This is a genomic window from Methylacidiphilum kamchatkense Kam1, from assembly GCF_007475525.1.
Classification (GTDB): domain Bacteria; phylum Verrucomicrobiota; class Verrucomicrobiia; order Methylacidiphilales; family Methylacidiphilaceae; genus Methylacidiphilum; species Methylacidiphilum kamchatkense.
Genome location: NZ_CP037899.1, coordinates 1,845,490 through 1,903,160, shown reverse-complemented (window position 1 = coordinate 1,903,160; position 57,671 = coordinate 1,845,490). Strand labels below are relative to the sequence as shown.

General features: G+C 40.5%; 47 protein-coding genes, 1 tRNA gene and 1 pseudogene (2 of these 49 only partly in view). 16 read left to right on the top strand and 33 right to left on the bottom strand.

What is annotated here, in order from left to right; translation table 11 throughout:
• Window positions 1-319, bottom strand: the beginning of a protein-coding gene (locus tag kam1_RS08765) for a hypothetical protein (protein WP_143958394.1). It extends 1,052 nt beyond the left edge of the window; 319 of the gene's 1,371 nt are visible here — the first part of the coding sequence; it begins with the start codon at window positions 317-319; its stop codon lies beyond the left edge, outside the window.
• Window positions 320-336: 17 nt separating this feature from the next.
• A pseudogene (gene glgP / locus kam1_RS08760) lies at window positions 337-2,855 on the bottom strand (alpha-glucan family phosphorylase).
• A gap of 167 nt (window positions 2,856-3,022) precedes the next feature.
• Here glgP and kam1_RS08755 point away from each other — a divergent pair.
• Window positions 3,023-4,156: a calcium:proton antiporter gene (locus tag kam1_RS08755; RefSeq protein WP_143958393.1), complete on the top strand. Its 1,134-nt coding sequence runs from the start codon at window positions 3,023-3,025 to the stop codon at window positions 4,154-4,156.
• 19 nt (window positions 4,157-4,175) lie between these two features.
• Here the strand turns inward: kam1_RS08755 and metE are convergent, their stop codons facing one another.
• Entirely contained in the window at window positions 4,176-6,542 is a 2,367-nt protein-coding gene (gene metE, locus kam1_RS08750) for a 5-methyltetrahydropteroyltriglutamate--homocysteine S-methyltransferase (RefSeq protein ID WP_143958392.1), read from the bottom strand.
• A 146-nt stretch (window positions 6,543-6,688) separates the two neighbouring features.
• On the opposite strand from metE, the gene rsmA reads away from it, so the two are divergent.
• Together rsmA and ppx are read left to right on the top strand one after the other, a co-directional pair.
• A complete protein-coding gene (gene rsmA / locus kam1_RS08745; protein WP_039720916.1) occupies window positions 6,689-7,504 on the top strand; it encodes a 16S rRNA (adenine(1518)-N(6)/adenine(1519)-N(6))-dimethyltransferase RsmA in 816 nt (271 codons plus the stop codon).
• A gap of 694 nt (window positions 7,505-8,198) precedes the next feature.
• Entirely contained in the window at window positions 8,199-9,680 is a 1,482-nt protein-coding gene (gene ppx / locus kam1_RS08740) for an exopolyphosphatase (protein ID WP_039720917.1), read from the top strand.
• 7 nt (window positions 9,681-9,687) lie between these two features.
• On the opposite strand, the gene zwf is transcribed toward ppx, so the two are convergent.
• Together zwf and kam1_RS08730 are read right to left on the bottom strand one after the other, a co-directional pair.
• Window positions 9,688-11,199, bottom strand: coding sequence for a glucose-6-phosphate dehydrogenase (zwf, locus tag kam1_RS08735; protein WP_052250421.1), 1,512 nt, complete (start codon window positions 11,197-11,199; stop codon window positions 9,688-9,690).
• Window positions 11,200-11,273: 74 nt separating this feature from the next.
• Window positions 11,274-11,657 (bottom strand): hypothetical protein, encoded by a 384-nt coding sequence (locus tag kam1_RS08730; RefSeq protein ID WP_039720918.1) that lies wholly within the window; start codon window positions 11,655-11,657, stop codon window positions 11,274-11,276.
• Between the two features lie 775 nt (window positions 11,658-12,432).
• On the opposite strand from kam1_RS08730, the gene kam1_RS08725 reads away from it, so the two are divergent.
• Both kam1_RS08725 and kam1_RS08720 read left to right on the top strand, forming a co-directional pair.
• The gene (locus kam1_RS08725; RefSeq protein ID WP_039721067.1) at window positions 12,433-14,325 is read left to right on the top strand and encodes a cytochrome c oxidase subunit I; all 1,893 of its coding nucleotides are present in this window, start codon (window positions 12,433-12,435) and stop codon (window positions 14,323-14,325) included.
• A 167-nt stretch (window positions 14,326-14,492) separates the two neighbouring features.
• Entirely contained in the window at window positions 14,493-14,726 is a 234-nt protein-coding gene (locus kam1_RS08720; protein ID WP_039720919.1) for a hypothetical protein, read from the top strand.
• A gap of 83 nt (window positions 14,727-14,809) precedes the next feature.
• On the opposite strand, the gene kam1_RS08715 is transcribed toward kam1_RS08720, so the two are convergent.
• Window positions 14,810-16,183: an MBL fold metallo-hydrolase gene (locus tag kam1_RS08715; RefSeq protein ID WP_143958391.1), complete on the bottom strand. Its 1,374-nt coding sequence runs from the start codon at window positions 16,181-16,183 to the stop codon at window positions 14,810-14,812.
• A 191-nt stretch (window positions 16,184-16,374) separates the two neighbouring features.
• On the opposite strand from kam1_RS08715, the gene kam1_RS08710 reads away from it, so the two are divergent.
• Window positions 16,375-17,388: a zinc-dependent alcohol dehydrogenase family protein gene (locus tag kam1_RS08710; protein WP_039720920.1), complete on the top strand. Its 1,014-nt coding sequence runs from the start codon at window positions 16,375-16,377 to the stop codon at window positions 17,386-17,388.
• Between the two features lie 160 nt (window positions 17,389-17,548).
• Here the strand turns inward: kam1_RS08710 and kam1_RS08705 are convergent, their stop codons facing one another.
• The 9 genes from kam1_RS08705 to kam1_RS08665 form a co-directional block, all read right to left on the bottom strand.
• Window positions 17,549-18,322, bottom strand: coding sequence for an RluA family pseudouridine synthase (locus kam1_RS08705; protein WP_143958390.1), 774 nt, complete (start codon window positions 18,320-18,322; stop codon window positions 17,549-17,551).
• A 222-nt stretch (window positions 18,323-18,544) separates the two neighbouring features.
• Window positions 18,545-18,901: a hypothetical protein gene (locus kam1_RS08700; RefSeq protein WP_039720921.1), complete on the bottom strand. Its 357-nt coding sequence runs from the start codon at window positions 18,899-18,901 to the stop codon at window positions 18,545-18,547.
• 188 nt (window positions 18,902-19,089) lie between these two features.
• Complete coding sequence (locus kam1_RS08695; protein WP_143958389.1) at window positions 19,090-21,105, bottom strand: ATP-dependent DNA helicase; 2,016 nt, start codon at window positions 21,103-21,105, stop codon at window positions 19,090-19,092.
• A gap of 60 nt (window positions 21,106-21,165) precedes the next feature.
• Entirely contained in the window at window positions 21,166-22,410 is a 1,245-nt protein-coding gene (locus kam1_RS08690) for an LL-diaminopimelate aminotransferase (protein ID WP_039720923.1), read from the bottom strand.
• A gap of 115 nt (window positions 22,411-22,525) precedes the next feature.
• Window positions 22,526-22,894, bottom strand: a complete 369-nt coding sequence (locus kam1_RS08685) for a sulfite exporter TauE/SafE family protein (RefSeq protein WP_039720924.1) — start codon at window positions 22,892-22,894, stop codon at window positions 22,526-22,528.
• Entirely contained in the window at window positions 22,891-23,769 is an 879-nt protein-coding gene (locus tag kam1_RS08680) for a hypothetical protein (protein ID WP_039720925.1), read from the bottom strand. Before kam1_RS08680 ends, kam1_RS08685 begins: the two co-directional genes overlap by 4 nt.
• A 117-nt stretch (window positions 23,770-23,886) precedes the next feature.
• Window positions 23,887-24,675, bottom strand: coding sequence for a TIGR00282 family metallophosphoesterase (locus tag kam1_RS08675; protein WP_039720926.1), 789 nt, complete (start codon window positions 24,673-24,675; stop codon window positions 23,887-23,889).
• A gap of 182 nt (window positions 24,676-24,857) precedes the next feature.
• On the bottom strand, window positions 24,858-25,157 hold the full coding sequence (locus tag kam1_RS08670) for an RNA recognition motif domain-containing protein (RefSeq protein WP_143958388.1): 300 nt from the start codon (window positions 25,155-25,157) through the stop codon (window positions 24,858-24,860).
• Window positions 25,158-25,367: 210 nt separating this feature from the next.
• Entirely contained in the window at window positions 25,368-26,342 is a 975-nt protein-coding gene (locus kam1_RS08665) for a class II fructose-bisphosphate aldolase (RefSeq protein ID WP_039720927.1), read from the bottom strand.
• A 103-nt stretch (window positions 26,343-26,445) separates the two neighbouring features.
• Between kam1_RS08665 and kam1_RS11315 the strand changes: the two genes are divergently transcribed.
• Genes kam1_RS11315 through kam1_RS08655 form a run of 3 tightly spaced genes read left to right on the top strand, consistent with a single transcriptional unit; the run spans window position 26,446 to window position 27,828 of the window.
• The gene (locus tag kam1_RS11315; RefSeq protein ID WP_391524874.1) at window positions 26,446-27,105 is read left to right on the top strand and encodes a CbiX/SirB N-terminal domain-containing protein; all 660 of its coding nucleotides are present in this window, start codon (window positions 26,446-26,448) and stop codon (window positions 27,103-27,105) included.
• Complete coding sequence (locus kam1_RS11310; protein ID WP_391524873.1) at window positions 27,105-27,281, top strand: hypothetical protein; 177 nt, start codon at window positions 27,105-27,107, stop codon at window positions 27,279-27,281. Before kam1_RS11315 ends, kam1_RS11310 begins: the two co-directional genes overlap by 1 nt.
• Window positions 27,244-27,828, top strand: coding sequence for a DR2241 family protein (locus kam1_RS08655; protein ID WP_039720928.1), 585 nt, complete (start codon window positions 27,244-27,246; stop codon window positions 27,826-27,828). The genes kam1_RS11310 and kam1_RS08655 overlap by 38 nt, the downstream gene beginning before the upstream one ends.
• A 33-nt stretch (window positions 27,829-27,861) precedes the next feature.
• Here kam1_RS08655 and argA read toward each other — a convergent pair whose 3' ends face one another.
• The 5 genes from argA to kam1_RS08630 all read right to left on the bottom strand — a co-directional run bounded on the left by argA (window position 27,862) and on the right by kam1_RS08630 (window position 34,608).
• Window positions 27,862-29,145, bottom strand: coding sequence for an amino-acid N-acetyltransferase (gene argA / locus kam1_RS08650; protein ID WP_039720929.1), 1,284 nt, complete (start codon window positions 29,143-29,145; stop codon window positions 27,862-27,864).
• A gap of 97 nt (window positions 29,146-29,242) precedes the next feature.
• Window positions 29,243-30,127: a 4-hydroxythreonine-4-phosphate dehydrogenase PdxA gene (pdxA, locus tag kam1_RS08645; protein ID WP_143958387.1), complete on the bottom strand. Its 885-nt coding sequence runs from the start codon at window positions 30,125-30,127 to the stop codon at window positions 29,243-29,245.
• A 20-nt stretch (window positions 30,128-30,147) separates the two neighbouring features.
• The gene (locus tag kam1_RS08640; RefSeq protein WP_039720930.1) at window positions 30,148-31,137 is read right to left on the bottom strand and encodes a peptidylprolyl isomerase; all 990 of its coding nucleotides are present in this window, start codon (window positions 31,135-31,137) and stop codon (window positions 30,148-30,150) included.
• Window positions 31,119-34,286 (bottom strand): transcription-repair coupling factor, encoded by a 3,168-nt coding sequence (mfd, locus tag kam1_RS08635; RefSeq protein ID WP_039720931.1) that lies wholly within the window; start codon window positions 34,284-34,286, stop codon window positions 31,119-31,121. The genes kam1_RS08640 and mfd overlap by 19 nt, the downstream gene beginning before the upstream one ends.
• Window positions 34,252-34,608 (bottom strand): hypothetical protein, encoded by a 357-nt coding sequence (locus kam1_RS08630; protein ID WP_143958386.1) that lies wholly within the window; start codon window positions 34,606-34,608, stop codon window positions 34,252-34,254. The genes mfd and kam1_RS08630 overlap by 35 nt, the downstream gene beginning before the upstream one ends.
• 130 nt (window positions 34,609-34,738) lie before the next feature.
• Between kam1_RS08630 and kam1_RS08625 the strand changes: the two genes are divergently transcribed.
• On the top strand, window positions 34,739-35,140 hold the full coding sequence (locus kam1_RS08625; RefSeq protein ID WP_039720932.1) for a hypothetical protein: 402 nt from the start codon (window positions 34,739-34,741) through the stop codon (window positions 35,138-35,140).
• 138 nt (window positions 35,141-35,278) lie between these two features.
• Here kam1_RS08625 and sufU read toward each other — a convergent pair whose 3' ends face one another.
• The 7 genes from sufU to kam1_RS08590 all read right to left on the bottom strand — a co-directional run bounded on the left by sufU (window position 35,279) and on the right by kam1_RS08590 (window position 43,313).
• The gene (gene sufU / locus kam1_RS08620; protein WP_039720933.1) at window positions 35,279-35,701 is read right to left on the bottom strand and encodes a Fe-S cluster assembly sulfur transfer protein SufU; all 423 of its coding nucleotides are present in this window, start codon (window positions 35,699-35,701) and stop codon (window positions 35,279-35,281) included.
• A 14-nt stretch (window positions 35,702-35,715) separates the two neighbouring features.
• On the bottom strand, window positions 35,716-36,945 hold the full coding sequence (locus tag kam1_RS08615; RefSeq protein WP_052250423.1) for an aminotransferase class V-fold PLP-dependent enzyme: 1,230 nt from the start codon (window positions 36,943-36,945) through the stop codon (window positions 35,716-35,718).
• 63 nt (window positions 36,946-37,008) lie between these two features.
• A complete protein-coding gene (locus kam1_RS08610; protein WP_039720935.1) occupies window positions 37,009-38,334 on the bottom strand; it encodes a hypothetical protein in 1,326 nt (441 codons plus the stop codon).
• Window positions 38,335-38,624: 290 nt separating this feature from the next.
• Window positions 38,625-39,818 (bottom strand): acetate/propionate family kinase, encoded by a 1,194-nt coding sequence (locus kam1_RS08605; RefSeq protein WP_039720936.1) that lies wholly within the window; start codon window positions 39,816-39,818, stop codon window positions 38,625-38,627.
• 109 nt (window positions 39,819-39,927) lie between these two features.
• Complete coding sequence (locus kam1_RS08600) at window positions 39,928-41,031, bottom strand: site-2 protease family protein (RefSeq protein WP_039720937.1); 1,104 nt, start codon at window positions 41,029-41,031, stop codon at window positions 39,928-39,930.
• Between the two features lie 308 nt (window positions 41,032-41,339).
• Complete coding sequence (locus kam1_RS08595; RefSeq protein WP_039721069.1) at window positions 41,340-42,770, bottom strand: RtcB family protein; 1,431 nt, start codon at window positions 42,768-42,770, stop codon at window positions 41,340-41,342.
• A 102-nt stretch (window positions 42,771-42,872) separates the two neighbouring features.
• The gene (locus kam1_RS08590) at window positions 42,873-43,313 is read right to left on the bottom strand and encodes an archease (protein WP_052250443.1); all 441 of its coding nucleotides are present in this window, start codon (window positions 43,311-43,313) and stop codon (window positions 42,873-42,875) included.
• A gap of 112 nt (window positions 43,314-43,425) precedes the next feature.
• Here kam1_RS08590 and kam1_RS08585 point away from each other — a divergent pair, with 112 nt between their 5' ends.
• Window positions 43,426-44,085 carry an NAD(P)-dependent oxidoreductase gene (locus kam1_RS08585; RefSeq protein ID WP_039720938.1) on the top strand — a complete coding sequence of 220 codons (660 nt, stop codon included), beginning with the start codon at window positions 43,426-43,428 and terminating at the stop codon, window positions 44,083-44,085.
• Between the two features lie 10 nt (window positions 44,086-44,095).
• Here kam1_RS08585 and kam1_RS08580 read toward each other — a convergent pair whose 3' ends face one another.
• Both kam1_RS08580 and kam1_RS08575 read right to left on the bottom strand, forming a co-directional pair.
• A complete protein-coding gene (locus kam1_RS08580) occupies window positions 44,096-44,842 on the bottom strand; it encodes a hypothetical protein (RefSeq protein ID WP_039720939.1) in 747 nt (248 codons plus the stop codon).
• Entirely contained in the window at window positions 44,839-45,765 is a 927-nt protein-coding gene (locus tag kam1_RS08575) for a glycosyltransferase family 2 protein (protein WP_039720940.1), read from the bottom strand. Before kam1_RS08575 ends, kam1_RS08580 begins: the two co-directional genes overlap by 4 nt.
• Window positions 45,766-45,859: 94 nt before the next feature.
• Between kam1_RS08575 and hemW the strand changes: the two genes are divergently transcribed.
• Window positions 45,860-46,954, top strand: coding sequence for a radical SAM family heme chaperone HemW (gene hemW / locus kam1_RS08570; RefSeq protein WP_039720941.1), 1,095 nt, complete (start codon window positions 45,860-45,862; stop codon window positions 46,952-46,954).
• Between the two features lies 1 nt (window position 46,955).
• On the opposite strand, the gene kam1_RS08565 is transcribed toward hemW, so the two are convergent.
• The 3 genes from kam1_RS08565 to kam1_RS08555 all read right to left on the bottom strand — a co-directional run bounded on the left by kam1_RS08565 (window position 46,956) and on the right by kam1_RS08555 (window position 50,272).
• A complete protein-coding gene (locus tag kam1_RS08565) occupies window positions 46,956-47,330 on the bottom strand; it encodes an FtsB family cell division protein (protein WP_039721071.1) in 375 nt (124 codons plus the stop codon).
• Between the two features lie 20 nt (window positions 47,331-47,350).
• A complete protein-coding gene (gene eno / locus kam1_RS08560) occupies window positions 47,351-48,625 on the bottom strand; it encodes a phosphopyruvate hydratase (protein WP_039720942.1) in 1,275 nt (424 codons plus the stop codon).
• 72 nt (window positions 48,626-48,697) lie between these two features.
• The gene (locus tag kam1_RS08555) at window positions 48,698-50,272 is read right to left on the bottom strand and encodes a DHA2 family efflux MFS transporter permease subunit (RefSeq protein WP_039720943.1); all 1,575 of its coding nucleotides are present in this window, start codon (window positions 50,270-50,272) and stop codon (window positions 48,698-48,700) included.
• A gap of 218 nt (window positions 50,273-50,490) precedes the next feature.
• Between kam1_RS08555 and kam1_RS08550 the strand changes: the two genes are divergently transcribed.
• Complete coding sequence (locus kam1_RS08550) at window positions 50,491-51,018, top strand: SixA phosphatase family protein (RefSeq protein WP_052250424.1); 528 nt, start codon at window positions 50,491-50,493, stop codon at window positions 51,016-51,018.
• 1,095 nt (window positions 51,019-52,113) lie between these two features.
• Here the strand turns inward: kam1_RS08550 and kam1_RS08540 are convergent.
• Window positions 52,114-52,188, bottom strand: a tRNA-Asn gene (locus kam1_RS08540).
• A 276-nt stretch (window positions 52,189-52,464) separates the two neighbouring features.
• Between kam1_RS08540 and kam1_RS08535 the strand changes: the two genes are divergently transcribed.
• From kam1_RS08535 to kam1_RS08525, 3 genes are all read left to right on the top strand, one after another.
• Complete coding sequence (locus kam1_RS08535) at window positions 52,465-53,217, top strand: TlyA family RNA methyltransferase (protein WP_039720944.1); 753 nt, start codon at window positions 52,465-52,467, stop codon at window positions 53,215-53,217.
• 300 nt (window positions 53,218-53,517) lie between these two features.
• Window positions 53,518-56,358, top strand: coding sequence for an excinuclease ABC subunit UvrA (gene uvrA / locus kam1_RS08530; RefSeq protein ID WP_172616776.1), 2,841 nt, complete (start codon window positions 53,518-53,520; stop codon window positions 56,356-56,358).
• Window positions 56,355-57,671, top strand: the 5' portion of a protein-coding gene (locus tag kam1_RS08525) for a tetratricopeptide repeat protein (RefSeq protein ID WP_143958383.1). 1,221 nt of this gene lie beyond the right edge of the window; only the first 1,317 of its 2,538 coding nucleotides appear in the window; its start codon is at window positions 56,355-56,357; the stop codon falls past the right edge of the window. The genes uvrA and kam1_RS08525 overlap by 4 nt, the downstream gene beginning before the upstream one ends.

Sequence of the window (57,671 nt, the reverse complement as noted above, 5' to 3'; positions counted from 1 at the left end):
GCCCAAAAATTCCTATAGATCTTAATTGAACAGTCAATGGCGCAATGGCAATGGAGGCAATGGGTGATTCTTTATTTCCTTTTCCTTTATAGGAGCTTGTTTCTAATCCGAATCCATAAAACATAAAAGGCTCAAAACTGCCCGTGATAGCGGTATATTTTTCGACAATCTTTGAGGCATAATCAGCGAAAGCTTTGCTTTTAACGATTGCATTAACCCACCAGATGAAGCCAAAAGCTCCAAAAACCAAAATCGCAAAAAAAATTAGGAGGGAAAGAAGAATAAGGCTAACTCTCTTTTTTTTTCCCTGTTGTTTCATTTAAAAAAATTTTTAAACTACCTATACCATAGTATTTCTGTGGCTTCAGTAGGCAGAAAAGCATTGGGATGGTAGGGTCTAATTCTTGGAGTAAAATCCCCTGGATTTCTGTCTGTAACCACTACAAGTTTATAGTTAAATCCATTTAAAGCACCCACCAAAGGCTCCGCTCTCTCCATCATATTACAAAACGCTGGGGCATTGTCTTTTTCATCCGCATATAACTCGACGGCTACCCAATCCGGAGGGATTTCATCAAGATAAACTTGGACGGTAAATTGAATCTGGCCTTCGGTTTGAACAAAACTAAAGTTACCGAAATGGATGGCATGCCAATGGGTAGCTATTGTTCTTTTCCAAGCCTCCAATTCTCGGCTAAGACTCCACTCTTTTGCTTTTCTTTTTTCAGCTGCATGACAAAGGGGAATATAATAGTCGGTTGTATATTCTCTTACCATCCTGTTGGTGGAAAAATAAGGGGTAAGCCGCGAGATACTTTCTCGCATCATATTGACCCATTTTTTAGGAATTCCACGTTCGTCTCTTTCATAAAATGCAGGGATTACTTCATTTTCTAAAATAGAATAAAGTTGGTTAGCTTCAAAGGCATCCCAGGCTGGATCGTTATCATGCTCTTGGCCATCTCCAATAGCCCATCCTAATTCTGGGGCGTATGCTTCAGCCCACCACCCATCCAATTCGGATAGATTTAGTCCGCCGTTGGCCAGGACTTTCATTCCACTTGTTCCGCTTGCTTCCCAAGGTCTTCTTGGATTGTTTATCCAAAGATCAATTCCCTGGACCAGATCCAGGGCCAGTCTCATGTCATAATCTTCAACGAAAACCACCCGATTATGAAGCTCTTTTCTGGCAACAAAATCAGTCCACTCCTTAACCATCGCTTTACCGATACGATCTTGCGGGTGGGCTTTGCCAGCTACCACCAATTGCACTGGCCTTTGCGGATGCGTAAGAATTTTTATCAGTCTTTCCTTATCATGAAGAAGTAGAGTAGGTCTTTTATAGGATGCAAAGCGTCTTGCAAAACCGATCGTGAGTACATTGGGGTCGAACAAACAGACGCATTGGGACATTGTATGCTCGTGTTTTCCTAGCATGGCACAATGACACCGGGATCTTTTCCGCAAGGAGAGGATGAGCTTGAGCCGATTTTTTTTCCTCCATTCTAGCAAGGTACAGTCATTGGCAGATCGAAATTTTTCGCCAAGAGTTTCTGTCGGTTGTCTCCAAGGGAATTTGCCGCATATGCTGCTCCATAACTCATCCGTTTCTGTCGAATGCCAGGTGGGCACATGAACTCCATTGGTAACCGATCCAACGGGTATCTGCCATGTTGGCCACCGAGGAAATAATCCCTGAAAAATTCTTTGGCTCACTTTTCCATGGAGTTTGCTGACTCCATTGGTAGCAGCAGAACCTCTGATGGCCAGATAGGCCATATTAAAAGGCTCCTCTTGACTTCTGTATTGTTGTCCTAAAGCTAAAAGCTCTTCAATAGGAACCTGTACCTCCTGCGCAAAATCGGAAAAGTATTTTTTAAATAGCTCAGGGCTAAACCGATCGAAGCCTGCTTCCACAGGCGTGTGGGTTGTGAAAAGATTGCCACAGCGTGTTGCCCAAAGAGCCGTCCAGAAAGAAGAAGATGGCATTTTTTTCATACAGTCTTTGGCTCTTTCAAAAATGGCAAAGGCAGCATGACCCTCATTGAGATGGCAAATGTTACAGTCTATGCCTAGCTGCGTAAGGAGTTTCCATCCACCCATTCCAAGGACGATCTCTTGCAAAATCCGCATCTCATTATCGCCTCCATACAAGGTCCCGTAATGGTTCTATCTGAAGGGATATTTGCCGGATCATTGCTATCTAGAAGATAGAGGAACACTCTTCCAACTTTTGCCCACCAAGATCGCAGGGTAACCATTCTTCCAGGAAGTTGGACTTGGACAGCAATCCACTCGCCCGACTCGTTTCTCAATGGAAACACAGGGAGGAGAGCCGGATCATTGTATGGATAAAATTCGATTTGTTCTCCGTTAGAATCAATCAGTTGGCGAAAATACCCTTGTTGATAGAGCAGTCCAATGCCAACAACAGGAAGACCCAGATCACTTGCCGTCTTTAAGTAGTCACCAGCCAAAATCCCTAAGCCCCCAGAATAAATAGGCAACTCTTCTCCCAATCCAAATTCCATGCTAAAATAGGCGATGTTGCCTTTGAAGTAAGGGAAATTTGATTCAAACCATGTTTTTTCCTCAAAATAACGTTTTCTTTCTTCTAACTGGCAGTGAAAAAGAGAGAGAAATTCTTCATCTTGAGAAAGCTCCTTCATTCTTTCTTTAGATAGGCTTTCAAGAATGAACCAAGGATTGGAGGTGGCTTCCCAGAGTTGTGGATTGACTTTACGCCAAAGTCTTCTGGAGCCCGAAACCGTATGCCATAGCATATCGGAGGCAATATCTTCTAAGCCTTTTAGTTCCTCGGGAAGATCGGGAAAAAGGTATTGCTGGGGGATCATTGAACTCACTCCTTTGTCTTTACAACATAAAAAATGTTGGAAGCAGAATGTATTGAAAAATTTAGTTTTAGTTTTTAGTTTGTTCTGCCTATAGAAATTTTCTAAAGGTATCTACTTTCTAACAATATTAGAAAACAGTTAGAAAAACAATAAGAAGGATGTGAGGAATGCTGCCTATAAAAAAAAGTGTATGGGAGAAGAAAAGTGCGTTGCTTTTTGCTAATAAGTCTTTTGTATTTTCAATCATTTCTCTCTTTGTATTGCTTTTTTTTGTTAGAGAAAGACTAACTACAATAAGCAATTTTCAGGAATTTTTAATTGGTTTTTTTTGGTTTTTTAGCCTCGTCTTGACAAATTCTTTTGTTTCCGTTAAACATGCTGAAAAGCTAGCCAAGCATTATGGAGAACCTTATGGTTCCTTAATCTTAACATTTGCTGCCACTGCTATAGAGTTTTCCTCTATTTGGGATATCATGTCTTCTGGGGAAAATTTAACCTTTGCTCGAGATACCATTTATTCGGTCATAATGATTATTCTTGGTGGCATGATTGGCACCGTTTTGCTTGTTGGAGGTATCTATCATAAGGAACAAAAAATTAATTTAGAAGGCGCAAGAGCTTTTATTAGTGTGATTGTACCACTAGCCGTTCTTATTTTGATCCTTCCTAATTTCACTCGTTCGACACAGGGCCCAACCTTTTCTAAATTTCAAACTCTTTTCTATATTTTTGCTTGTCTCTTTCTCTATTTGCTCTTTCTAGTTGTCCAGACTGTAAGGCATAGAAAATATTTTTTTTTGGATGAAATGGAAACCAATCCTATTCCTAGGGAAAAGAATGATCAGAAAGCTGCCTTTCCCTTGTATCACGTCTTGATGCTTGTGGTTTCTTTGCTTTTCGTTGTTTTTTTTGCAGAAAAATTAGCTTTTCCAATTGAGTATGCCATTGAGAAGATGAAAGCTCCCAAAGTCGTAGGCGGCTTTTTAATCGCTCTGCTGGTATTACTTCCTGAATCGCTTACTGCGATTGAAGCGGCAATTTATAACGGGCTTCAACGATCGGTCAATATCCTTTTAGGATCGGTCTGTGCTACCATTGGTTTGACATTGCCCCTGATCCTAGCTTTCAGTCTGTCAAAAAGCTCTTCGCTTATCCTAGGACTTGGTCAGGTCGAAGCTACACTGCTTGTTTTGACTCTGCTCCTTTGCCAGATTACCTTTTCTGGAGGGAAAACCAATATCCTACAGGGAGCAGTACACCTGCTTCTCTTTTTTTCTTATCTTATCATGATGTTCGATTGATAGATTGGAGCTCCCCCCCTTATGGAGATTCTGCCATAGTTGGCTTTGCAGAAGCTGTCGAAGTCACTTCATCTCTTAAAATTCGTGCCGCTTCCACCATGTTTTTTAAAGATGGGATCACTTCTTGATAACTTCGTGTTTTAAGCCCACAATCCGGATTCACCCATAATGATTCTTTGGGTAAAACAGATAGGGCTTTTCGCAAGGTAGCTAGCATCTCTTCAGTCGTTGGAATCCTTGGGGAATGGATATCCCATACACCAAGGCCAATATCATTTGGATACCTGAACTTTGCAAAAGAGTTGATTAATTCATATCCGGATCGGGAAGCTTCCAGAGAAATCACATCAGCATCCAGTTTGGCTATGGATTCAAGGATATCGCCAAATTCAGAATAACACATATGGGTATGGATTTGGGTAGAGTCTTCCACACAACAAGAAGCAATGCGGAAACTCTCAATAGCCCACTGTAGATAGTCTTCCCAGTCGATTTTGCGCAACGGTAAAGCTTCTCTTAAAGCAGGTTCATCAATCTGAATGACTCCAATCCCATTTTTTTCTAGTTCCTTAACTTCTTCTCGTATGGCTAAGGCAATCTGCTTGGCTGTTATTTTTCTTGGTTGATCGTCTCTGACAAAACTCCATTGTAAAATGGTAATGGGTCCAGTAAGCATGCCTTTCATGGGTTTTTTTGTAAGGGATTGGGCAAACTTAGACCATCGGATTGTCATAGCCTCTTTTCTGGATACATCCCCAAAAATGATTGGAGGCTTCACACAGCGAGACCCATAGCTTTGAACCCAACCGTTTTCAGTGATAAGAAACCCATTGAGTTTTTCACCGAAATATTCAACCATGTCCGTTCTTTCAAATTCCCCATGCACTAAAACGTCTAATCCGATTTCCTCTTGTAACTCTACCACCCGTTTTATCTCTTCTTCTATAAAAGTTTCATAGGCCTCTTGAGAAATAGACCCAAGCCGGTATCTTGAACGGATTTTTCTGATCTCTGCAGTTTGTGGGAAAGAGCCGATGGTGGTGGTTGGAAATAGAGGTAGGCCCAGCTTTTTTTGCTGAAGTTCTTTTCTAACTCTATAAGGACTCTTTCTGGAAAGATCGGTTTCTTTTAGAGCTGCTAATCTTTCATGAACGGTGGGATCATGAATTAGGCTACTGGTTTTTCTTTTCTCAAGCGCTTTTTGGTTTTCCTTGAACTGTTCATCATTCTGATAATTTTCCATTAGGGCCAGCCTGGAAAGAATGTTGAGCTCTTCCAATTTTTCATCGGCAAATGCAAGACAGGCTCTAAGCTCTTCGTTTAATTTCTTTTCAGCTTGTAGACTTACCGGCACAAAATGCAGCGAACAGGAAGGGGCAAGCCAGAGTGATTCACTTGGAATATAGTCAAGAGCGCTATGGATAACTTTCAAGGAGTTGGCAAAATCGTTTTTCCAAATGTTTCTTCCGTCGACGATGCCTAGGGAAAAAACTTTGTTTTTATCCCAGTTCTGTAGCAAACCGTAGAGTTCCTGTCCTCCTCGAGTCCAATCGTAATGAAGGCCGTCGATGGGAATGGAAACGACTATTTCTCTATTTTCTTTCAAAGGACCAAAATAGGTAGCCAAAAGAATTTTTAGCGCAGGCACTTTCTGTTTCAGCCTAGGGTAAACATCATAAAAGGCTTTCTGCCATTCTGTGGGAATATCAAGGGTCAAAATTGGTTCATCGAACTCTATCCAATCAGCGCCAAGGCTATAGAATTCCTTGAGAATTTCTTCGTAGATAGGAAGAATTTTTTCGAAAAGCTCAGCATTTTTTATCGATGGATCCTTTTTTTTACCTAAAAAAAGGAGGGAAATAGGGCCCAAAAGAATCGGTTTAGAAAGATAGCCAAGATATTTTGCTTCTTTAAACTCCTCGAAGGGTTTGGAGGAACCTAGTGAAAAATGTTGATCTTTTTCAAATTCAGGAACGATATAATGATAATTGGTATCAAACCATTTGGTCATCTCCATGGGGTGAGGAATGGGTGTGTTTTCTTCTGTTAGGCTTGCTTTTTCCATGCCTCTTGCCATCGTAAAAAGGAGATCAAGAGAAATAGGACCATTATCCCTTTTAAACCGACTCGGTACTGCTCCTATGAGGCAGATAGCATCTAAAACATGGTCATAAAAACTAAAATCGTTGGATGAGACAATAGATATTTGGGCTTTGCGTTGCTTTTCCCATCCCTCCTGTTTAATGGTTTTAGCTGTCTGAATGAGGTCATGCAGTGAGCTTTGCCCTTTCCAATACGCTTCTAAAGCAAATTTTAATTGCCTATTCGATCCAATCCTTGGATATCCAAGAATATGGGTATGGAGACGATTGTTAGTGTATGTCATGGTTTTTACCGGTTATGATGATGAAAAATAAAGAGACAAACAATCTAAAAAATTTTTTTGGTTATATAGACTAACCACTAAATTTTCAAATAAATTTATTTTATATTTTAAACAATTCAGTTCTTTTGCATATTTGATTAGGATCTGTGACATTATTTCAGATTAAAAGTTTGTTATCTACCTATCATCTTGCTCCTCTCAAAAAACTGAGCCAGAACTTTCTTATCGATCAAAACATGGCAAAGTTGATCGTAAGAGAAAGCCTGCAGGGCTTGCCGTTGCCTTTAGAAGTCTACGAGATAGGCCCTGGATTAGGGGCTTTAACGGAGTTTTTTTTAAATGAAAATATCTCCTTGAAAGCAATAGAAATAGACAGAGGCTTTTGTAAAGTCCTGCAAGAAAGATTTGGCTCTAATCCAAAATTTCAGCTTATTCAAGGCAATGTCCTCGATTTTCCTTTTCCTCATGCAAAAAAAGATACCATTCTTGTAGGAAACCTTCCCTATAACATTGCATCCCTCTTATTAGTCAAACTTTCGCTTCTCCCTGAGCTATTTCCTAGGATGGTCTTTACTCTGCAGCATGACGTAGCCTTACGCCTTTTGGCTAGCCCAAAAACAAAGCAGTTTGGTGCTCTCTCTGTGCTCATGCAATCTCTTTTTAATATCAAGCGATTGAGAACTCTCCCGAAGGAATTGTTTTATCCCATGCCCAACGTCTTATCAGCAGTCGTTTTATTTGAACCCAAGGAACCAGCAGCAAGTTTGTTAGCTACTGACAGAACTTCGTTTTATGCCTTTGTCAGGAAAGGTTTTTCTCAACGAAGAAAAAAACTGAGTAAAGTTTTAGGAATTCCTTTGGAAAAAAGAGCCGAAGAAATCCCATCAGAACATTGGATAAAACTATGGAGGGAGAGCAAAGATTCCAGTATAGCTAAAAAAGTGGGGATCTGTGAAAACTAAGCTTTATTTCTCTTCTTTTTCATTTCACATTGGGAAATAAAAGAAAAAGCTAAAGTTTTTCGAAATTCCATGAATAAAGAAGGCGGAGAATCACAAAAAGATCCCCAGAAGAAAAAAAGGTCGATTGCAGCAGAAAATGTTTATTTTTTTATCATTATGTTTCTGATCGGCCTATTATTCGTGTTCTTAATCTTTTCGGTCATCAGTAAGAAAAGTTATATGTAAAAAAAGCTTTTTTTTTAACATAAGATGTCATAACCTTTCATTATGACATCGAAAAACCCTGAAGACCGCCGAAAAAAGACTATATCGTCTGGGGATATCTATTTTTTTATCGTTATGTTTTTGATAGGGCTTTTATTTATATTCCTCATTTTTTCCGTGATCAGCAAAAACACTGTTCATGTTCATGGATAAATGTTTGGGATTTCAAGCCATTCTAGAGACTCTTTTTCTTAGCCGTTGAAAAGGAGTTTGGAAGTAGCGGTAAAAGTTCCAGATGGTTCAATTTGCGACTTATGGAATGAAAATTGAAAATATGCTATATACTCCCGCTAGAGGATAGAGCATGTTACAAAGCAGTAAAGGAATAGAGAGTGGCATTTGTAGCCAGATAGGCTCATAGTATAGCTTTGGATTCGAAAAAACAGTGCCTTTGTAAAACTCCCTTAAGAATCTTTGCTTCTTATAGATTATGGATCTTGCCGCTTCTGTTGATATTGGATCGCACAGTTTTCATCTCTTAGTGGTTCAGGTGGAAAATGAAACAATACGGCCCATCGATAAAATTAGGGATCCTGTTGCTCTAGCGGCTGGCTTAGATGAGAATAGGTTTTTGACTCCAGAAGCTATCACGAAGGCTATTAACTCTCTGAATAAATTTGGCGAAAGAATAAAAGCAATTCCTGCGCATCGAGTACGAGCCGTTGGCACTAATACCCTACGTATTGCTAAAAATAGTGAGCAGTTTCTAAAACTTGCCGAAGCTGCCTTGGGGCATCAGATTGAAATCATCTCAGGACACGAGGAGGCCCGTCTTATCTATCTTGGAGTCGCTCATTCCATGGAAGACGATGGCCAAAAAAGGTTGGTTGTAGATATTGGGGGAGGAAGCACAGAACTGATTCTTGGAGAAAGTTTTATTCCACAGCGAGTAGAAAGTCTTTATATGGGTTGTGTTAGTTTTTCCAAAACTTTTTTTCCCGATGGGATTGTATCAGCCTCTAGACTGAGGAATGCCGAAATATCAGCCTTGCAAGAATTAGAACCAATAGTGGGATCCTTTAAAAAATATGGTTGGCAACGAGTTATTGGATCTAGTGGAACAATCCTAGCCATTCAACAAGGGGTCATTGCGGAAGGATGGTCTAACAGCGGCATTACCGCTTCTTCTTTGAAAAAATTGAGAAAGCATCTTCTGTCTATAGGCCAGATTGATAAACTTTCAATCAAAGGCATCGATTTTGACAGAAAACAAGTATTAGCTGGTGGCTTTGCGATTCTTTCAGCCATCTTTGAATCTTTGGGCATTGAAACCATGGAAGTTTCATCTGGAGCTTTAAGAGAAGGAGTGATTTATGATTTGCTTGGCAGGCTTTGTCAGAAGGATATAAGAGAGAAAACGGTTCGAGATCTGATAAGCCGTTTCCAAATAGACGAAGCGCAAGCCGAAAGAGTTCGTGCTCTTTCTGTTTCTTTTTATGAAAAAGTGAAAAAGGATTGGAAAATAGAGGAGGATTTCCATAAGCGAATGATTATTTGGGCCTCTCTACTTCATGAAATTGGCTTGTTTATATCCTACAGCCAATATCATAAGCATGGACAATATCTTTTAAATCATCTTGACATGCCTGGGTTTTCTCTCAGAGACCAGCAATGCCTTGCTTTTCTTGTCCGTAGCCATAGGAGAAAGTTTCCACTCTCCGAGCTTCAGTTATTGAGGCAAGAAGACCGAGAAGCTATGAGAAAACTTGGAGTGCTCTTAAGGCTTTCAGTGCTTTTGAATAGGGTAAGGAATAGTCAAGAGTTGCCTGAAATAACAATTACAGTTAACGCCAACTTAATTTCCCTTACCTTTCCCAAAGGATGGCTCCAAAACCATCCTTTGACCTCAGCAGATTTAGCAACCGAATCGAAATATTTGATCAATGCTGGATTCTTTTTACAATACAGCTGATTAAAAATTAGAAGCCTCCTTCATACCAACTTTTCCCGTCTTTGGCAATAAGGACTTGTGCGGCTTCTGGCCCCCAGCTTCCGGCAGGATAATTTGGAAAATCTATTGGAGGGGTACTCTGCCAGAATTCCAGGATAGGATCAACGATTGACCAGGCGGCTTGCGCCTGATCGGAGCGCATGAAAAGAGTGCCATCACCAATGATAACATCGCGCAAAAGAGTTTCGTAGGCTTCAGGAGAGCCTTTTTTAAAAGCCTCTTGATATTTAAATTGCAGATTGACTGGACTTAACCGGATGACGGGTCCGGGAATCTTGGCATGGAATACCAAGGAGATACTCTCCTCAGGTTGGATGTTAAGGATCATTCGGTTGGGAAGCCACTGATCTAGCGCTCGCGGTGGAAATGCTTGATGAGGAATAGGTTTTAAGGTTACCACAATCTGTGTTACCCTTTTAGCTAGTCTCTTTCCTGTTCTTAAATAAAAAGGGACATTTTGCCAACGCCAGTTGTCTACAAACAGTTTAATGGCAGCAAAAGTTTCCGTCGAAGAGTCCGGTTTGACTCCCGGTTCTTCTCTATAAGCAACCACCTCTTTCCCTCTTATCCACCCCCTGCCATATTGGCCACGTACCGCGACTTGATGGACTTCATCCACACTGATTTTCCTGACAGCATGGAGGACGTCTACCTTTTTATTTCTAATTTCATCGGAATCAAAAGAAACGGGGGGTTCCATGGCAATGAGGCACAGAAGCTGTAGCATGTGGTTCTGGACCATATCCCGTAGAGCTCCAGCATGTTCGTAATACTCTCCGCGCTGCTCTACGCCAACTTCTTCAGCCACAGTTATCTGTACATGATCGATGTAACGACTATCCCAAATGGGTTCCCACCAGGCATTAGAAAATCTCAGAGCAAGAATGTTTTGAACGGTTTCTTTCCCTAAATAGTGATCGATCCGAAAAATTTGAGACTCTTTGAAAACCTTTCCAAGGCATTGATCAAGCTCGTTAGCAGATTCTAAGTCATGCCCATAAGGCTTTTCAACAACAATTCTCGATTCCCTAGGAGCTTCAGATAGCTGAGCAATACCTATATGAGTTACGACTGTTTTAATCAAAGTGGGAGAAATCGCTAAATAAAAGATCCAATTTGGTGGGCTATCCCATTTTGTCGCAATCTGTTGCAAGGTATGTTTTAAGGATTCATAAAAGGCTTCTTCCGATAGATCCGCAACAAGATAGGATTCGATTTTTTCAGAAAAACAAGACCACAATGAACTGTCATATCGTGGAGCAAATGTTTCAATTCCATTTCGTATATGTTCCCGGTATTCTTCAAGGCTCATCGATTTTTTATCTGCAGCCACGATAGCGAAATTCTCTGGCAGCCAACCAGAACAGTACAAACTAAAAAGCGCAGGGAAGAGCTTCCTCCAGCTTAAATCGCCTGCTCCTCCAAAGATAACAAGGATAGTTGGGGCTATTTGATGTAATTTTTCGTTTATTTGAGTCATAAAGGCAAAGGAAGAAAATTCTTATTATTTAAAATCTTTTCCTTAAAGGAAAGTTGTTCAAAATCTGTTTTTCTTCATTGAATTTTTTTCAGAACAATTGGCTTACCAAAAACTTTGTGATTAGGATCCATCAGTTCGTTCCCGTGAATCAGTAAAATTGTGTAAATCTTGTTGTTTGATCCAATTAGAATTTTTCCATCTTGTACTTTGTATTCTGCTTCCCATACGTCTCTTTCTTGGGGGTTCGTTGAGGTTTTAGAACGACGCTCCCCTTTGGCTTTCCCATCTTCACTGAGATATAAGGTCATACAAGTCAGGGTACCATTTTCTTCATTCCAGCAACCTGTATATTTTCCGGATGGATTTGACAATGCAGGCTGTCGAGAACAGCCGGTCGAAAAAACAAGAGCACTGGTTAGCATAAGAAAAGAAAATAAAAAGAGCAAAGTACCTTTCATAAATAAATGATTTTTTAGCTTTTAAATAGAACAATAATTCCAATTAAAAGCTAAGAAAATGATTTTGTATTTTTAAGTCCTATCTATTTTGCACACCGTTTCTCCAACTATAGATAATCGTGCTCCTATCAAGAGAATCGTCTAAGGGGAGCTAGCTAAAAATCCTCTCGTTGATTCCTGTCATGGAGAAGTCTTGCTACTTCTTTTCAAACAGGCACCAGGCATGCCACTGGACCACAAGTTCTTAAGGATAAATGTCCTTTTTCTTTTATAGTCACAGCATGCAAGCATTCTTTATTCATCTTTGCTCCTATGAACTAAAGACAAAGCAAAACCTACTTGCATTGCCTCAAAAGTAGTTCTAATGAAAGCATCGGTATAGAAAAATAAGTATTTTAAGGATAGGTGAGACTTTCAGGAAAGAAAGCGGCCCGTTATCTTCCATGAGCAGGCATTTTCCAAAGCAATTGGGAGGTGGTGAGCTATTTAGGGAACTTCCTCAGCTCATACTGGAAAGGAACTGAAAAAAGCTTGCAGCAGCTATCAGTGGAACTTTGCCCTATCTCTAATGGATAAGATTAGCCATCCATGGGAAAACTTATCGATAGGTTCCTATAGAAAGAGGGGCTCTTTTTGAAAAATATTCCCGAATTTCCTTTCTTTGCTTTTGATCCTAATCTACTTAAAAAACGCCGATAGAATTCGGATAGAATACAACGGCTTTTTATTTCAAACGATCGGATCAAGATACGAAGGAAAAAGAGAGGATAAGAATATGGAGAATCAAGATTTTGAGAGTTCTAAACAGCAGAGGACAGCTCAGAATGCTAATTCATTCGTTGCTGAGAATCCTCATGATGCTCATGTCATAGGACATGAGGTAGAACTACCATGGTATCGAAAGTACTTATTTTCTACCGATCATAAGGTCATTGGTATCCAATATATGATCACTTCACTACTTATCGCTCTTTTTGGCTTTGGCCTGATGATCGTCATGCGTTGGCAGCTTTCCTATCCGGGTAAGCCGATTCCGTTGCTAGGAGGAGTTTTGGAAAATATTTTGGGCCACGATATGTTTCCAGGTGGAGTTATGACTCCTCAGGCCTACAATGCCTTTGGTGCGATTCATGGAACAGTGATGATTTTTATGGCCCTTGTACCGGCTTTATTTGCTGGTTTTGGTAATTTTGTTGTTCCATTACAACTTGGAGCCCCTGATATGGCATTCCCAAGGCTGAATATGGCCAGTTTCTGGTGTTTTTTTGTCGGAGCAGTTATCATCATGGTGAGTTTTTTTGTGCCTGGAGGAGCTGCAAAATCGGGTTGGACCTCCTATCCGCCACTGGCAGATTTGGCGGATTCTGGCCCTAATTTTCATCCTATTTTGAATGGACAAACGCTGTGGCTGTTGGGGATGGCTTTTAATATTACAGGCTCTTTGCTTGGGGTCATTAACATGATCACGACAATTTTTCAATTGCGAGTTCCTGGTTTAAGCTGGATGCGGCTTCCTTTTTTTGTCTGGGCTGAGCTGGTAACAGCTTTTCTTATGCTTTTAGCTTTTCCTCCTTTGGAAGCTGCTGCCATTATGCAATTGATGGATAGGTTAGCCGGAACCAGTTTTTTTTCTCCTGATGGACTAATCGTCAATGGTCAGCATGCTCATTACAGTGGAGGCGGTGCTCCTCTGCTATGGCAACACCTTTTTTGGTTTTTGGGTCATCCAGAAGTTTACGTTCAGATACTCCCTACTATGGGAATTGTTGCTGAGATCATTGCTAACAACACGCGCAAACCGCTATGGAGCTATAGAATCCTTGTTTATTCCGCTTTAACTATTGGTTTTGTTGGAATGATCGTTTGGGCCCATCATATGTACATGACGGGTATGGGGCAAGCCATCAGTACTTTCTTCCAACTTTTTACAACTATTATTTCCATTCCTTCGGTTCTCATTGGAACGGTTTATCTGATGTCTCTTTGGGGTGCTTCGATTCGGTTCAATCTTCCGATGATGTTTGCCTTGGCTTGGTTGCCTTTGTTTGGCATTGGTGGACTGACTGGCCTTCCTTTAGGATGGTCTACCTCTGATATGGTCTTGCATGATACCTATTATGTCGTTGGCCATTTCCATTATATGATGGCTCCCACCTCTATCATGGCTCTCTTTGCCGGTATATATTATTGGTATCCAAAGGCCACAGGAAGAGAAATGAATGAGTTTTTAGGCAAACTCCATTTTTGGCCTACTTTCATCACGTTCAATGGGGTCTTTATTCCCATGCTGGTGCAGGGTTTTGCTGGAATTCATCGACGCTGGTATGATGGAGGCCAAGGATGGGAAATGGCTCAAGGGTTGCTATGGCTTAATCATGTTATGTCTATTTCAGCATGGTTGTTGGCTCTGGCTCAGATTCCTTTTATTATCAATTTTTTCTGGAGCCTTTTCTATGGAAAGAAAGTCCAATCTGATAATCCTTGGCAAGCGACCACTTTGGAGTGGGCAACACCTACGCCTCCAGGGCATGGGAATTTTCTCAAGCCCTTGACCGTGTATAGAGGTCCATATGAATATAGCGTACCTGGAAATGATAAAGACTATTTGCCTCAATGGGAACCTGATACAAAGCCACGGGTACCGCAAGCAAAAGTGGCAAAAATATAAATTAAAAAGAAATAGGAATTCTACCTCATCTCTCCTATCTATTAGAGAGGAGAGAGAGAACGGGACGTCTCAATGTTTCTAGAAGAAAATAGGGAAGGACTGTTTTCGATTGGGTAAAGAAAGAAAAGATGATTTGTTACAGCGTAAAGAAAAAAGAGCAGGTATAAATGAATCCATTGATAGCCGTTGTGGGTATTGTTGCTTCTCTTGAGAAATTATATGCAGCGTGCTTATTTTCTAGGTTATTTCTCTTTGGTTTGGTTTTGGTTCTCCTTCTTGGATTTTCCATTTTCGGCTGGTATTTGTACAAAAAAGAAACCCAACTGCCTCCTCCCTATTCTGAATTTTTGTTTTCCGAAGAGTCAATAGAAGAAGAAGAGGAAAATTGGGAAAGTAATTAGTAACCCCAAGCCTCTTCGCAGCTTCTTCAGTCCTTAGCCAGTCAAAGGGGAAAGGCTTGAGCGGGAATGTGGAAAAGTCAATATTAGATTTCTATCAGTTGCCCAGGAGGTGGGATAATCAACTGAATCTGCGGACTTTCCTCTTCTAACTTTTGTTTGAACCAATCGAGAGCGGCCGGATCGCCATGAACCAGAATGCAGGTTCGAGGTTCTAAAAACTGGATATAAGAAAGAATATCCTCTCTCAGTGCATGACTTGTTAGATCAAACTGATCGACTTCACAAATGACCGGTTGAGGTTTGCTGGATTTGTTGAGCACAACTAAATTGCCTCTGGGTGTAGCCAAAAGTTGACCGGCAGGAGAATCAGGATCACAGTATCCAACAAAAAATATGGAGTGTTTTTCGTTTGGTAAGAATTTTTGAGCTAAAATATTTGAAATGGTATTCTCATTCATCATTCCTGAGGTCACCAGATAGATTTCACCTTTTGAGGGTTGAATCTTCATCGTTTTTTTCCCATTAATGACGATAGGAGCGATCGTATCAAGGATCTTGAATCCTGGATATCGTCTAAATGACCTGGAAGCAAGCTTGTCATAGATTTCTGAAAAGCTTCTACTTAACCCTCCAATAAAAATAGGGCATTTTCTGAGTCTTCCCGCTTGCTGCTCAAGAAAAAGAGTGGTAAGTATTTCTTGCGTTTTCCCGAGGGCAAAAACTGGGATCAAAACAGAGCCTCCTCGATCGAAAGTAGCTTCAATGCTTTCAACAAGTCTTTGAATTTCCGTCTCTCTAGTTCTGCCTTCGACCATTTCTTGAGCCCCTCTTGTTGATTCGATAATAAGGACATCGATACCGTTTTGAGGAAAATCCGCTGGGAGCATGAGGGTTTGTTCTTTGAAACTAACATCTCCCGTATAAAAAATTCTACGGCCTCGATGAAATATTCGAATTCCTACGGCTCCAAGAATATGGCCACTAGGATAGAATTGAAAAGTAAGAGGCTCATGCTTGGGATTGGGATAGCCGTTAAATGACCATTCTTTGTTAATATGACAAGCCTGCCACCGTTCCGTGCAACGATCTATTTCCTTATGGGTATACAAGGGGTATTCGGGAATTTGTAACTCAGCTCTTTGTTTCAGCATCACTTCTACTGAGTTGTGGAGCAGTGGAGAAGTTAAGTAATAGGTAGGTTCGCTTAAGAAAACTTTGAGCTTTGGATATTTTCTAAGAAACAGAGGCAAAGAGCCTGTATGATCGTGATGCGCATGACTTATAAGAAGACAATCCACTGGATAGTCTTCAAGAGATTGAAAATTTGGAGTAGCCAACTCTCCTTCTATTTTGGGGTGAAGACCAGCATCCAGAATTATCCGTCCATCCTGGCCAAAATCTAAAAAATAGGAATTTGCTCCTATTTCGTTAGAACGTGTTAAGTTTATAAATTTCACTAAACCAATGCTAATATCAAAAGAAATTATCTATTTTGTAAGTTAATTTAACTAACTTATTTTCTATCATAAATCAATAGCAAATCATTTTCTCTCTCTCAATGAAAACCGAAGAAAAGGCTTCAGAATAGTTTCTATTGATAATATAATATGCTCATTCTTTATCGAGTGCTGGTTGGAAAGATTGAAAAATGAAAGCTGTTTTATTGACCAAACCTTCTCCTTTAGAAGAAAACCCGTTGATACTCCAACAAGTGGATTTGCCTCGGCTTAAAGAGGATGAAGTATTGATTCGAACGGAAGCCTGTGGGGTGTGTCGATCCAACTTACACATGATTGAAGGGGATTGGATAGAAAGGGGAGTGCCCGCAAAACTTCCTATTATCCCTGGGCATGAAATTGTCGGAACGATCGAAGAGGTGGGGAGCCGTGTCTCTCAATTTAAAAAGGGTGATCGAGTGGGACTCCAGCCTTTGTGGTCTTCGTGTGGAAGATGTTCTTACTGTCGGACTGGAAGAGAACAGCTTTGTCCCTTTAAAGAAATTACCGGAGAGACAGTGGATGGTGGTTATGCCGAATTTGTTGTTGGAAAAGAGGATTTTCTCTATCCTATCCCTGATTCCCTATCTGCAGCGGAGGCAGCTCCATTATTTTGTCCAGGAATTACGGCTTTCCATGCTATACAAAAAGCTGGACCATTGGTTGGCAAACGTGTGGCGATCTTTGGTATTGGGGGAGTAGGGCACATGGCCGTACAATTTGCTTGTCTTGCGGGTGCCACTGTCATAGCACTATCGAGAAACCCTAAACATTTGCAAATAGCAAAAGAGCTTGGGGCTCATGATTGCATTGATGCCAATGACTCTCAGCGTTTAGAAAAGTTGAAAAAGGAAGCTGATATTGATTGTGCGGTTGTTTTTGCGCCTTCCAATGCGGTTGCCCAACAGGCGATCTCTTTGGTTAAACCTGGTGGTAAGATCGTTTTGGGTGTCAATGCCCTGCTAGGAGAATTTTCATTTGTGGAAGAAAAAGTCATTTTAGGGACCGTTATTGGTCCCCGGGAGGAAATGAAAGAAGTCTTGCGACTTGCAGCGGAAGGGAAAATCAAAGCGATCAGTCAAATATTTACTTTAGAACAGGCACCAGAAGCTTTATTAAAACTAAAAAAAGGCGAAATATTGTCACGGGCAGTCCTTGTCATGTAAAAAAGAATTCCAACATCATGTTTCGGATTTGGAATTCGTTGGTTTTATTAGCAGAATCAAGACTACTGCTAAGAAAGCCTTAGGGAATTGAAGGCAAGTCAGGGTTCTTTTAGGGCTTCAATCCGTTGGCTCGTATGCGAGATAGAGAGTGACATAGGGCTTAGGAGATTTCAAAAAATCGTGGGTTATGAATTTTCTGAAAACCTTTCGTTAGTTTTAAAAACTGTTCAAGGTCATCGGAAAGAGGCAAAAAGATAGTCTGTTTTTTCCCTTTCCAAAAAAATGAAAGAAAAGCTGCATGTAACGCATGTCTTGGTAACAGTAGATTTTTTTCCATTTCTTTTGTCCATCCCTGCTTTGAAAAATCCAAAAAGTAGGATGGATTAGGGCCATACAGTTTATCTCCAACAATAGGATGTTTGATAAGGGAGAGGTGGACTCTAATTTGATGTAGTTTTCCAGTTTGAGGTTTTGCCCATAATAAACTGTATCCTCCGCCATAGCCTAGAGGATAAATTTCTGTGATGGCTTGACTTCCCTTTGGGCGGACACCTTGACGGATCACGATTTCATTCTCATCCGAAATTCCTAGATAGCCCAGTGGAGCTTCAATTTTTAGATAATCGGCTTTCAGTTCACCCCAGGTAATAGCAAAATAGCCCTTCTGGATTAACCTTTTTTCCATTTGACGACCAAAATATGCCGCCGAAGCATCATTTTTAGCTACCAATAATAGGCCGCTCGTTTCACGATCCAGCCGGTGAATAAGCTTCCATGGAGTTTGATTATTCTGATTATAGAGCCATTCCAGAAGACTGGATCCCCTTTTTTTCTTTGTTGGATGAGAAAGAAAAAAAGGGGGTTTATCGACAATAGCAAAATCTTCGTTTTCTATAATAATCCTTGGCTGATAAGGAGGATCCAAAAAGAGCATAGAGAAAAAAAAGAGCTAGCTTCCCTATTCCACTTTTAATTATAGGATAACTAAAATAGCTAAAATTTACTACTCGCTTTTAAAAGCCATTGGCAAGCATATTCTATGGAGTCGTTAATGAGAAGTAGCCAGTTGCAAAACAAATGACCGAGAATGGAAAGACAATACGCTGTATTATCTTTTTAAAAAACGCAAAGAAAGAGAAAATGGTATTGTTGATACTTATTGAACTATTTCAGCATTTTCTATCAAATTAAAACCATCTTTACTAACGACTTTGCCCTTTACAGTAATGATTTGCTGGGCTTTAGAAACAAGTTCAGAGTTTATCGGCTTATGCTCTCCGACGATGAGATAAAGTTTTCCATCTTCGCCTTTCAACCCAACAGGCAATCCTGATCCGATACAAGTTTTGGCACACTTCAAATGTTTTTCGCCTTCCGCTCCATGATCAAGATAGCAAACCAAATCAACGACTTTTCCTTTGATGACAGTTTTCTCATCCTGGGCATGGAGGGATGAGATGGGTAAAAGGGAACTAACGAGGAACAAAACGAGCGCATGGATTGTTGTTTTCATAATTTTTGTCAGGATGTTTGTTTATGGAAAAGAATAATCCTTTAATAAGGAAATAGCAATATTTATTGCTCAGAGAGAATCTAAATTTATTTTCAGGGGAAAGGATTAGAAGGCATCTCCTCTGAAACAGGCAAAGGTTAGAGAAAAGCTTTTAAGTATTTCCTAAATGCAAAGAGCTGTTTTTTTGATTATTCGATAATTTCAATAGGGGTATTGGGAATCGAATTAAGAAAAATTTTCCCATAGGATTTAGAAAGGATTCTTGAATCAAGAACGGCCACAATGCCTTTATCTTCTTTGCTTCTTATTAATCTACCAATCCCTTGGCGGAACTTTAAAACAGCCTCTGGTAAGCTGTAATGAACAAAAGCATTTAGTCCTTGTTTTTCTAATTTTTCGCATTTTGCTTGCACTTGAGGATGGTCAGGGGAAGAGAAGGGCAGCTTGGTGATGATGACATTTTTTAACGAATCCCCAGGGACATCTATTCCTTGCCAGAAACTATCCATCCCAAAGAGGATCGAATGTTTGGCTTCCTTGAAAAGTTTCAAAAGCTTGTGCCGAGAGGTCTTTCCATCCTGTACATAGAGAGGGTAGCCAAGTTCGGCAAATTTGGAACTAAGAGCTTCTACCATATTTGCTAATGTCTTCCGGTTTGTAAAAAGTACCAAAGCTGATCCTGCTGTCTGTTTGACTAGTCTTTCTATCCAGACTGCCAGAGCTGCTTCATAGGAGCTATTGGAAGGATCAGGCATATCTTTAGGAATAAGGATTTTCATCTGCCTTCCGTAGTCAAAAGGCGATTCTAAGGAAAGGGTTTGAGAAAAAAGCCCGACACGGTTTTGGAAAAAAGAAAAACTATCGGTAACTTTTATTGTGGCGCTGGTCATAATTACTGAAACTTCTTTTTCATAGAGGAAGGACTGCAATAATGGACCAACATCCAAAGGGGTAGCCAGAAGTTGGACATTTGATTCGGGATTAGGCTCTTCCAATTCTATCCAGTAAACATGATCTGGAATACGCATTTCAAAAAAATTGATCATTGCATTGTTTTCCAGAGTGATTTTTTCAATACAATTTGTTATTTCTTCTTTGATTTCCTTATCTGGAAAATTTGCTACGGCATGAGAGAGCTTTTCAACAATAGTATTTAAAGTTTCTGGCAAAGCGTTGGGTAAGGGTATTGGATCAAGAATGCGGTGTTCTAAAACGGATAGTTTTACCAGAGTGGCAGCAATAGATTTAAATAAAGAACCCACTTCTTCGTAAGCTTCGTGAACCATTGAAAAGAGACTGCTATCTTTTAGAAAAAGAAGTAACCCCTTGTGAGTGATAGGATTGAAAAGCCGAAAAAGCAAGTTCTGAAGCCGAAATTTAGATGTTGAAAATCCTAACTGATTGGAAGCGATTTTTTCAATGGTATGCGCCTCATCAAAAATGACGAAATTTTCTCCAAAAGGTAGGCCTTCTTCTTTTTGGAGCTGGGAATCAGTAGTCCTTCCAAGCAGGGAAAAATAAAGGGCGTGGTTAACGATTGTTAGATCTGAGCGAGCACTTTGTTCTCGAAAGAGGTGATAAAAGCAGCGTGGATTGTTAGCGCAATTCCTCGGATGGCATATGCCAGGCTCGGAACATATTTGACTCCATATGTTAAAAGAAGGCAGAGGATGAAGCTCTTCGATATCGCCAGTTTGTGTTCTGACAGACCAATCGTAAATACGCATGAGCTCTGTCGTCTCAAAAGATGGGAACAGGTCTGTGGCATGCTTGAGCACCTTTTCTAATCTTTTGGGACAGATATAATTTTGACGTCCTTTGAGGAGGACCACAGAAAACTCTTTTGGGAAGATCTTTTTCAACAAAGGAATATCCTTATGAAGAAGTTGATCCTGGAGGTTGAGGGTATGAGTAGAAATTACTCCTCTTTGAGCATTCTTCTGGCAATAACAAAGTGCGGCAAGCAGGTAAGCCAAGCTTTTGCCAGTTCCTGTGGGAGCTTCAACAATCAGATGTTTTTTCTTTTCAAGGCTTTTATAGATGGCTTCTGCCATCTGCTTTTGTTGAGGGCGGTACTCGAAATGAGCAGCTTGAGCTAGAGGACCAGAAGGAGAAAAATAAAAGGAAGGATCTAAAGAGGCCTTTTTTGCCTCTGGATTTTCGAGTCGACCATTTAAAAAACCATTTCTTGCTTCGATCGACACAATTTTATTTTCCTCGTTCTTTTTCCCTCGAAAAAAAAGTTTTTGTTATCTTATAAGGATCTACGACCATTCCCAGGAACAGTCAGAAAGTCTATCCTTTAACTTTGCCATTATTTCTTTTTCTTCTTCTTGGCTTTGAGCTGGATAGGTAACGCTCCATCTTAAAAATGGCCCTGCATCATCCCAAGGAACGGTGGAAATAAGTTTTTCCTCAATGAGCCATTCTGTGAGCTCCTCAGCGTTCTGAAACCAGATTTCTTTGGAATGGTATCGAACCCCTTTGGGAGCTTCTGTATAAAGAAAGAAGGAAGCCTTTGGCTTTTCAGCTTTAAAACCTAGGCTCTTAAGGGTTTCTACCATCAGATCCATTCTACGCGAATATTTCTGGGCAATCCTTTCAGTAATCTCACTATGATCTAGACAGTAAGCATAAGCATTCTGGATCGCTAGAAATTGGCCTGAATCGGTATGATCCTTGACATATCCATAAGCCTTAACAAGTTTGGGATTGCCTACTACAAAACCGCAACGCCAACCTGTCATATTGAAATTTTTGCTTGCGGAGTGAAGTTCAATACCAACCTCTTTAGCTCCTGGTACAGAAAGAAAGCTTAGCGGTTTGCCTTCGAAAACCAAACCAGCGTAGGCAAAATCATGAATCACCACCAGCCTGTTTTTTATGGCAAATCTAACCACATCTTCAAAGAATTCCCTTGTGGCAACAGCTCCAGTCGGATTGTTAGGATAGTTTAGGACTAAGACCTTGGCCTTAGAAAGGATTTCTTTAGGCACCGTCTCTAGATCTGGTAAGAAGTGATTTTCTTTGCGTAGGGCTAGATTAAAGACTTTGCCTCCATAATATTGGGCATGTGTGCCAAATACAGGATATCCTGGAACCGTCATCAGCACATAATCTCCTGGATCAATAAGGGCAGCAGGAAGAATGGATAAAGCTGCTTTTATGCCTATGGAGTGGATGATTTCGGTTTGAGGATCAACGGTTACCCCACAAACTCTTTGCATGTATCGAGCCGCTGCTTCTTTAAGCCGTTGGCCTCCATTGTCTGCATAAAAGCGATTTTCGGCTTTTGCTGCCTCTTCGGCTAGGATCTTTACCGTTTCCTTGGTAGCAGGCTCATCCGGTTCCCCTACGCCAAAATCGAGTAATTCGATTGTAGGATTGTTTGCTTGAGCCAATCGCTTCGCTCTTTTGATTTTTTCAAATTTATATATCTGAGTGCTTTCACCAAAGGAAGCTCCTCCAATTCGTTGAGCAAAAATAGACTGAATATAATCGATATGCATAGCTTTAATTTCTCTTAAAGAAGAATACGCATTTTCCTAACTAATCGACAAAAAGAAAAATATTGCCAGTTGAATTTTCTTCTTGGTGTTAGCTTGTCTCCTGCTAGTGATCCTATTAATTCTTTACAGGGGATCCGATCCAAAGACGATAGGCAGAGTAAAGAAGAAAAAGAGAAAATATTTTTTTAGCTATATTAGCTGGTATTTTCTGAATAGACCATACTCCTATAAGGGCTCCTATGACGCCGAAAATGAGAATGACCCAAACAATAGACCAGTCAATTTTTTGTAGCCAACTGTTAAAAATACTTCCTGCTAGCGCAATTGGAATGATGACTGCCAGGGAGGTGCCGACAGCTATATGATAGGGGATACCAAAGAAAAGAATGAGCGCAGGCACGATAACGATTCCTCCTCCAACTCCAAAACAACCGCTTGCAAAACCAGCGGTCAAGCCAAGCAGAATTAATCCTGTAATGTTCATAATCCATCCTTTTTTGCTGTTTCAATATTCGGTTTTGCTGTAATCTCGGAATGAGCAAATTGGTATTCCGAGATGCGAATCATTTCATGTTCTTTAATGCTTTTTAAAGGTAAAGCCAGATGATAAATAAAATCGATTGTTTCAGGAAAACTACCCTCTGGAAGATTTTTTGAAGCATAATAAAACGATAGTTTTTCAAGCCGTGCCAAAAACCAGAAAAGATCTACAGGCTCTGTTAGAGTGACTTTTGCTTCACTAACGGAGAAATCTTTTTTACGGATTTTAAGTCTTCCAGCAAGAAAATTACATACTTTTTCCATGCGAGTTCTATAGGGAAGGTTCTTTTTGGGAGAAAAATCAATAATGTAAAAAGGCTCCCCGACATTAGGTGTTTCTTCTCGGACGAACTTTAATTCAAATCGGTGGATAGCTTCATGCAAAGAAAAAAGGGTATCCAGAGCTTCCCGTGTGATCCTTGCTTCAGAATGAACAAATTTTCTTTCTTTTTCAGAAAATTTTTCCAAATTTAGAGGATCTCCTCCGGGCCCAACGAAAAAATGGATATCCTGTGTTGCCTGGGGATACCACTGACTATTGAGTTTTTCTAGATGCACTTCTTCTTTAAACGAACTAAGTTTAATGACTTGAGCCATTTTTTCCGATTCTGCGATGATATTCTTCACTATGAGGTCGATATCGGGAGAGGAGAAGGCTCGATAGGGGAAGAAAAGAAACAAAAGGGAACAAAGAAACTGTAAAATTAGCCTAAGAGCTTTATGAAAAGTGGGAATGCGCTTGCCTAGGTTTGGACAGATCCCAAGCATCCCTGCATCATGTTTGTATAAAACTATAGAAAGTTTCTTCCATTCGACCATACGATAAAAGGCATTCGATTGGTTCTTCTCTACAAATCATGATTTAAAAACGACATTATGAAAAATTTGGGAATGGGAAGGGATTGAGCAATGCAATGCGTGTCCACACCTTGAGGATTAAGATAAATTAAAAGCAAGTTGAATTCTTTCTATTTTTAGAGCCTTACCACTCTGCTCTTCGATTTCAACAAATATCCCATTAGCCTTCGGGTTATTCGTTGCTAACACAAATTTTGTTGGCAGCAAGGTGGTATACCTATAAATGATTGGACCAATTTCTCTACCAATCACCGAATCATGCGCTCCGCAAAATCCTACATCGGTAATATAGGCAGTGCCTCCTGGAAAAATCGTTTCATCGGCTGTTTGTACATGGGTATGGGTACCAGCTACGGCAGAAACAGATCCATCTAGGAATCTACCAAAAGCGATCTTTTCTGAAGTGGCTTCTGCATGGAAATCAACAAAAATACAGGGAGTTTCTTTATGTAATTCAGTAATGATTTTTTTACTGATAAGAAAGGGATTGTCTGTCTGGGGAATCATAAAAGTTCTGCCAATGGCACAAAGAACAGCTAATTTTTTCCCGTTTCCTTTAACAATAATGTAACCCTCTCCTGGGGTATCAGGTGGATAGTTAATAGGCCTTAACAATCTAGGTTCATCTTGAATAAAAGAAACTATCTCTTTTTGATCCCATGCATGATCCCCAAGAGTGATGACGTCGATACCAAGTCTTAAAAATTCATAGGTGATTTTAGGAGTTATCCCGTTACCCCCAGCTGCATTCTCTCCATTGGCAATAATAAAATCGGGTTGGTACAAAGACTTAATTTTTGGGATAGCCTGCCTTAACACTTCCCTTCCTGTTTCACCAACAACATCTCCAAAAAAGACAACTTTCAACTTTTTTGTGATAAAATAAATTTTTTTCTTAGTCTCGACAAGTCACCAGTGAATACAAAAAAAAACAAAAAATTATAATATGGGCAAACCTAATATAGTAGTCTGCCCATATTGATGAAGAGTTAGGAAGATTTAATAATGCTAACAATTACTGGAATAGATCTTAGAAGAAGCTATTGCTATCATCTTCTTGATCTTCCAGAATTTTCTCTATGTCTATGTGGTCTTTCTTCCCTAGGTTTGGCTTCGTTGACAACGATCTGTCGGCCGCTGATACTCGTTCCATTAAGACTATCAATAGCAGATTGAGCTGCTTGAGAGGTCTCCATTGTTACGAAAGCGAATCCTCTGGATTGCCCTGTCATTTTATCAACTATAAGATTGATTTCGTTGACCTGGCCATATTGTTCAAAAAATTCTCGAAGATCGTTTTCCGAAATTCGAAAAGGGAGATTACCTACATAGAGTCTTGTTCTATTCATAAAACTAACATTTCTTTAAGGATTAATTCAAAATGGAGATCGGCATCTAGCAACAATGCTAGCACACTTACCCACCACCTTGTTTTTCACTTTGAAACCAAAAATTGGAAACAGAAGTAAAAAACAACAAATAAAGATTCCCTTAGTTGTATGGAAAAGTCAAAAATTCTTTTTTTAAAAAAATTTTAACAAAACAGCTCTTTTGATTTATTAAGCTGCTTTATTTTTTCTGAGCTCTAGGATCGAATTTCTGACTTCAGACAGGGTATTGGCGGAGCCCAATTTTTCACTACGACTAGCGATGAAATTGGCATACTCCGTCATAAATACTCTCCCTGGGCCTCGGAAATCGAATTCTTCGGGATGATCTCGAAAATATTCCCTGTGTACTCTTGTCCACACTAGTCTGCCATCGGTGTCAATGTTGATTTTGGTGACTCCAAGTTTAGCAGCGGGTAAATATTCATTATCATCCACACCGCAAGCGCTTGGATCTAATTTGCCTCCAGCCGCGTTGATCCTCATGATTTCTGATTTCGGGACACTCGAGCTGCCATGCATAACGAGTGGGAATCCGGGAAGATTTTTTTGAATCTTTTCTAAGACATCAAAGCGGATGGATTGTTTGCCTTTAAACTTATAGGCTCCATGACTTGTACCGATAGCACAGGCCAAAGAATCACATCCAGTCAATCGAACAAATTCTTTTGCTTGCTCTGGATCAGTCAGACAGGCATGCCCTTCTTCTACCTTAACGTCTTCTTCTACTCCACCAAGCATTCCTAGTTCGGCTTCTACACTTACCCCTTTGGCATGGGCTCTTTCCACCACCCGACGCGTAATTTCTACGTTCTTCTCAAATGGTTCATGAGAAGCATCAATCATTACGGAGCTATAAAAACCTGAATCGATACAATCATAACAGGTCTCTTCGTCTCCATGATCTAAGTGGACGACAAATACGGCTTCAGGATAGATAGTTTCAGCAGCCCGAATCATTGCTTCAAGCATTCTTTTGTCTGCATATTTTCTAGCTCCTTTGGAGATCTGTATAATAAAAGGAGACTGAGACTGAATCCCTCCACGAAAAAGGCCATGGGTTTGTTCCATATTATTGATGTTATAGGCGCCCACTGCAAATTTACCGTAAGCAACTTTAAATAACTCCGATGCCGTAACGATCATTTTGAAACTCCTTTTGTCTATTTTTCCTTTCTTAATAGTAAGCGGATTTTCTTAAAGAAAAAATATCTTTTTTGTCAACGAAAAAATCAATTAGAGTTATTCTATGAGCTCTTTTCCCCATACCATCGACTGGTCAAAAGCATCCCTTGTTCTGGCTGGACATGGATCATTATATAATTCTGAAGCGGCCCTGCCTGTCTATATCAATGCAGAGAAGATTCGCAAGAAAAAATTATTTGAAAATGTCTATGAAACATTTTGGAAAGAAGAGCCTACTTTTCATCAGACTCTTTTATCTATTCCATCCTCTTTTATTTATGTGGTCCCCTTTTTTTTAAGTCACGGCTTTTTTACAACCAAAGTCATCCCCTCTGAGATGGGAATCGAAGGTCCAATGACAACAATGGGGAAAAAAATAGTGGGTTATTGCAGAGCTGTTGGCGAAAACCCTAGAGTCTCAGAGTTAATAATCGAGGCGATTGGTCGAGCAATCGATTTTAAGATGGCTAGTTCTATATTTTCTGAAAGTGCTCTTTTATTGGTCAGTCATGGAACAAAAAAAATGTCCATTCCAAAGAAACAACCTATCTGCATTGGAATATATTGGAGCAAAAAGGGATCTTTAAAGAATGTCATGTGTTTTTTCTTGAAGAGGAGCCTCGAATTTCCAGCTGGAAAGAGTATGTTAGATCAAAATATATCTTTACTGTTCCTTTTTTTATTTCTGAAGGAGACCATTCCTATGTGGATGTTCCAAAGCTGATGGGAATAAAAAAAAGTTTAAGAACTTCTGCGATCAGCTATCCGCAGGATGTGGATGGCCGCTATGTATGGTATACCAAAGCGGTAGGAACCATGGAGGGAATGGAACAAGTAATTCTTGAGCAGGTTGTAGCATTCGATGAATCTTTTGGAAAAGTGGCAAAAGTGGCTTTCTGAAAATCCTCCTCCATTGCTTATTGGAGAGCTTCAGATTGCTGAAGGGTACTGGATATACAACCGAAAGGATCAGTTGAAGGATTCCCTGGTCTGCCTTCCCTCTCTTTTGGATTTGAAATTATATTTACGCCAAGATGAAAAAGGGGACTACAGACCTTTAAAAGCGGAGATGGGCATCCTCCGTGGCTGGAAATATGGACCAGTTGATTTTAAAGGGCTTTTTTATGCCATTGAAGCCATCTATCCCTTTGCTCTGACATATTGGTTTGGTCTAAAGGAGGGGATAGTCGGTCCTGTTTCTTTTCAAGAGACCATTGGTAGACAAATTGGTATGTATAAAGTGATAGAAAAAGAAGCATATTCCATAGCTGATAGGACTGTGGAAGGATTATGTCGGGCAAAATGCCTTAGACAAAATCTCTGGCATGGAATGTATACAGAACCCAAAGAAGAGGCTTCGATTCCTTTGGTTTGTTTGGAAGCCTGTCCTCTTTTTTTGGAACATGCAAGAAAACTATTTTTGAAAAAAAGAAACGCTAATCTCTAAGTAGAGCTGCTCATCGCTGTTGATGAGGAGCATTTATTGAAGAGGCTTATAAAGCACTTTTGAATTTCTACCGGTTTTTTCGTATTTTATTTTTCTTTCCAAAGGGAGAATCGAGGGATCGGCTTCTTTAAATCCGCCTTTTTGCATAAAATAAACATAAGCCCTAGTCGACAAGAGGAAAAGTTGCTTAAATCCTTGTTGCGAAGCTAGTTTTTCGGCATAATGAATCATTTTTCTACCAATGCCTTGATTTTCATGGCTTTTAGCCACAGAAAGGCAGGCTAGTTCGGCTTGAGACGTTTTGGGATAGGGATAGACAGCCATGCATCCTACAATCTGTTTATCTAGTTCAAAAACGTAATACGATTGAAGATCCCTGGCTATATCCACAGCTTTTCTAGGCAAAATTTCATCCGATTCGATCGGTTCTTGGATAAGTTTTAAGATCGCACCGATATCTTTTTTACGAGCCGGACGGATCGATTCATACTGATTGGCATAGATCATCGTCCCTATGCCAGTGTTAGAAAATATTTCCGAAAGCAAAGCTTCATCCATTCTCCCGTCAATAATATGCACACGGTTGACCCCGTTTTTGCATGCGTGAATGGCGTGTTCTAATTTGGATCTGAGTTGCTCAGGCTGTGATTTAGAAAAGTTTTTATGAAATTCTTGGGCAGCTTGGACATCTAATTCTCTTATAAGATTGCCTTCATTATCAAGAATGCCTGGGTAGGTAGTAAGATAGATAAGCTTTTCTGCATGAAGGGCTTCGGCCATACACTGAGCGACAGCATCGGAATTAATCCGATAACTTTTCCCTTCTCCATCGAAACCAATTGGTCCTATGACTGGGATGATATTTTTTTGTAATAAATACTCGATGAATGGTACGTCGATTTTGTTAATACGGCCTGTGAGTTGGTAATCTACACCGCTGACAATTCCAAAAGGATGGGCGATAATGGCATTTGTGGCACAGGCTCTCAGATCAGATGCTGAAAGAGCTTCTAGTATTTGAAAAGTTACTTTGGAAGAAGCTATAAGGCTTAATTCGTGAGTCTTTTGATCGGTAATACCGATTCCTGTGGTGTCAGATAAGTCAGTATGTAGAAGCAGGGAAAGCTGCTTTAACTGATGGGCGATCCCATGGACTAACACGACTTTTATAGCAACACTTCTTAATACGGCTAGATCGAGCACTAAATTTGGAAAATTTTCGCTGGCTGCGATGGCTCCATCAATGGCTATGACAAAGACTTTTTCTCTAAATTGTGGGATGTAAGCTAGGATGCCTCTTAAATCGGAAACATTCATTGTAATAATGCTTAATCAACCGAAAATATATAATCAAATGCAGAGCGATTCATCCGACAATCTATTTTTTGGCTCATAAATAAATAAAAAAGGCCCTTTACTTTCTGTTTTCTTTAGGAACGAGTTTGCAAGCCAGTTTAATAGCTGCAATCAGGCTTCTTGGATCGGCTTTGTTTTTTCCTGCAATATCGATGGCCACACCATGATCAGGGGAAGTACGAATTAATGGCAATCCCAGCGTGACATTCACTCCAGAATAAAAGGATACAAGTTTGAATGGAATTAATCCTTGATCATGGTAAGAGGCCACCACCCCGTCGTATTTTCCTTCTAAAGCTTCTCTAAAGACAGAATCAGGAGAAAGGGGGCCTTCCACAGGAAAACCATTCCTTTTGAGTTCCTCGATGGCTGGCTCATAGGATTCGTGTTCTTCTTTTCCAAAATGTCCCATTTCTCCCGAATGAGGATTTAGTCCTGCGATAGCAATTTTAAGAGATGATTTTGGCTTTAATTTTTTTAAGAATTCAAGCAAAAGAACTGCTGCAAGCTTAATTTTATCCTTCGTGATGGCTTGGATGGCTTCTTGGAGGCTTAGATGCGTGGAGAGCAGAGAGAGATGTAGCTTTGGACTGGACATGGCCATGATCACCTTTTCTTTAGGAACACCTAGCTTGGAAGCAAAAAATTCAGTTTGTCCTGGATAAGGAAAGCCAATTTGGAAAAGATTCCCTTTATGAACAGGGGAGGTGACAATCGCTTGGATTTCTTTTTTTTCCCAAAGTTTGAATGCTTCCTCCAAAGCTTCCCATGCTGCTTCAGCGGAGGAAGGGGATAACTTGCCAGGCTCAAATTTTTTTTTGGGACCTATAATTCTATAGTCAAAACGTTTGGAGATTTTATTGCACTGGAGAGCCTTTGAAACGATTTCAGGACCAATTCCGGCTGGTTCCCCTAATGTGATGCCAATAGTTGGTACATGCATTGGAATGAGTAGGATGAGGTTTAGAACATTTTTATAAAGGCTTTTGCCTTTAAATTATTTAACCATTGTTGTTGCAGTTTTTGTCTTTGTTCTTGAATCAATAGGCCTTCAATCTGACTCCTCAACTCGGATAGGGGCTTAAGCTTTCCTTTCCGCTTATCCTCAAGCCTTATAATGTAATAGCCATCAACGGTTTCTATCACCCCACTTGTTTGTCCTGGATACATGGAGAAGGCTGCTTCCGCTATTTCGGGTCGAAGGCTATCTTTGGTTACCCACCCCAGGTCCCCACCATCCATTCTTTTGGGTCCTTCGGAGTAGGTTCTAGCTAATTCAGCAAAATCAGCACCCAGCTGAAGTTTGCTTAACAGTTCTGTGGCTGTTTCTTTGGCAGGATCATATTCTTCTATCTGACCGCCCACCGTAGCGCGTTTCTCTTTAAAAGAAGTTTTCTGTAGAAAAATGATTCGTAATTTTACTTGAGGAGGATCGAAAAATTGGCTTATGTGGTCGTGATAGTACTTTTCAATTTGATAAGGAGAAATAATCACCGGTTCTGATACATTTTTCATTCTCATGGCCTGGACGATGATCTGTTCGAGGATCTGTTGCTTATACTGTTCTTCGCTCACCCCATTGGCTTGGAGTGTCCGAATGAAAGCAATTCTATCTCCATCAAATTGAGTTCGGATAATGTCTCTGATTCGTGATTCAATGAACGAATCGGGAATAGCATATTTCTTGCTTTTAAAATCCTGAATAATTAATTCTCTGTCAATTAGGGCTCGCAAGGCACTTAACCGAGCTTCTTTGATCCGATCAACCAGCTCAGGCCCTTGATAGGTTTCCCTCAAGACGGCTTCATTGGGTTCTACTTGTTTTCTGACTTGAGAAAAAGTAATTACTTTATCATTTACAATGGCAGCAATGCCATCGTTAGCAGTTTGTGAAAACAAACTTCGTAACAAGCAAAAGAAACAAAGGAAAAGAATTAGAAGGCTTCTAACCATTTCTTAATCTGCATTATTTTAGTCTTTGTATCTGATTCGATCAAGCGTGGGAATTTGCCTTGCGCTGTAAACAAATACTCCCTATGTCTCATTAGTTTTAACTTATCCTGATCCGATTCGACCCGTTCTATGCCTTTGGCAGCTCCCATAAGCCGGATTTCAGTAATTGAAAAAAGGTTTTCTACAGGTTCAGGCCACGCACCAAACCTGTCTTTCCACCCTTTTTTGATTTCTTCTAGCTCCCCTAGACTGAGTGCTTCAGCTAGCTGTCTATAAGCTTGCAGCCTCTCTTCTCTTCTTTCCATATAAGTAAATGGAATAAAAGCTAAGGCATGCCTGCCGCCTCCTGGCTCAGGAAGTAAAAAATCTAAGGAGACCTTACAATCAGTTAAAGAATCGATTTCTTTACCCTGAAGTCTTTGGACCGCTTTTTTGAGTAGTTTGCAATAGAGTTCAAATCCTACAGAGGCGATATGACCACTTTGAGAGGTGCCTAAAAGATTACCGGCTCCTCGTATTTCTAGATCTCTTAAGGCTATCTGGAAGCCCACACCCAGTTGAGAATGCTCTTGCATAGCTTTAATTCTTTTCTTAGCGTCGGCTTGAATGAATAAATCCCTTGGGAGTAAGAGATAAGCATAGGCTTTTTGATTGGATCGTCCCACTCTTCCTCTTAACTGATAGAGATCAGCAAGACCAAAAAGATCGGCTCGGTCAATAATGATAGTGTTCGCATTGGGAATGTCTAAGCCGTTTTCTATGATGCTTGTGGCTAGCAGCACATCGATCTGTCCATTAACAAAACTTTCCATTACCTCTTCTAGCTCGCTTTTTTTCATTCTTCCATGACCTATGGCAATTTTTACAGAGGGCAAAAGCGATTTTATCCTTGAGGCTACTTTTTCAATGGTCCGTATTCGATTATGAAGAAAATACACCTGTCCGCCCCTATTTAATTCTCGCTCAATCGCTTGTCGTATTATTCGCTCGTCATAGGCGCTCACAATCGTCTCGATAGGATAACGATTAGGGGGAGGCGTTTCGATTAAACTCATATCCCGAGCTCCAGCCAATGCTAAATAAAGCGTTCTGGGAATAGGAGTGGCCGAAAGACTGAGAACATCAATAAGCCGAAATGTTTCTTTCCATTTTTCTTTTTGGAGTACGCCAAAGCGTTGTTCTTCGTCAATGACGATTAATCCAAGATCTTTAAATGCGACGTCAGCAGAAAGCAGTCTGTGCGTTCCGATCACTACGTCGATAGATCCGTTTTTAAGCCCTGTAAGTATTTCCTTTTCTTCACTATTTTTTATCAATCGACAGAGCAAAGCGGTCCGAATGGGATAATCAGCAAACCGTTCCGAAAGCGTATTAAAATGTTGTTTTGCAAGGACTGTGGTAGGCGCCAGTAGTGCAGCTTGTTTGCCTCCCATAACAGCTTTGAAAATTGCCCGAATGGCAACTTCCGTTTTGCCAAATCCAACATCCCCGCAGATGAGCCTATCCATTGGCCGTTTGCTTTCCATATCTCGTTTTGTTTCTTCAATTGCTTTGAGCTGATCGGCTGTCTCTTCATAAATAAAAGACTCTTCAAATTCTCTTTGCCAATGGTCATCTTTAGGGAAGGCGAATCCCTCGAGCACCTCTCTTTCTGCATTAATTTTAAGCATTCTTTCGGCAAGGTCTGACACTGCTTTTTCTGTGGCGCTTTTTGCTCGCAGCCACCGTGTGCCGCCTAACGAATCGAGTTTTGGCTGTTTTTTGGTCCCTCCAATATACCGAGAAATTAGATTAGCTTGATCAATAGGAACGTAGAGCTTAGCTTTTTGGTCGAATTCAAGCTCGATCATTTCGCTATTTGTTCCATCCATGCTCTTTATTCCTCTAAACCGGCAGATACCATGCTGCAAATGCACCACATAATCTCCTTCTTTCCACTGTTCAGAGATCTCACCCGTCAAGTATTTCTCAAGGGCATCGTTCGTTTCTTGGTTACGTAAGCAAATCTTCTGATTCTGGTACCTACCAAAAATTTCTGCATCGGTTAGAATGGCAAGTTTGGCTGCGGGCCAGGAAAAGCCTTTGAGAAGCGGGCTTTTTGCAAAAAAGATCGATTCGATATTAATCCCCTGGTTAGAAAGGATTTCTTTTAATCGGCTTTCTTCTCCTTCATTGTTAACAAAAATGACGATCTCCCATTTTTTTTCGATCCATTGAGTCAGTTGAGACAGAAAGAATTCCCATCGTCTTTCCTGATGGAACCAATCTCCTTTGGGCGCATCCAGTAAAATATGGCTTTCGAAATGGATATCTATGTCTGGCATCGCTATTTCCGGTGCCTTTGACCAAAATGTGGGGGTCATTTTAGGCAAGTAATCGTAAAGCGATGCTTTTCCCTTGCTAATGTCCTCAGCATTGATAAGAGAAAGAAAAGCTTCATCAAGGGGCTTAAAAGAACGTTGCGTAATTGGATGGAATTGTCTCAACGAGATGATTTGATTGCCTTCCCATTCCGTTCTCAAAGGAAAGAGACCATCCCAAGAAAAAAAGTCTACAATCGATCCCCGAACGGCAAATTGGCCTCGGTTATCTACCGTGTCAACTCTTTCGTACCCAGCTTCCACGAGTCGTTCGATTAGAGCGGATCTATCAGTCGTTTTTCCAGGGACAATCAGAAAACGCTTTTCTTGTAATAAGCTAGGGGAAGGCAGAGGCTCTTCTAAAGCTAACTCTGTGGTCAGGATAGTCCCTGAAAAAAAATTGAGCAGACTATAGGCTGCTCTTAGCCTTTCGGCCATCAACAACGGATCCGGTAAGCTTTCCGTCGACACAGGTTCAATTTCAGGAAAGACTATGTAAGGGCTTCCCCAACATTCTAATCCAATGGCCAATTCATTGACCTTTTTAATGCTTTCTGCTATGACCAAAGTGGGTGAGTGGAAATCGGCTATAAAGGAGGCAAGAAAAAAGGATTGAGCGGAGGTGGGCAAGCATTCCATGCTCCAGTTGCCCCCTTGCTTTAACAGCTTGTGTTGTTGTTTTAACAAGGGATGGTTCAACCACTTGGTAGGAGAAAAGGTCATTTCTTGTTTCTTCCCTTGGATCGAAAGATTCTTACTGTTCCAATGATTGGATGGTGAAGTTGCCATTTTGTCGGTCTATAAAACAAAGAAAAGATCCTCTTCTTGGGATCGAATAAAACCCACTTTCTTCTATTTCTGTGCCAAGATGGCAACAAGAAGAAATGCACTCATCAAAAAGCGCTGTAAATTCTATTTCGATAGAATGGGGACGGAAATGACAGCGTTCTATGATTAGTTGAATCTGTTCAGAGGGCCATCCCTCCTCACAATATTTTTCTAGAGGTATCCATTTTGAATGGTCGGTCAGCCAATGCAAAAATTTTTCCCTAAAAGTAAGGCTGTCTTCGTTGAAAGTGGCTAAGGATAAAGAAGGTTCTGAAAAAATCATATGCTTTGCATCAGTGCCGTTTCTATAGAGCTTCACACAAAATGAATGAAACTCATTTTTTAATCAAGAAAACCTAAAACAAACAGGTTTTCCTTTCAGATCGTTGCTGAAGTAATTAATAATTAAAATAATGGGAAATCAACTTTGCTTTTTGTTTGTTTTTTTTCTTTTCTTTTCTCTTGGCTGTGTTTCCTCAGAGTATCTTCCAGAAGAAGGATATGTCTATCGGTTGGGGATGGGATCTGGAAAAAAACACCGTATCGACGGCATGGATGTTTGGATGCATGGCAGGCCTAATCGACCATATAAGGTTTATGGGACTCTTTCAGAAAAAAGAGGTAATGGGCCCTTTGAAAAGGGACCCACTCTTCGAGGGCTAGTCAAATTAGCAAAACAAAGACATGCGGATGCACTGATTGTTCTTGTTAAAGAAAGGCAGTATGTAGGCGATACCCTCTATGCAACAAAAGTAGGCCAGGGCACTACCGAAACAGTTTATTCAGCCCTTCTTGTTCGATATCTTCCCCAATGATGGCTCTTATTTTTAGGGAAACCTTTCCTCTAACTCTATGGCATATTATCCGTGATTGGATCCTAGAGGGAAATAGCACTCATTCTATGGCTGTATCCAGCTATCATTCCTATACACTAGCCTTGAAAGTAAAAGGGCCTATTGGATAACCTTGGCTAACGCATGCCATGGGAGCAGCGCACATTTAACTCTAGCAGGAAAATGCCTGACACCTTTTAGACAGGATAATTCCCCAAGCACCGCATCCTCCACTGTTTCTTGGCCCGTTAGGAAGAGCTGTAGGGTATTTTTTATGCCTATAGCCTCTTCTATTTTTTTGGATTGCACGATTTCGGTCATTAAAGAAGCTGAAGCTATGGAGATTGCACAGCCTCTGCCAAGGAACTGAACGCGTTCAATGACCTGATTAGAATCATTGATGCGTATGAAAAGTTGGATAGTATCCCCGCAACTTGGATTTGTTCCTTCGGCTTCTAAGTATTTACCTTCTGGTTTCCCAAAGTTGCGCGGATAACGGGAATGGTCCAAAAGGATTTCTTGATAAAGATCTTCTAAATCCATAACAAACCTATTTGTTAGCCGGTTAATTTAAAGAATCGAAGACAGTTATCGATAATCTCAATGAATCGATCAACTTCCGATTTAGTATTATAAAAATAAAAACTAGCACGAATGGCTGAGTCGATTCCCAATTTTGACAGAAGGGGTTTATTGCAGTGATGGCCGCCGCGCAAAGCCACACCATAACGGTCACAATAGGTAATAAAGTCGTGAGGGTGCAATCCTTTAACTGAAAATGTCACAATTCCAGCTCTCTTTTTTGTAGGCCCTAAAGGAATGATGCAGGGTAGAGAGGAGATTTGGTTGTAGGCATAGCAAGCAATTTGTTCATCATGAAGAGCGATTTTTTCTAGCCCTATTTGACAAAGATAATCAATGGCTGTCTTTAAACAAATTGCTTCGGCTATCGGCAGCGTCCCAGCTTCAAATTTGTGAGGGGGTTCTTTCCACCGGCTTTCGAAGAAATCTGTATCCAAAACCATGTTCCCCCCATATTGAAAAGGAGGCATCTTTTCGAGTAGCTCCTTCCTCCCATACAAGACTCCTATGCCAGTTGGTCCACACATTTTATGCCCAGAAAAGGCAAGAAAATCACAACCTAATTTCTGCACGTCAAGTGGCCTATGGCCGGCGCTTTGAGCTGCATCCACAAGAGTAAGGACCCCTAATTTTCTAGCAATTGCACAGAAAGATTCGACTGGATTAATCACGCCCAATGTATTAGATACATGAGTAAAAGAGAAAATGACTATCCGATTTTTAATGAGGAACTCTTCGAGTGAAGTCCACTGAAGATTTCCTTCTCTTCCATCGATCGGAAGGAAGAACAAACGTAAGCCTCTTTGTTTAGCAAGCTGTTGCCAGGGTATCAGGTTCGAATGATGCTCCATTTCAGTTAAAAGGATACCGTCTCCAGGTTTTAAAAGGGAACCTAATGAGGCAGCAACAAGGTTAATCGATTCTGTGGTTCCTCTTGTAAATACAATCTCGTCCTGACTTCTGGCATTGATAAACCGCGCGATTGTGGCTCGGGATGCCTCTAATAGTTCAGTAGCTCGGCTACTTAATTCATGGAGTCCTCTGTGAACATTCGCATTGGCTGATAAAAAAAAATTAGATAAAGCTTCGATCACGCAGAAGGGTTTTTGAGAAGTGGCTGCGTTGTCAAAATAGATAAGCGGATAATCATTAATTTTTAGCGAAAGGATAGGAAAATCCTTTCTATAGGCTTCAATGGACTCCACTTTTAAAATCTAGCATCTATTGGCTAAGATTCAAGAAAGCTAGATGCATTCCCTTTGAATGTTTCATTCAAAATAAAATTGATTTAATGCCTTCAGGGCTTTGACCCAAGATGGGAGTCTTATAGAATCCGTTGGAGAGTCTATCCTTGACACGATTCTTTCAAGAAGCATTCCGGAATGGACGTCATATTTAGAAAAGATTTCTTCAAAGGAGAAAGGTAGTTGGGTGTTTAATTCTAATTCTGGTAGCCAATACAAAAACAAATTGGAGGCTAACAGGAAGCGATAGATGCGTTTTGAGGGTTTCCTGGAATAAAGACAAATTTCTTTGCCATGATTGCTGAAGCACCAATTCAAAGAAAAGTTTCCTTCAAAAGGAAAGTATTGAAAGACGCGGCCATAGCGATAGAGAACTAAGTGGTTTTTTTGGATCCATCCAACGGTCCCATCGGGGCTAAGTCGCGGGAAGCTTGCCCCTTCGGTATCTTTTATCTTGGTTGAATTTTCCTTTCTATCAAAAAGGATCACTTCTCCTTTTTTAGGGAGTAAGCTAGAAAGCGAACTGTTCAATAGATTATTTGCTTTCTCAGGCCTTATAGTAACGGCTAGCGGAGTATCAGGACTAGAAGGATCCTTGGGATCTAACAATCTAATGGGCATGAAATCAAAATCAGAAGTGAGTAACCATTCCCAATCGGGAGAACTTTCCGTTAGCTCATTTTCCTCTAACCGAAGGATCCTTTCTTGACTCTCAAGCTCGAAAGCTTCGATGATTGTTCCTTTGTCTTGGTCTTCCGATGAGATCCCTATGCAATCGACACTTTTGTTCTCCTCTGGTTCGATATATCTAAAAGGAACAATGCTTTTAATTTTTGGGTATTGTCCTTGGAAATAATGGAAATAAATGGGGCTAGGATCCCCGGTATCCTTTATTTCTGTGGCTATGAGTGTGGTCTGCTGTCTTTTCCCATGGTTTCCATTTCCTTCAAGCCAAAGGATCCATTTTCCAAAACGGAACAGAAGAAAGTTGTCTTTGTTTGGGTTTATCGTCTTCCAGGTAGCGTTTCCTCCGGCAAAACCGTAAGGCTCCTCAAGCCATAAGAGGGTTTTGGGAGCAGGTTCTTTTTTCCATAGGGCAGACCAAAAATACGGTTCAATGAAAAGCAAGAGGTTTTTTATTTCCTTAGGCGTTATCCATTGAATCGAATCGAATAAGGCTTCTACTTCCCCACGAAATTGCGTTTCGGGTTGTAGGCCTATTCTCAGATCAAAAATGGCTGAAGTAGGCAAGGAATCGGATTGGACCTCTGGAAGAGTTTCTTCAGAAGGGAAGGAATAGGAAAAACTGGATAAAAAAGCAAAAAACAAAAAAAAGACAATGTTTTTCACAGGGCTATTCTCTGGCTGTGTTATTCAACAAATAGATTGGCTATTCATGAAACTCTTTGGTCTTCTTATTGTCAGACTTTGAAGCTTTCTCATCGATCCAATGGGTTTTAAAGTTCCTGCATTTAAGCAGCGGACCTATGATTGTTTATGAAGCTGCAAATAAATTGCGTCTGCTCTAGCTCGATCATTTCAATGGGTCCCCACGAAAAATAGCTTTTAAAGCTTAATGATTGATAGAATAAAAGAAAATCCAAGGAAAAAAGAAAGTTTTTGGGAAAAATAAAAAAAATTCATAAGGTTAAAGTTCCTTGCCTGAATAGTTGGAGGGTTCTTCTTGCGATGATCAATTCTTCATTGGTTTTTACGATTCGAATTTTAGCCGTAGACTTTTCTGTCGAAATAATTTCGTTATGAGCTTGGTTTTTTATGGGATCAAGCTGGATTGCCCAACAATCCAGATTTTTACATATTTTTTCTCGGATCTCAGAAGAATTTTCTCCAATTCCCCCAGTAAATACTAGAATATCCAATCCATTGAGGATGGTAATGAATGCCCCTAAATATTTTTTTGCTTGATAGACAAAGGTATCCACCGCCTCTTTGGCTTCTTTCGTTGAATCTTCAAGAAGATCCTTCATATTTGGACTTTTCCCGCTTAAGCCAAGCAATCCGGATTGCTTGTTTAACAAATCATACAGTTCGGTTGCTCTAAACCCTTTTTCTTTAATCAGATAGAGAACGGCTCCAGGATCGAGATCTCCACATCGAGTTCCCATGATTAAACCGGAAAGAGGAGAAAATCCCATTGTCGTATCCATGCTTTGGCCATTATAGACAGCCGTCAGACTGGCTCCTCCTCCAAGATGGGCGATGATGATTTTGCCCCAAGCTTTTTCTTTTTCTTTTTTCTGTAGCTCCTCCATGACGTACTCACAAGAAAGGCCGTGAAATCCATATCGAATAATCCCCATGTTCCTTAAGGACTTTGGAAGGGCATAGAGGCGGGCGTAATGCGGGATTGTTCTGTGAAAGGCTGTATCAAAACAGCAGATATTCTTAGTTTGTGGGATGTGTTTACGAAACGATTCTATGGCCAAAATTTGGCTTGGCAAATGATCTGGAGCAAGGGGGATAAGTTCTTTTAAGTTTTCCAACATTTCAGAGGTAACGAGTCGGGGCTCCTGGAAAAGTTGTCCACCATGCACGATTCTATGTCCAACTGCCAAAAGTGACGATTCTAGCCTATGCTTTTTGAGAAAGGAAAAGAGCTTGGCTATAGCTTCATCATGGTCTTTCAATTGAAGAAGCTCTTCAGCAATTATTTCTCCCTCTCTATTTTTGAATTGAAAAAGGCTATTTGTTATTCCGATTCTTTCTATTGTTCCATGCAGAACAAGAGACTCAGTTTCCGAATCGAAAACACTGATTTTAATGCTTGTTGAGCCGCTATTGACTGTAAGAATTAAGGCTTGTTTGTCTTTCATGGTTCTTTCAAGACATTTTTTTTAAGCAACAGGGGCATGAATAGATTGGTTAGGGAAAAACTTTCTATCATACAAGCTTCTTTCAGATCCATCGTAGAGATTGCTTCTCTTATGTCTCAAAAAAGGATCTGCTTTTTCGTTCTGTCATAGCCGTATGGAACATCAAAAATTCAGCAATGTTTTCCTTTGTCAACAACCCGACAAGTTCTCCTTTTTCTGTCACCGGAATGGTGGCATAGGGAATAGATTGGAGTTTGGAGAACACCTCTTCGGCTTTATCAGAAGATTCTACCACTACGAACTCTCTGGTCATGACTTCATCTACTAAAGCGTCCTGGCCCTTTTGCATTAAACCCATCAGCAAATCAGCCCTGTAGAGCATGCCAACCAGTTTGTTGTTCTCCACAACGGGGAAATCATGCTGTTGAGTGGCAAGAGTGATTTCGATAGCCTTTGCCAAAGTGTCTGTAGGTGAAAGAACGTGGAATTCCCGGAGCATAAGATGGCTGATAGTGGTTTTACTAAGAGTAAATTTGACCTGAGCCAAGTTCGCTTCTTGTGAAGCTCCAAACCATACGAATAGCGCAATCAGAATAAGAAAAGGATTGGTAAAAAGCCCAATAAATCCAAAAGCCAGGGCAATCGTTTGGCCAACCGAAGCGGCTATTCGGGTAGCATGCAGAAAATCCATCTTAATTCCTAAAAGTCCTCGTAAAATCCTGCCGCCATCCATTGGGAAAGCGGGTATGAGATTAAAGCCGGCTAATATGATATTAGTCCAAAAAAATTGAGCCAGGATGTTACCATGAATCATGTCTGGCTGTTTGGCATCAAGAGGAATTCCAGCGATAACCATAATGAGATATAGGAATAGTGCTAGAATGATATTGACGGCAGGTCCAGCTATGGCAACGATCAGCTCTTGAATGGGATCTTCTGGTATTTTTTCAAGCCTGGCTACACCACCAATGGGTAAGAGCGTAATATCTTTTGTAGAAATTTTAAAAAACCGGGCAGCAGTCGCATGCCCTAGTTCATGAAGAACAATGACAAAAAAAAGGGCCAGAGTAAAAAAAATGCCCAACAGGGCATCTTCCAGGCTTCCTCTTTCTGAATAATAAACTACAGCAATCCAACTAAGAAGAAGGAAGAAAGTGAAATGAACGTAAATTTGAATGCCAAAAATAGAACCAATTCTCCAAGACCATTTCATTGTGTTGAATTTATGTGTAATATGGTTTTTCCACGCAAAAAAATCATTCTTTATTTTTTAGAATATTTCTTCTTTTGCCACCTTAGCTTATAAACCGTCCTCCTTCTTTTCCAGAAGAGAAGCGAAGATAGATTATAGGTACCCGGTAAATTGTGTTCCTCTCTCTTGTCCTGTTTTGGTTTTAAGCTAACCTTTCCAGGCTAGAGATCCTAGGAAGGGAAAAAGACAGTGAGAATGGTTTTTCTCAACTAGAAGTAACAGTCTTAGGTTCTTTTGTTAACCAGATAGAATCTGTAGCGTGGATGCGATCAGCCTTTGATACAAATTAAGGGATCAAGCCGTGCAATCAGTTTAGCAAGCTTTGCTTTATGTGCCGCTTCCACGACGTCACTGACATCCTTATAGGCTAAGGGAGCTTCTTCTGCAACACCGCGCTCTGAAACAGCTCGGATCAGGATGCCTTTTGCTTCAAGGCTTTTAATGATCTCTTTACCCTTCCATTCTTTCAAAGCCTTGGATCTGCTCATGGCTCTCCCGGCTCCATGTACTGCAGAAGAAAAAGCAAGCCGCTCGCTTTGAGTCGTCCCAACCAAAATATAGGAATGGGTGCCCATGCTGCCCCCTATAAGGACTGGTTGACCAGCCTCTTTCAGATCTTTAGGGATTTCAGGGTGACCTGGACCAAAAGCGCGAGTAGCTCCTTTCCGATGCACAAACAGTTTTTTTGAGCCTCCATTAATCGAATGCTCTTCGACTTTACAGGTATTGTGAGAGACATCATAGAGCAAAGGCATGGAAATGTTTGGAAAGAAATAGGAAAATACTTTTCTAATCAAATGCGTGAGGATCTGTCTGTTAGCCAAGGCACAATTAATTCCTGCTCGCATCGCTCCAAGATATCTCTTCCCAAGATCCGATTGGATCGGAGCACAGGCAAGTTCTCTTTCAGGTAATTCAATCTTGAGTTTTTGGGCACAAAGTACCATCTCTTTTAAATAATCCGTCCCAATTTGATGCCCTAATCCTCGGGAGCCACAATGAATACTCACAACGATATCTCCTTCATGGATGGACAGTAATTTGGCTATAGCCTCATCAAAAATTTTGCCAACAACTTGTACCTCTGCATAATGGTTCCCTGAACCCAACGTGCCCATTTCTTTTGCTTGCCGTTCTTTTGCAAGATTGGAAACGGCTTGAGGATCAGCTCCGGGCATGCATCCCCCTTCTTCTATTCTCTGAAGATCCTCTTCTTTGCCATAGCCTTGCTCGATAGCCCATTTTGCTCCGCCGACAAGCATCTTATCCATTTCGTTCTTATCCAAGTGAATCTTCCCATGACTCCCCACTCCTGCTGGAATTTCTTTGAAGAGAAGATCAGCGAGTTTATTTTTGATTGGCTCAATGTCTTTTTCTTGCAATCCTGTTAAAAGGGTTCTGACTCCACAGGAGATGTCAAATCCAACGCCTCCTGCCGATATTACCCCATCCTGATCAGGATCGAAAGCTGCAACGCCTCCTATTGGAAATCCATATCCCCAATGCGCATCGGGCATCACATAAGATGCTTTAACAATTCCTGGTAAAGAGGCAACGTTGGAAGCCTGTTCGGCAACTTTTTGATCCATTTGTTGGATTATTTTTTCAGACCCATAAATAATCACTGGAACCCTCATTGTCCCATGAGCAGGAATTTGCCAACAACTCTCGGAAACTTTTTCAAGCAAGGACATTTCCATAGCTACCCCTCCTTCTAGAAATAAAATCCTCATTCAAGGAAATTGCAATTAGAGAAGGGCTTACGAAATTCCCATCCCTTTCGAGCGGATTGAACAAGCTCCTTATACGTCTACCACACATTGTGCGATCCATTGATTACCATTCTGCCCGAAAAAAAGCTCAGTAAAAGTTGCTCCTTTGACTTCAACTGCCGGCTTGTGTTTTTCTCTATCTATGGTTTCTCCCCAAGCCATTCCCCGTAAGAATGGTAAACGCAGTTCAACTTCGAATGCAGAAAAAAGCATGTTTTCAGTAGCCATTTTAAATATCAGACTATTTAGCCAATCATAGAGGAGCAAGTCATAACTATCATCCTGACAGGTTATACTGACAGAGCTTGTGGGGCTGACTTTTTGGGGATCGGTTATGACGGAAATCAATGCCAGAGATACGGCTATAAGGGCTTCTTCTGGACTATTGCCAAAACCTCTAATGCCGATGTCTGCCATGTGGGAAAAAGTTTCCCACCGGTAGGAAGTGATAGGTTGCTTATCGATATTCATAGTGGTAACTGAGTTGATATGGAAGAAGGGACGGTGAACAAAAATATGTTTTTCTTTTTGTTTCCCTTTTAAAAATAAGTTTATTTCACAAGAAATGTAAAAAAAAATAACAATGGGAAGGATCCTCATTACTGAAAATTCACCACTACAATCAAGACAGCTACAAATTGCTTCTCAAAAAGCAAAAGAGCTCTCTCGGCTGCACTTGTTCATGGGGACTTATCATTGGTTTGCAAGAGTTTTAAAAAAAAATATTCACCAATTTTCTTCTGGGCTTTTATTAGGTGCTGCGGATGGATATTTAGGTAGATTTCTTTATTCCGATAAATTGCTGCGGGAAAAAATCGACATTACTGGAATTGATAGTACGCCTCGTCCTATAAAATGGCCACTTCCTTGGAAATGGGTTCAAACCGATATTCTCGAATTCGAAGTTTGGGAAAGATACTCTTTTATTATAGCTAATTGGTTCTTTTTTGCTTTCGATGAATCGAAATTACAGAGGATTGGTGAAAGAATACAACATAGCAAAGCATTCCTCTTAGTCTTTTCGGAGCCTTATCGCTCTTATTTCCAAAGGTTTGAACTTTGGGTTTTACATAAAATTGGATTGATTCGAACGGCTTATCCAGTGGTTTGCCGTGCGGTTCAAGCGGGTTTTCACGATCAAGAGCTTATTCAGGCATTACATCTCGAAAGCTCCCAGTGGCAGATATCCACCAGTTCTCCTTTGCTCCTTTCCCAGAGAGTCGTTGCCAAACGCCTTTTATGAATCTTTCCATTTAGTTAGAATCTCCTCTGGGAGCCCATTGGAGCACTAGCGATCGGTTTTGAGCATCTTTATGATAGGCTCTGGTATCTTTTCCAAAAAGGAGTGGATCAAGAGCTGAACCGATGTCCAAATAGGTATTCTTTGGAGAAATTTCCCAAAGAGCATGGATCAATATCTTGCCTAAAGGGCCTGCTGCTATAAGAAATAGGGAATGGTCTGATCTTGTTGCCATCCAATCTAATTGAGCTAGAATTTCCTTTTTATTTTTGTCCCAAAAGCGGATACAGTTGCCATAGATAGGCAGAATTTCTTTTGCTCCTGTGACCTTCCGGATCGATTGGGGATTCAATTTGGAGTTTCCTATAAAAAAGATTTCATAAGGCCAATTTTTGATTCGTGGATGAAATTCTTTGAGAAAAAGATCATGATTTGCGTTAGCAAAAAGTGCGGCAAACGTGATTTGAGAAAGGGGAGCTTGAATATAACGCAAAACGGCTTGATGCATCTCTGGGCTTGTGTCCCAAGACGGTACTCCATAAAAGAATCGAGGATCGGTTGCTTGGAGAGATTTTCTTAAATCAGCTCTGAAAGATAGATTCTTTTTGGGATTATATTCCCATTCTCCTTTGCAACCAACTTTCTGATTAGACAAAATGAGAGCTTCTCCATCGTTATACCGACTAAAAGCAAAAGCTTTTTTGGCATCGAAAAGGGAAAGCAGAACGAAAAAATCTTTCTTAAAGTCCTGAGTCATCATGATTGTCTTGGTTGGTTGAATCGATAGCGAAGATGAGCTAAAGCCTGAGAACGAATTGCCTTGTATTTGCAGATTTTTTCATCAAGACGGCTTTTTGGCAAGAGAGAGCTGCCAAAAAAGAAGAGGAGGAAGAGTTGCCAATTGCTTTTGATCAGCTGTGAAAAGGCGATGAGATCAATAGCTTTTTGAGGATAGTGCTTTTTATAGAACATATATTCGGCTTGTAGTTTTCTTTCCCATAGAAGTTTGTAAGAGAGGTTTTCGCTGCTATGCCCCCCAACATGATACGCTTGAATTTGAGGAAGGTAGGCAAGACTAAACCCAAGCTTACGGATGCGCAAACAAATATCTTGGTCTTCTCCATAAAGAAAATAGTCTTCGTCAAAACCGCCAATTTGATCGAGTATCTCTTTACGGATGGCTAGGCAAGCTCCAAGCAGGGCAGCAATATTCCCAGGATATTTTGGGATAGATCCAAGTGTCCATTTTTGATTGGGATACTGCAAACTGGTAGTCGGCTGAATCTGCCCATCAGGATAATATAACGAGGGGCCAATGGCTCCGACTGTTTTGGTTTCATCGAATAAAGCAGCTATTTTTTCTAAGAAATAAGGATTTTTAATCACAACATCCGGATTAAGAAATAAAACAAATCGGCCTTTCGCTCGGCAGAGAGGTTTGTTGGCGGCTTTAGCAAAACCTTCATTACTGGGATTCTCGATGAAACAAATCTTAGTGGACAAAGCTTTAAGGATTTCTTTTGTCCCGTCTGTTGAATTATTGTCTACGACAAAGATTTCAGTACGCACGCCTCTTTGGCAGAATAAAGCCTCAAGACAGTTTTTTATAACTTTTTGACTCTGAAAAGTAACAATAATGACTGACCAGTCGATCGGCTCTTCGATCTTGCTGTTTGCCATCATGAGATTAAGAGGAGTTTTGCACTTTTAATCCACGTTATCTGAAGATAGTGTATTTTATCTTATCGAATCAAAGCCTGATTATTGTAGCACTTTTATGCGCATTGAACATCTTTATTTCCATTTCCCTTTCTGTGCCACCATTTGTCCTTATTGTGGATTTTATGTAACTAAAGGGAAAAGAAAAGACATAGCGCTTTTGACGGAAGCTTTAATTAGGGAGGTGGAAATTTTAAAAGACCATTATTCTTTGGATCCAAAAACGGTGTATATAGGAGGGGGCACTCCCTCTTTAGCCAAATCAGAAGAAATCAAACAGCTGCTCTCTATTCTTCCTAAGGAAAACCTTCTAGAGCTAACGATTGAAGCCAATCCAAGGACGATTACAGAGCAAAAGGCAGCCGAATGGAAAGAGACTGGTATTAACCGAGTGAGCATAGGAGCTCAATCAATGAACGAACAAGAACTGTTAGTTCTTGGTAGAAGACACAAGCCTAGGGATGTGATCGACTCGGTTCATCTTCTTAGAAAAGTAGGGATTGAAAATATCAATTTGGATTTCATCTTTGGCATTCCTGGACAGGATCTACAATCTTTAAAGCAATCTTTACAAATGGCTTTGGATTTAGCTCCCAGGCATATTTCGCTTTATTGTTTAACCTACGAGGAAAACACGCCATTTTTCAAAGCCTTCCAAGAAGGGAAATTTCGTTGTGATGAACAAAAAGAGATTGAAATGATGTATGAAGCTTCGGATTTATTAACCAAGCATGGTTTTATCCATTATGAGATCTCCAACTTTGCTCTTCCTGGATATAAATCCCTCCACAATCAAGCTTACTGGCAAGGCAAAGATTACTTAGGTGTTGGTCCTAGCGCCTGTTCGACGGTAGGAACCAAAAGATGGAAAAATGTTGCGGATCATTCTCATTATGTCAAAGCGGTAAAGGAAGGGCGGCTTGCTATAGCTGAGATGGAATCATTGGATGGAGAATCCAAGAATAAAGAAAGAATCTTTTTGGGCCTTCGAACCGATCAAGGAGTGGCCATAAGCCATTTTGGCCAGAAAGAAAGGGAAGTCATTCAGTGGCTTGTCTATGAAGGGTTAGGAAGGACAGTAGGAGATCGGTTTGTGTTAACACCGCGTGGTCTGCTTGTCGCTGATAGTATTGCTTTATATTTTATGAACTAGCTTAGGGTTTCTTTTCTACTGGTTCTTTATTTTCCAGTTTATTAACGCTTTTTTTATTCAATGGAACATAGCCATAAGGATAAAACCGGAATATAATTTCACCTGGTTTTCCCATGTTTAACCGGTCACGAGCGATCCGTTCGATAAAACTTGGATCATGCTTTAGAAGATGTAGCTTGCAACTTAATTCTTTATTTTTTAACTCAGCCTCTGCGTATTCTTTGGCAAGAAGCTCTTTTTTCTTTTCTAACTGGTCAATCTTGCGAATAATCGGTATAAAGACACTTAAGAGGAGCGCAAATAAGCCCAAAAAAATAAGGAGCTTCGTCGATTGGATAAAATAGATCCAAAAGTTCAGAGATTTGAATTTAATCACTTTATGCCTCTCCAATAAAGCTAAATTCCATAAATAGCACTTTCTCCTAGCTCTTCTTCAATTCGAAGCAGTTGGTTGTACTTACATAGCCGATCAGAACGACAAAAAGATCCTGTTTTAATTTGCCCTGCATTTAAGGCAACTGAAAGATCAGCAATGAAAGGATCCTCACTTTCTCCAGATCTATGACTGACCATGACCTTGTATCCATGCCTTTTAGCCGTTTCTACCGTATGAAAGGTTTCTGTTAGGGTCCCCACTTGATTTACTTTGATAAGAATAGCATTGGCCACTTTTTCTTTAATTCCTTGCTCAAGAAATTCCTTGTTGGTAACAAACAGATCGTCCCCGACAAGCTGAAGGGAACTTCCAAGCTGTTGGGTAAGCTGTTTCCAGCCATCCCAATCGCTTTCAGCCATTCCATCTTCAATGGATACAAGAGGATACTTTTTAGCAAGCTCTCGGTAGAGTTCAATAAGATGCGAAGCTGGCATCTTTATGTTTTGAGACTTTTTGAATACGTAAATTTTAGAGCTTTCTTCAAAAAGTTCGGTTGCCGCAGCATCCATGGCATAAAAGACATCTTTTCCTGGAATATATCCAGCCTTTTCTGTTGCTTCGATAAGCAAATCGAAAGCTTGATCAGCAGAAGAAATTGCTGGGGCAAATCCCCCTTCATCTCCTATGCCTGTTCCTAATTTTTTGTCTTGGAGAAGAGTTTTTAAGGTATGAAAAATTTCTACTCCATACCTGAGTCCTTCTTTGAATGAAGGAGCGCCTTTAGGCACAATCATAAATTCCTGAAAATCGAGGGGAGCATCCGAATGAACACCCCCATTGATAACATTGGCAAAAGGAATGGGCAGAGTGATGGCTTGTGAACCTCCAAGATGCCTATATAGTGGAATGCCTTCGGCCATAGCGGCTGCCCGTGCCACACAAAGAGAAACCGCTAAAATTGCATTGGCTCCTAAAACCGACTTGTTTTTTGAGCCGTCTAGATCAATCAATATCCGATCAATTTCTGCTTGGTTAGCTGCATCTTTTCCTATTAGCTCAGGAGCTATTGTTTTTGTGATATTCCTAATGGCTTTAGAAACTTCTTTGCCCCCATACCGTTCCTTATTGCCATCTCTTAATTCCAGGGCTTCGTTACTTCCTGTACTTGCTCCAGACGGAACAATTGCTCTAGCACTGACTCCACTTTCTAAATGAATTTCAGCTTCTACTGTAGGATTTCCCCTTGAATCAAGGACTTGTCTTGCGAGTACTTTGCGTATGAATGTGTTAGCCATCCTACTCCTTAGCAAAGCAGAAAAATAAAACCAATCAAGAAAATATCGATAGAGTTTTTAGAGTTCCATTTGTTAATGCATAGCTACAGGTCCAGTTTTTTTTGTATCTTTAGCCAGAAGAAAGGCCAATGGAATGGAAAAGACACAGATCCAGCCCATTACCTGAAAAATTTCCATGTAGGCCAGAAGATTGGCCTGATTGATTAACGTAGAATACAAAACTTTTAGGGCTTGGGAAGCGGCTGGAACAGAACCACTGTGCATGCCTAAATAGCTTTCGATCCCAGAAAACCTTGATAAATAATTAAGGTTGTCTGGTGTGTAATACCCAACCAAGATAGTTTGGTGGGCTTGAGCAAGTCTTTGGATGAAGGTTTGAACCATAGAAGTGCCTATACTACCTCCAATGTTTCGAAAAAGGTTGAATAGGCCAGTAGCAGCTCCTATCTGTTCTTGCTTGAGCGTAATAACAGCTGCTGTCGTCAGAGGGATAAATACGAAAGGAGCCCCAATCCCATTGATAATGTTTGGAATGATGATGTTTAGTTTGGCTATTTCAAGATTAAAAAAACCGATTTGAAAAGAAGATATAGCTAGAAATATAAATCCAAGAGCCACAATCAGCCTGCCGCTTATTAGCCCAAGCAATCTGCCAGCTATTATTGCTCCTGCCACAGCCCCTATGCCTCTGGGACTAATCGCTAAGCCACTCTGATAAGCAGTATAGGAAATGAGCGTTTGCAAAAAAAGAGGTAACCCCGACAGCGTGGCATAAAGGACTACCCCGACAATGAATACTTCAAAGACGGCCACAGAAAAATTTTTGTCTTTAAAAATTCTTAGATCAACAAGCGGATTAGGCGTTTTGAGCTCACGAAAAATAAAACAAATCATTCCAATAAGAGATAGTCCCCCCATCCATCTTAACCAGATGGCATCAAACCAATTGTCTTCTTGACCCTTGTCAAGAAGGACTTGAAGGCAGCCAAGCCAAAGGCAAAGAAAAGAAAAACCAAGGATATCTAATTTTTTTTCTGAATTCCTTCTTAAGTAAGGAGGATCTTCGACGGTAAAATAAGATGCTATAATAGCAAAAATGCCTACTGGTAGATTAATAAAAAAACACCACCGCCAATTGAGATTATCCGTTAACCAGCCTCCAAACACCGGTCCTAATATAGGAGCAACGACTACCCCAAGAGCGAATAGGCCCATGGCTTGGCCTCTTTTCTCTGGAGGGAAACTCTCTAACAATATTGCTTGAGAAATGGGCTGGAGCCCTCCACCACCAGCTCCTTGCAAAACTCTAGCAAAGATTAGGGTCCCAAGGTTAGGAGCTCCGCCACACATAACCGAACTGATTGTGAAAAGTGAAATGCAGGCCAAAAGCAGTCTTTTCCTTCCGAAAGTTCTTCCAAGCCAGTCTGTCATTGGCAAAACAACAGCATTGGAAACAAGATAGCTCGTAAGCACCCATGTGGCTTGAGAATTGCTGGCAGAAAGTCCACCTGCAATATACGGAAGCGCAACATTAAGGATGGTGGTATCCAGGACTTCCATAAATGTGGCAAGCATCACCGAAAGTGCGATTATCCAAGGATTATGTCGAGGCTTCCAGGGAATTTCTGTTGTAGGCTGACCATCCATAGAGATCGAAGGAAAATAAAACAAAGAACCGATTAGAGGGAAAGTAGAAAAGTATAGATAGTCTTTTTTCTAAGGCAGAAATGGGATGCTACCCCTTATATATGTTAATGGATAGAACTGGTTCTCCCCAGCAAAGAAAAAATATTAGCATCAAGCTCCCCAAAGAAAAAACTTTCAAAAGGTCAATAAAAAAATTATCATTTTAAAAAATTAGTGGTATGGATCTAGTGCTCATACAAAATGCAGAAGCGATTCCGAAAGAACTGGATCCAGACCGTCCCTTGACTGCTAGAGGTATGGAAGTAGCTTTGCAGCTTGGTAAGTTTTTGAAATTCGCAGGCATCAATCCGAAAAAAATTTTTCATTCACCAAAGGATAGGAGCAGGCAGACAGCTGAAATTGTTGCAAAAGCACTCTCAAAGCGAATCAAATTACAGCTTTTAAAAGGCCTTTTACCTGGAGATTCGATTTCTGATCTGCTCAAAGAAATAAAAAAAATTGAAGAAGATTCCATTATAGTTGGACATGAACCTACCCTTTCCAAACTCGCTGTCAGGCTCCTAGTTAAAAATAAGGTTTCACCTTTTTTCCAAATGGAACCTGCTAGCTGTTTGTGGTTGTATTACCATGCTGGTGAAAAAGGGTGGTTTCTCAAAGGGTTTTTTAGAAGTCAATCGCTCTTTTCTTCAGAGTTTTCCTCGTGTCCGTCGATCAGGTCTGTGCCGACATCGACCACTGGAAAGTAGAAGTGTCCGTCGATCAGGTCTGTGCCAACATCGGCCACGGGTTCACGGAAGGCTTTAAGGGAAGAGCCTTTGGATTGGACGTTTGAGGATTTTTATGAACCTCAAAACGAATGTCCCAACGTGAGTTCCCAAAATCACAGAAGACCGGATGCAAGAGCGCGTCAGGATGGCGGACGGACACTTATCCATACATGCAAACTTTTCCCACCTGAGTACAGTAGCCGATGTTGGCACAGACCTTATCGACGGACACATCAACCCAAGAGTTGAGAGTTAGCTTATTGATGTTGAATTGAACACGAATTTTTTCTTAGAAAACTCTATAGATTTCAAATACTTATGAATAAATTGGGATAGGCTTGCCAGGGTAGTCAAAAATCATTCTCCTTTTAGGTCTGAAGGGGGATTAAAGATTTAAGATTATATCTTTTTTCCCAAAATTGTTTTCATCTAAATAAAAAAATGATGCAAAGTCAACATAATTGTCTGTTTCAATGGTTAAGTGAGATGACTTTCGGTTTTCAATTTTATTCCTTTTTAATTCTTAGATCAGTAGACAAGTCCAGAACACTCACTTACTTACGTTTGTACCGAAACTAAAAAGAATATTTTTGCATATCCCCACTAATCGATGCTCCTTTGCCTTTGTATTTGTTGTATAATTTGTGTAGCGGCTCGTGAAAATCTGCCTGATACTATCTGTAGGTGTTATTGCAGGTGTCTACAATCATCACGGGTCACACGGCTATTTCTTCTATTTAAGGTCAGATCGGAGTGGCTAATCAGGTTTTTGGTAGAGGAAGAGTAGTGCAAAATGTCGAAGTAGCTCTTTACATGTAACTGTGTAGTTAATAAACAAGACGGATCGAAACATGGAGAAAAGAAAACTCGAAAAGATATTTTTCAGAGAGTGTGTAGAACTTTCAGAAGTACACACAAAACCAAGACGTTGTGCTTAGAAATGAAGCATGAAAATAGATGAGAAAGTGGTGTCGGGAGAAAAGAAAGCACAGCAATAATGATCAAACTCCGTTTGAAATCACTCCATGAGGTCTCATGTTATAGAGGGACTGCCAAATTTGATCTATTGAAATCTGGCTCCGGAGGTAGGATTCGAACCTACGACCAAACGGTTAACAGCCGTCCGCTCTACCACTGAGCTACTCCGGAATTTCTCTTTTTTACTCTGCTTTCTATTCTAAGCCAATAGGTTTATGTTTAAATTTAAAACAGATCGGAAGCAAAAAAAATGTCTCATTTTTCAAATACAATCAAGGATTTTCTATTATAAGTACTTTCTTTGTTACTATATTACTATATTACAAAGGAGCTTCGTTTTTTGGATAGCTATTACTTTTCTTTCGTCAACTGTTATAATGGGTTTTTCATTAAATTAGTAAATAGAGAGAATTGCAATTTAAAAGTAGAAGATTTTTTTCTTGGTAAGTGAAAAAAGAAAGGCTTGATCAGTTGTTAGTGCGCAAGGGGATGGTTTCTTCTAGAGAAGAGGCCCAAAGGCTCATTCTTGCAGGGCAAGTTTTGGTATTGGATAAACCTGGAGCTATACTGAAGCCAAGTAAGCTTGTTGATCCCAACCAACCTTTAGAAATCTCCCAAAGGCAAAAGTACGTAAGTAGAGGTGGTTACAAACTAGAAGCCATATTCCAAGCATCCCATTTGAATGTGGAAGGGAAAGTATGTTTGGATGTGGGTTCTTCCACAGGAGGATTCACTGATTGCTTGCTTCAGCATGGAGCACAAACTGTGTATTGTATTGATGTAGGCAAAGGGCTTTTGCATTGGAAAATAAGGTCGGATCCTAGAGTAAAAATTATGGAAGGGATAAACGCAAGGTATTTAAAAAAGGAAGATTTCGATCAACTTTTTGATGCGATCACTGTTGATGTCTCCTTTATTTCACTAAAATTGATACTTCCAGCTCTTTTTCCTTTGCTCAAAACCGATGGATTAATTTGTGCTTTAATCAAGCCGCAATTTGAAGCAGGGAAAAAGGAGGTTGGGAAAAAAGGAATTGTGCGAGACGAGAATGTTAGGAATCGAATCATCAAAGATCTTGAGTTTTGGCTTGCCACTAACTTCCCCATGAAAACGACTATCGTTCTTCCTTCTCCAGTTTTAGGTCAGGAAGGTAATCAAGAGTATTTGTGGTTAATGAAAAAAGAAAGTGGTTTTGCATGATTGAAACAGTGATTGGCTGAGGCACGTTGTATTTGTTTCTGGTTGATTAATTTAAACAATGTAGAGCTGATTGTTTGCAAAGAAGATATTTTTCAATGGGAGTGTTTTTTAAGGTGGAGGGGAGAGCCACTGGTTTAGCAAGCAATAAGTAGATTACTTGAATGGAAAGTTATTAGGGAGGAAAATAGGATCAGATAGCATTAAGAAGGGTTTTCAAGGGGGCTAGCAAGGAATACTTTGGGAATACACAGGCACGACGATTATTTTCCTCGTTTGAGGCTGTACGCTAGGAAGGATATGATGGAGAACTCTTTTATTAGGGTCAAAGGGGCGAAGCAACACAATTTAAAAAACATTTCTTTAAACATTCCTAAAAGCCAGCTGACAGTAATTACGGGAGTTAGTGGCTCAGGAAAATCTTCGCTTGCTTTTGATACTCTTTATGCCGAAGGGCAAAGGAGATATATGGAAAGCCTTTCGGTCTATTCGAGACAGTTTCTTGAGCAGCTCGAAAAACCAGAGGTTGAATTTATAGAAGGCTTGATTCCAGCAGTTGCGGTTGAACAGAAAACTTCGACGGCCTCTGCCCGTTCCACATTGGCCACTTCGACCAATATTTATGAATATTTGAAGTTACTTTTTGCGCATCTTGGTCAGCCCCACCATCCGCTGACTGGGAAAAAACTAAAAAAGTATACCATCGAAGAGATAGTTGCTCGTCTTATGGCATTGCCACAGGGAACAGCGGTCATGCTTTTAGCTCCATTGGTCAATAAAGAAAAAGGCAATTTTATTCCTCTTTTAGAACAGATGCAAAAAGAAGGGTTTTTAAGGGCAAGAATCGATGGGCAACTTCAAGAAATCGAAGAAGTGGTAAGCCTTTCTCCAGATAAAGCTCATTCAATAGAAATTCTGATTGACCGGATACGGATTGAGCCAACTGTAACAAGCCGTCTTTATGATTCTGTGGAATTGGCTTTAAGGATAGGAAGAGGGGTAATATGTGCTGTCTTTCAAGATACCCAAGGCAAATCGATTGAATGGGTCATGAGTAATCTTCATTATGACCCAGAAACAGGTTTTCTTTTTCAGGAACTAAGTCCAAAACACTTTTCGTATAATTCTCCTTTAGGAGCTTGTCCTAAATGTCAGGGGTTAGGTAGCGAGCTTGATTTTGATCCTGCTTTGCTGATTCCTGATCCAACAGTCTCTTTGAAAGATAATCCTTTAGCTCCTTGGGAAAAAATCGGGGGAGGAGTATCTAAAGTTTTCCTTAATGAACTGCTCGAGCAAGCCGCTTTGTTTGGAGAACCTATCGATAGAAGCTGGCAAGACTGTTCAGAGGAATTTAAGCAGACCATTTTGTTTGGCTCCGCGAGTATTTCAACAAAAAAGAAAAGAAAAAATTTTAAACCTTTTGAAGGCGTTATTCCTGCTCTCAAAAGAATGTATGAGGAAAGCAAGTCAGCAATCATTAAGGCTAGGCTTAAAGAATTTATTCTTTCGGTTCCTTGTAAAGCCTGTAATGGGCAAAGACTAAATCCAGAAGCCTTAGCTGTGACTATTGAATTAAAAGGCTGGCCGGCTCTTAACATATCGAAGGTGCTGGATCTTAGCGTATCGGAAGCTTTACGTTGGACCAAGCAACTTTTAGAGTATTACGCTAGCGATAAAGCAGCTCAAGAAATGCTTTCTGGATTAGCAGCTAGGCTCCAAAACCTAGAAGAACTTGGACTTGGGTATCTGACATTGAACAGAGAGATTGCCACTTTGTCTGGAGGAGAATCACAGCGAGTAAGATTGGCCACACAACTTTCAGGGGAATTGACAGGCTTGCTCTATGTGTTGGATGAACCAAGCATTGGTCTTCACCCTAGAGATACAGACCGATTGATTAAGACAATAAAAAGGCTCAAAGACATGGGGAATACCGTCGTGGTTGTAGAACATGATGAGAAGACCATTAGAGAAGCTGATTATATCGTTGAACTTGGGCCTGGGGCTGGTTCGGCTGGCGGTCACATTGTTGCTTGTGGAACTCTAGAGGATATATTGAAATCCAAAGCTTCATTGACAGGAGCCTACTTACGCGGTGATCTTTCTATTCCAATTCCTGAAAAACGAAGAAAACCATCAAGAAAGTTTCTACGGCTCTTTGGCGTCAGAAAGCATAACTTAAAAAACATCGATATTGCGTTTCCTATCGGACTTTTCTGCTGTGTCACAGGGGTAAGTGGGTCAGGTAAAAGCACTCTTGTCAATGATGTCCTTGCCAAAATATTTTTGCGGCGATGCAATGATCCAAAGACTGAATTGGATCTGTGTGATAGAGTGGAAGGATTGTCCTTGATAAAAAAAGCTGTCATTGTCGATCAATCTCCTATTGGCAGATCGTCTCGATCCAATCCAGCAAGTTATTGTGGGGCTTTACCCATCATTAGAGAACTATTTGCAAAACTTCCCAAATCAAAGGTCATGGGCTTTTCCGCTACGAGGTTTAGTTTTAATGTTCCTGGAGGCCGGTGTGAACGGTGTAGAGGAGAGGGGCTTATAGAAGTGGAAATGGCATTCCTTCCTCCAATTTTTGTGGTTTGTGAAGCATGTCAAGGCAAACGATTCAACCGGGAAACACTGGAAATCACTTACCGGGGGAAGAATATTGCGGATATCTTGGATATGACAATAGAAGAAGGCTGCGATTTTTTTAAAAATATCCCTCCTCTGTTCGAAAAACTCGAAATGTTGTCAAAAGTGGGTCTTGGCTATTTAAAACTTGGACAACCCGCTATCACTCTTTCGGGAGGCGAAGCACAGAGACTGAAACTAGCTGTGGAATTGTCAAAAAAGACGGAAGGCAGAACCCTTTATATTCTTGATGAGCCAACCACAGGTCTCCATTTTGCTGATATTGATTTGCTTCTTAAACTGCTTCATAATCTAGTGGAGCTGGGCAATACGGTGATTGTGATCGAACATAATCTTGATGTTATTAAGTCAGCAGATTATGTTATAGACTTGGGACCGGAGGGAGGAGAGAGGGGGGGAGAAGTCGTTGCAACTGGTAGCCCAGAAGAAGTGGCCAGAGAAACCACAAGCTGGACTGGGAGATACCTACGAGCTTTATTAGAGCGGCAGAGATGATTAAGCGCCTTTTGTTCTTTTTTTTTCTTTTTCTGATTACTTACTGCGCTAACTCTTGGAACAGTTTTGCGCTGAGTCTTGAAAAACATCTTTATGATAAGATCAATGAATCGATGGATGATAGCCTGCTTAGTCGAGTGGTCGAATTATCAAAAGAATTTGAAAAGAGTTATCCTCAATCCTCTGATCTTTCTACTGTTTATCTCAAGCATGCAGAAGCCTTGTATTTCTTAGCCAAATACGAGGACCTAATTACGCTTTTATCGCAAAAAGGACTACCGCCATTTTCCGTTGAAGATTCTGGGAAAATCGCTTTTTGGAAGGCCGAAGCTTTCCGAGCTATGGAAAAATGGACAGATGCGATTCGAGAATACGAGATGGCTGAAAAATATCTTCTTGATACTGCACTACTTGAAAAGGTTTGGATTAGAAAAGGCTTTTCTTTATGGCAAGATGGCAGAACAAAGGAAGCCCAAGAAACGATCAGTAAAGTCTTACATTCTAAAAATGCGGCTAGTTGTGCTGAAGCCTTGTTAATCTTTGGAAAGATTGCGTTAAGTAATGGCAATCAAAATGAAGCCAAAGAGTATTTTCATTCGGTTATAGCCAAAAGTCCTAATTCGGAAAGTGGTATTGAAGCTAAGTATTGGATAGGAAAGCTACTGGAACAAAACCATCCGCAAGAGGCTGTCTCCTATTTTCAGTCTGTTGTGGATCAAGCGGGTTTTTCTAGAGATATTAACGTTCTTGGTTTCCTGGAACTTGGAAAAACTTATCTAGCTTTAGAAGAAACGGGAAAAGCGATGCAGGCTTTTGAAAAAGGACTTAGTTTATGTAGAAAAGAAGACTTACAGCTTCTTTTTGTAAAATACTATTTGGATGCAGCTATCGCTTTGAGCCGGCTCAACGAGGCTAGACAGAAGCTTTTTTCTATGTTCCCACTCGAAAAAGACTCAAGGATTGGAGCCTGGGTAAGATTTATTGAAGCTGAAGAGGAAGCAAAAAACGATCAATATGATTTTGCATTGCTTCTTTTAGAAAAGCTTTTGGATAATCAATCCTTGTTAGGGACTGATAAGCAGGTGGAATATACCCTAGCCAGAATATATTATGAGATGGGTTCCAAGGAACCTGCTACAAAATACTTTTTTAAAGCACTCGCCTCGACCGATGCGCATGTAAGCGAACATGCATTGTTTTATCTGGGGCTAATTGACTATGATAAGTCCAAGTTTGAAGATAGCGCTGATAAATTTGCGCAAGCTTTTCAAAAGCAGGGGGAACTAGAAGAAGAGGCCCTTTATAATGTCCTA

Bases quoted from the DNA above. Each gene is read 5' to 3' on its own strand.
- kam1_RS08605 (WP_039720936.1), bottom strand. From the start codon at position 39,818: ATGAAAGACAAACAAGCCTTAATTCTTACAGTCAATAGCGGCTCAACA.
- kam1_RS08680 (WP_039720925.1), bottom strand. From the start codon at position 23,769: ATGGTCGAATGGAAGAAACTTTCTATAGTTTTATACAAACATGATGCA.
- kam1_RS08685 (WP_039720924.1), bottom strand. From the start codon at position 22,894: ATGAACATTACAGGATTAATTCTGCTTGGCTTGACCGCTGGTTTTGCA.
- kam1_RS08755 (WP_143958393.1), top strand. From the start codon at position 3,023: ATGCTGCCTATAAAAAAAAGTGTATGGGAGAAGAAAAGTGCGTTGCTT.
- kam1_RS08725 (WP_039721067.1), top strand. From the start codon at position 12,433: ATGGAGAATCAAGATTTTGAGAGTTCTAAACAGCAGAGGACAGCTCAG.
- mfd (WP_039720931.1), bottom strand. From the start codon at position 34,286: ATGGCAACTTCACCATCCAATCATTGGAACAGTAAGAATCTTTCGATC.
- kam1_RS08625 (WP_039720932.1), top strand. From the start codon at position 34,739: ATGGGAAATCAACTTTGCTTTTTGTTTGTTTTTTTTCTTTTCTTTTCT.
- kam1_RS08640 (WP_039720930.1), bottom strand. From the start codon at position 31,137: ATGGTTAGAAGCCTTCTAATTCTTTTCCTTTGTTTCTTTTGCTTGTTA.
- kam1_RS08690 (WP_039720923.1), bottom strand. From the start codon at position 22,410: ATGCATATCGATTATATTCAGTCTATTTTTGCTCAACGAATTGGAGGA.
- kam1_RS08705 (WP_143958390.1), bottom strand. From the start codon at position 18,322: ATGCTCTTTTTGGATCCTCCTTATCAGCCAAGGATTATTATAGAAAAC.
- ppx (WP_039720917.1), top strand. From the start codon at position 8,199: ATGGATCTTGCCGCTTCTGTTGATATTGGATCGCACAGTTTTCATCTC.
- sufU (WP_039720933.1), bottom strand. From the start codon at position 35,701: ATGGATTTAGAAGATCTTTATCAAGAAATCCTTTTGGACCATTCCCGT.
- kam1_RS08580 (WP_039720939.1), bottom strand. From the start codon at position 44,842: ATGATGACTCAGGACTTTAAGAAAGATTTTTTCGTTCTGCTTTCCCTT.
- kam1_RS08585 (WP_039720938.1), top strand. From the start codon at position 43,426: ATGGGAAGGATCCTCATTACTGAAAATTCACCACTACAATCAAGACAG.
- kam1_RS08710 (WP_039720920.1), top strand. From the start codon at position 16,375: ATGAAAGCTGTTTTATTGACCAAACCTTCTCCTTTAGAAGAAAACCCG.
- kam1_RS11315 (WP_391524874.1), top strand. From the start codon at position 26,446: ATGAGCTCTTTTCCCCATACCATCGACTGGTCAAAAGCATCCCTTGTT.
- kam1_RS08595 (WP_039721069.1), bottom strand. From the start codon at position 42,770: ATGGAAATGTCCTTGCTTGAAAAAGTTTCCGAGAGTTGTTGGCAAATT.
- kam1_RS08655 (WP_039720928.1), top strand. From the start codon at position 27,244: ATGAATCTTTTGGAAAAGTGGCAAAAGTGGCTTTCTGAAAATCCTCCT.
- argA (WP_039720929.1), bottom strand. From the start codon at position 29,145: ATGAATGTTTCCGATTTAAGAGGCATCCTAGCTTACATCCCACAATTT.
- kam1_RS08590 (WP_052250443.1), bottom strand. From the start codon at position 43,313: ATGAATATCGATAAGCAACCTATCACTTCCTACCGGTGGGAAACTTTT.
- kam1_RS08720 (WP_039720919.1), top strand. From the start codon at position 14,493: ATGAATCCATTGATAGCCGTTGTGGGTATTGTTGCTTCTCTTGAGAAA.
- kam1_RS08665 (WP_039720927.1), bottom strand. From the start codon at position 26,342: ATGATCGTTACGGCATCGGAGTTATTTAAAGTTGCTTACGGTAAATTT.
- metE (WP_143958392.1), bottom strand. From the start codon at position 6,542: ATGACATACACTAACAATCGTCTCCATACCCATATTCTTGGATATCCA.
- kam1_RS11310 (WP_391524873.1), top strand. From the start codon at position 27,105: ATGGGAATAAAAAAAAGTTTAAGAACTTCTGCGATCAGCTATCCGCAG.
- hemW (WP_039720941.1), top strand. From the start codon at position 45,860: ATGCGCATTGAACATCTTTATTTCCATTTCCCTTTCTGTGCCACCATT.
- kam1_RS08670 (WP_143958388.1), bottom strand. From the start codon at position 25,157: ATGAATAGAACAAGACTCTATGTAGGTAATCTCCCTTTTCGAATTTCG.
- kam1_RS08630 (WP_143958386.1), bottom strand. From the start codon at position 34,608: ATGATTTTTTCAGAACCTTCTTTATCCTTAGCCACTTTCAACGAAGAC.
- kam1_RS08555 (WP_039720943.1), bottom strand. From the start codon at position 50,272: ATGGATGGTCAGCCTACAACAGAAATTCCCTGGAAGCCTCGACATAAT.
- zwf (WP_052250421.1), bottom strand. From the start codon at position 11,199: ATGACTCAAATAAACGAAAAATTACATCAAATAGCCCCAACTATCCTT.
- kam1_RS08730 (WP_039720918.1), bottom strand. From the start codon at position 11,657: ATGAAAGGTACTTTGCTCTTTTTATTTTCTTTTCTTATGCTAACCAGT.
- pdxA (WP_143958387.1), bottom strand. From the start codon at position 30,127: ATGCATGTACCAACTATTGGCATCACATTAGGGGAACCAGCCGGAATT.
- kam1_RS08700 (WP_039720921.1), bottom strand. From the start codon at position 18,901: ATGAAAACAACAATCCATGCGCTCGTTTTGTTCCTCGTTAGTTCCCTT.
- kam1_RS08550 (WP_052250424.1), top strand. From the start codon at position 50,491: ATGGATCTAGTGCTCATACAAAATGCAGAAGCGATTCCGAAAGAACTG.
- kam1_RS08575 (WP_039720940.1), bottom strand. From the start codon at position 45,765: ATGATGGCAAACAGCAAGATCGAAGAGCCGATCGACTGGTCAGTCATT.
- eno (WP_039720942.1), bottom strand. From the start codon at position 48,625: ATGGCTAACACATTCATACGCAAAGTACTCGCAAGACAAGTCCTTGAT.
- uvrA (WP_172616776.1), top strand. From the start codon at position 53,518: ATGGAGAACTCTTTTATTAGGGTCAAAGGGGCGAAGCAACACAATTTA.
- kam1_RS08600 (WP_039720937.1), bottom strand. From the start codon at position 41,031: ATGAAATGGTCTTGGAGAATTGGTTCTATTTTTGGCATTCAAATTTAC.